The organism is Methylobacterium sp. PvR107 (assembly GCF_017833295.1).
GTDB lineage: Bacteria > Pseudomonadota > Alphaproteobacteria > Rhizobiales > Beijerinckiaceae > Methylobacterium.
This window is the reverse complement of record NZ_JAFIBW010000001.1, coordinates 3,316,728-3,373,442: the sequence shown is the minus strand read 5'-3', so window position 1 is coordinate 3,373,442 and position 56,715 is coordinate 3,316,728. Positions and strand designations below refer to the sequence as shown.

The following is a 56,715-nucleotide window of genomic DNA, read 5'->3' as shown; positions in this document are numbered from 1 at the left end:
CGGGTATTCCCGCACCCGGCGGCGCGGCTCGGGGATGCCCACCAGCGTCAGCATCTCCACGGCCCGCTCCTCGGCTTCGCGCCGGCCGAGCCCCTGGTGCAGCCGCAGGGTCTCGCCGATCTGGCGGCCGACCGTCAGCACCGGGTTCAGCGAGGTCATCGGCTCCTGGAAGATCACGCTGATGTCGTTGCCGCGGATCTTGCGCATGGCGCTGTTCGGCAGGTCGAGGAGGTTTTTTCCTTCGAACTTGATCGCCCCGGCGATGCGGGCCGGCGGCTCGGGCAGGAGCCGCAGGATCGACATCGAGGTCACCGACTTGCCGCAGCCGGACTCGCCCACGATCGCCAGGGTCTCGCCCGACTGGATCGCGAACGAGACCCCGTCCACCGCCCGGTTCACCCCGTCGGGGGTGCGGAAATGGACCTGGAGGTTCTCGATCGACAGGAGGGGGGTGCCGCTCATCAGACGCTCGATCTCAGACATCTTTGGCCATGCGGGGGTCGAGGGCGTCGCGCAGGCCGTCGCCGACGAGGTTCACGGCGAGCACCGTCATCGAGAGGAAGATGGCCGGGAACAGGATGATGTAGAACTTCACCTGCCAGAGCGCCCGGCCCTCGGCCATGATGTTGCCCCAGGACGGCGTCGAGGGCGGCACGCCCGCGCCGATGAACGACAGGATCGCCTCGGTGATCATCGCGGAGGCGCAGATATAGGTCGCCTGCACGGTCATGGGCGCCAGCGTGTTGGGCAGGATGTGGCGCCAGATGATCGCCGGCATCCGGGTGCCGGTGGTCACCGCCGCCTCGACGTAGGGCTGCTCGCGCAGAGACAGGACCACGCCGCGCACGAGGCGGGCGACGCGCGGGATCTCCGCGATGGTGATCGCGATGATCACGTTCTGGACCGAGCCGCGGGTCAGCGCCATCAGGGCGACCGCCAGCAGGATCGGCGGGATCGACATCATGCCGTCGACGACCCGCATGACGATCCCGTCGAGCCAGCGCACCATGCCGGACACGAGCCCGACCGCCAGCCCGGCGATCGACGCGAGGAACGCCACCGAGAAGCCGACCAGCAGCGAGACCCGGGCGCCGTAGACCACCCGCGAATACACGTCGCGGCCGAGCATGTCGGTGCCGAACCAGTATTGCGCGGACGGCACCCGGGTGCGCTTGGCGGGCGCCAGGGCGGTCGGATCGACGGTGCCGAGCCACGGCGCCAGCACAGCCATCAGGAACACGATGAGAAGCAGCAGCCCGCCGACCACGATGGTCGGGTTGCGGCGCATGTAGGTCGAGACCCGGCCCCGGCGCTTGCGCACCGGGATGACGTCCGGCAGCGGCGCCGCGATCGCGAGACCCGGGGGCGGGGGTGCCTTCGGGGCAGCCTCTGCGGGGGGGAGGCCCGTGGGCCGGGCGCTGTCGGGGTAGGGCGCGGCGGTCGCGGTCAATAGCGGATCCTCGGGTCGAGCAAGGTGTAGGACAGGTCGATGGCGAGGTTCACGAGCACGTAGACGAAGCTGAACAGCAGCACGACGCCCTGGATGACGGGGTAATCGCGCCGGAGGATCGCATCGACCGTGAGACGGCCGAGACCGGGGATCGCGAAGACCGTCTCGGTCACGACGGCGCCGCCGATCAGCAACGCAATGCCGATGCCGATGACGGTGACGATCGGCACCGCGGCGTTCTTCAGGGCGTGGATGAACAGGACCGGCCCCTGCGACAGCCCCTTGGCCCGGGCGGTGCGCACGTAATCCTGGCTCAGCACGTCGAGCATGGTCGCCCGGGTCACCCGGGCGATCAGCGCGATGTAGACGAGGCCGAGCGTCACGGCCGGGAGGATCAGGTTGGCGAGCCAGGGCCACAGCCCCTGCTCGATCGGCGTGTAGCCCTGCACGGGCAGCCAGCCGAGTTCGAGGGCGAACACGTAGGCCAGCACGTAGCCGACTACGAAGACCGGCACCGAGAAGCCCATCACGGCAAGCCCCATCACGAGGCGGTCGATCAGGCTGCCGGCCTTCCAAGCGGCAACGACGCCGAGCGGCACCGCCACCACGATGGCGAAGACGAGGGTGACGAGCATCAGCGAGACGGTGGGCTGCACCCGCTGGCCGATCATGGTGGTGACCGGCAGGTTGGTGAAGATCGAGGTGCCGAGATCCCCGTGCAGGATCTGCCAGGACCATTCCCAGAACCGCACCAGGAACGGCCGGTCGAGACCGAGCGTGGCGCGGATGCGGGCAACGTCGTCGGGCGTCGCCTGGTCGCCCGCGATGATCGCCGCCGGGTCGCCGGGGGCGAAGTAGAGGAGGCTGAAGACGAACAGCCCGACCACCGCCATGACCGGGATGGTGGCGAGGATGCGCCTGCCGATATAGCCGAGCATGGGGCGCCTCCGGTCCTAAGCCTTCGACACGCCCCAGGTGAAGGGAATCGGCCCCTTCACGATGCCGGAGACGTTCTTCCGCCACGCCTGGTAGCCGAGGAAGAACCCGGTCGGGACGTAGACCACGCCCTCGATGGCGGCAGCGTTGACCTTGTCGATGGCGGCCTTCTCGGCGGCCGGGTCGGCGGCGTCGAACCACTCGGCGATGGCGGTCTCGACCGGCGGGATGTTCGGCCAGCCGAACCATGCCTTGTCGCCGCTGGCGCGCACCGCCGGATAGCCCGCCGGGTTGATGGTGTCGGCGCCCGCATGCCAGGTGTGGAACATGTTCCAGCCGCCCTGAGACGGCGGCGCCTTGGAGGTCCGCCGGGTCCCGGTGGTGCCCCAGTCGGTGGCGACGAAATCGACGTTGAAGCCCATCTGCTTCAGCAGGTCGGCGGTGATGTCGCCCTGCGCCTTGGTGATCCCCTGGTCCTGGGCCACGATGCAGGTGACGGGCTCACCCTTGTAGCCGGCTTCCTTGAGCAGCTTCCGGCCGAGCGCGATGTCGCCCTTGCCGACATTGGCGCCGCCGGCCTCGCTGTAGAGCGGCGTTCCCGGCGTGAAGAAGCCCGGCAGCTTCTTCCACAGGCTGTCGTCGTCGCCGACGATCGCCCGCATGTAATCCTCCTGGCTCATCGCGGTCATGACCGCCTGCCGGATCTTCGGGTTGTCGAAGGGCGGGTGCAGGTGGTTCATCCGGAACGAGCCGACATTGCCCAGCGGGTCGGCGATATCGACGTTGAGGTTGGCGTTCTTGCGCAGCAGCGGCACGAGGTCGGAGATCGGGTTCTCCCACCAGTCGACCTCGCCGTTCTGCAAGGCCGCCGACGCGGTGGCGGCGTCCGGCATGATCACCCACTCGACCCGGTCGACCAGCATGCGCTTGCCGCCCGCGAGCCAGGAATTCGGCTCGTCGCGGGGCTTGTAGCCGGCGAAGGTCTCGAACACCGCCCGGGCACCCGGCACCCACTCGTTGCGGACGAACTTCATCGGGCCCGAGCCGACATACTCGGTGATCTGCGTGAACGGGTCGGTCTTGGCGATCCGCTCCGGCATCATCAGCGCCATCGGGGCGTTGGTCTTGCCCAGCGCGTAGAGCAGCTTCGGGAACGGCTTCTTCAGGCGCCAGCGGAAGGTCCGGTCGTCGGTCGCCGCCAGCTCGTCCTGGATGCCCCGGATCATCTGGCCGATCGGGTCCCGGGCCATCCAGCGGGTGAGGCTCGCCACCACGTCCTTGGCCTGAACCGGCTCGCCGTCGTGCCACGTGAGGCCGGGGCGCAGCCGGAAGGTCCAGGTCAGCTTGTCGCCCGAGACCTCCTCCGATTCGACCATCTGGCGCTGCGGGTTCAGCTGCGCGTCGACGCCGTACAGCATGTCCCAGACGAGGGTGCCGGCGTTGCGCACGACGTACTGGGTGCCCCAGATCGGATCGAAATTGGCGAGGTTGGCCTGGGGGACGAAGCGCAGAACCTTGGCGCCCTGGGCGAGCGCCGGGCGTGCAATCTGCGGTGCGGCCAGCCCGAGCGCGGCCGAGCCCTTCAGGAACGTCCTGCGGTCCATTGTCTTCTCCCTGGCGGCGCGGATCTCAAGCACTGGTCGCCGGCCCACACCTTGCGGGCGAGTTTGAACGGTTCTGACGCGGGGGCGCAATGGCCCGGCGTGACAACGGGGCCCGCGCACGGGCCGGCCCGGCCGCCGACCGCGCGGCGGCAACAGGATGGGCGTTGGTGGTCTCGGTGCGGATCGGGCTCACGGACAGCGTCTCGCAAGCCCCGCGCCAGCCAGGCCGGGAGTGCGTTATGTATTCAAATTGGCTGGGGATTTGTCCGCGCACGGATCAGGGCCCGGCGCACGCACGTTCGCCCCCGGTCCCATCCGCTCAAGAATCCGACAGCTCGGATCGATCGGCGGCCCGGAATGCGGAACGCTCTGTCCGCCGCCCGGAGCAAGCCGGCCGAAGACGCTCCCCCCGTCGTCCCGGGGCTGCGCAGCGGAACCCGGGCTTTAGCGCCGCGGGCAGGCCCAAACCTCGCGCTGCCGGCGGCTCCGGATTCCGGGCTCGCCTGCGGCGCCCCGGAATGACGGCGCGGATCATCGCGGAGATGCGGAACGAAATCCCGCTGAGAGGTTCCCTCAGCCCACTTGGCGCAGATGCCCGCCGCGCGCGCCGGGCACCGCCTGCATGGCGCGGATGAAGGCGGCGATGCGCGGCGCGATCACCGCGCGGTAGCGCGAGCCGTTGAACACGCCGTAATGGCCGACGCCGGCCTGGAGGTGGTAGGCCTTGCGCGCCTCGGGCAGGTTCGGCGTCAGGTCGAGGGCCGCCTTGGTCTGGCCGACGCCGGAGATGTCGTCGTTCTCGCCCTCGACCGCGAGGATCGCGCAGCGGCGGATCGCCCCGAGATCGACCGGCACGCCGCGGTGCCGCATCTGCCCCTTCGGCAGGGCGTGGTCGACGAACACGGTCTGGACGGTCTGGAGGTAGTACTCGGCGGTCAGGTCCATCACCGCGAGATACTCGTCGTAGAACTCCCGGTGCTTCTCGGCCGAGTCGCCGTCGCCCGTCACCAGGTGGTCGAACATGTCCGAATGGGCGGTGACGTGGCGGTCGAGGTTCATCGCCATGAAGCCCGACAGCTGCAGGAAGCCCGGATAGACCTGGCGCCAGGCCCCCGGATAGATCGGCGGCACGAGGCTGATCGTGTTCTTCTCGAACCACGCCTGCCCGCGCTCCTGCGCGAGGCAGTTCACCGCGGTGGGCGAGCGGCGCGTGTCGATCGGGCCGCCCATCAGGGTCATCGAGACCGGCACGGCGGGCTCGTCGGCCGCCTCCATCAGCGCCACCGCGGCGAAGACCGGCACCGCCGGCTGGCACACGGCCATGACGTGCAGGTCCGGCCCGAGGACCGCGAACATCTCCTGCAGGTAGTCGATGTAGTCGTCGAGATCGAACCGGCCGGCGACGACCGGCACCATCCGGGCGTCGGTCCAGTCGGTGATGAACACCCGGTGGTTCGGCAGCATCGCCTCCACGGTGCCGCGCAGCAGCGTCGCGTAATGCCCCGACATCGGCGCGACGATGAGCAGCTTCGGCTGCGGCTCGGCCGGGGCGGCCGGGAAGGCGCGGTCGAAGGCGATCAGGCGGCAGAACGGCCGCTCCCAGACCACCCGCTCGGTGACCGGAACCGCTGCGCCGTCCACGATCGTCTCGGTGAACCCGAAGGCGGGCTTGCCGTATTGGCGCGTGACGCGCTCGAACATCTCGCAACCGGCGCTGACCGCGCGGGCATAGGGTCCGTAGGCCAGGGGATTGCCGGGAATCTGCAGCCCGTAGCGCGTGAGGTCCGCGGCGACCCGGGCCGGAGCCATCAGGGCGCGGGCACCCTCGTACATCGAGTAGGCCAGGAGCATCGTTACCTCGCGGTCTCGGGTCCGACCGCTGGCGTCCAGCCTCGCGGCTCGGACGGCTGGAACCCGGAGCGTCAGGATAATGTTCCAGCCTGAACGATTATGGAACATCCCGACGTCAGGCCGATTGGCCCATGACGACGTTAGCCCGCGACAATTCGGCCCGACCGCGGTGTTGGGACGGATTGCCGGACTCCCCGCCTCCGCGCCATGCGGTAGGACTCCGCGAGCCAGCCGCACCGGGACCGCCGGTCCGGCGCCGCACCGAAACAGCGCATGCCCGACACCGATCTCAGCGGCCTCGGCCGCGACGCCCGACACCTGCGGCTCGACACCTTCGTCCGCCTGCGCTGGCTCGCGATCACGGGCCAGAGCGCCGCCGTGGTCGGGGCGCAGTTCGGCCTCGGCCTGCCGCTGCCGTTCGGGTGGTGCTTCCTGGTGATCGCCACCTCGTCCTGGCTGAACCTGGCGCTGCGCATCCGCTTCCCGGCGAGCTACCGGCTGAGCGACGATTCCGCGGCTCTGCTGCTGGCTTTCGACATCGTCCAGCTCGCCGCCCTGCTGTTCCTCACCGGCGGCCTGCAGAACCCGTTCTCGCTGCTGTTCCTCGCCCCCGTGCTGATCTCGGCGACCGCCCTGCCGCCCGAGCGGACGCTGGCGCTCGGCCTCCTGGCGGTGGGGCTCGCGACCCTGCTGGCCCTGGTCCACCGGCCCCTGCCCTGGTTCGCGGACGGGCGGATCGAGCTGCCGTTCCTCTACGTCTCCGGGGTCTGGACCGCGATCCTGCTCGGCACCGCCTTCACGGGCGTCTACGCGTGGCGCGTGGCCGAGGAGACCCGCCTCCTCGCCCAGGCGCTGGCCGCCACCGAGCTGGTGCTGGCGCGCGAGCAGCACCTGTCGCAGCTCGACGGGCTGGCGGCCGCGGCGGCCCACGAACTGGGCACCCCGCTCGGCACCATCATGGTGGTGACCAAGGAGCTGATCCGCCAGCTCGGGCCCACCGCCTCGCCGGCGGTCGCGGAGGATCTGAATCTCCTGCGCGAGCAGGTCGACCGCTGCCGGGGCATCCTCGGCAAGCTGACCTCCCTCGACGGGGACGGGGCCGGGGCCGGCTTCCTGGAGACGGTCACGTTCAGCCACCTCGTGGAGGAGCTGGTCGCCCCGCAGCGGGCGCTCGGCGCCGGCCTCGACGTAACCAGCGTCGGCGATGGTCCGGAGCCGGCCTGCCGCCGCAACCCGGGCGTGATGTTCGGCCTCGCCAACATCCTCGACAACGCCGTGGACTTCGCCGAGGCCCGGGTCTCCGTGGAGGGGCGCTGGTCGGCCGAGCGGGTCTGGATCGAGATCCGCGACGACGGGCCGGGCTTCTCCAGCGAGGTCCTGCTGCGGGCGGGCGAGCCCTACGTGACGACCCGCAGCCACGACCGGCCGCAATCCGGCGAGACCGTCGGGGCGGGGCTGGGCCTGGGCCTGTTCATCGCCAAGACCCTGATCGAGCGCTCGGGCGCCCAGCTCGCCTTGATGAACGTCGCGGCGCCGGACGCGCATGGGGCGGTCGTGCGTGTTTCCTGGGCTCGCCACATCTTCGAGCGCGGAGCGGTGCCGCGACATTCTCCTGAACTCAATATCCGCCCCCCCCTGCCACCGCGCGATGTCGTCCCTATATGAAGGACAGACCAAGAACCCGACGACGAAAACCCGAAAGGATTGCCGGATGCTCACGCAGCCCGGGACCCCGGTGGCGACTGACGCTGCCGTGATCAACGACGCCGATCCGCTGGCCGCCTTCTCCGACCGCAGCCTGCTGATCGTCGACGACGACAAGCCCTTCTCGACGCGCCTCGCCCGGGCCATGGAGAGCCGCGGCTACCACGTGCAGGTGGCCGACAGCGTCGCCGACGGCGTCTCGGCCGTCGAGGCGCGGGCGCCCGCCTTCGCGGTGATCGACATGCGCCTCGGCGACGGCAACGGCCTCGACGTGATCGCACGCCTGAAGGAGCGCCGGCCGGAAGCGCGCGGCGTGATCCTGACCGGCTACGGCAACATCGCCACCGCGGTGACCGCGGTGAAGCTCGGCGCCTTCGACTATCTCGCCAAGCCGGCGGATGCCGACGAGATCCACGGCACGCTGATGGCGCAGCCGGGCGAGCGCGCCGACCCGCCGGAGAACCCGATGTCGGCGGACCGGGTGCGCTGGGAGCATATTCAGCGCGTCTACGAGCTGTGCAGCCGCAACGTCAGCGAGACCGCCCGGCGCCTGAACATGCACCGGCGGACGCTGCAGCGGATCCTGGCCAAGCGCGCCCCGCGCTGACGTCGGGGCTTCGCGTTCAGGGTCGCGGCTCGTGTCGGTTCGGGTCGCCGTCTCTGAGGCCGGCATCGTCCTGGCGTTCCGGGGCGCCGCGGGCGAAACCGGAGCCGCCGCAGCGCCGAGCTGAGCACGCCGGGCGCTCCGGATTGCGGGCCCTGCTGCGCAGTCCCGGAAGGACGGGCTTGGCTCCCGTGAGGCGCTGCCCTGTCGCGCCGCTCCGCGAGCGTCGGCACACACGCGGTTGCGTCGGCTGGCCTGTGTGGGCTAGCTGCACGGGTCTCGGGCGGTTCCGTCCGGGACCCGGATTCTTGTAAGGGCGGATTTCGTGAACGGGCGCAACGCCATCACCATCGTGAGCATGATGGTCCTCGTCGGCACCGAGGTGTTCGCCGTGGCGATTGCGGCCGGCTGGGCCGTCGCCGGCATCTTCGATCTCGGCGACCGCGTGGGCCATGTCCTCATGGGGATCTTCAGCCTCTTCGCGGCCTGGATCATGGTCCAGCTGTGGCGCCGGGCGACCAGCATCGAGCCGCTGAGGACCGGTGCCCCGGCGCCGCGCCGGCCGGCCTGAGGCCGTCGGGACATACACCTTCAACCTATAATTGAGAGATTGACCCCTCCCATGCGCCCGACGCGTTCGACAGTCCGGGGTCCTTCCTGCTAGATACGACCCGCGGCGCGGTGCGTAACGATGCCGCAGGTCGCACTCCTGTCCCGGCTACGCGTGAGACCCGTCGATCCATGAAAGCCCGTATCATCGTCACCCTGAAGACCGGTGTGCTGGACCCGCAGGGTAAGGCGATCGAGGCTGCCCTCAAGTCGCTCGCCATCGAGGGCGTCGACGGCGTGCGGCAGGGCAAGGTCTTCGACATCGAGGTGTCGGCCGCCGACAGCGCCGCTGCCGAGGCGACCCTGCGCACGGCCTGCGAGAAGCTCCTGGCCAACACCGTCGTCGAGAATTACGCGATCGAGATCCTCTGATGCATGCCGCGGTTGTCGTCTTCCCTGGTTCCAACCGCGAGACGGATGTGGTCCGGGCCCTGCGCCGGTCGGGCGCGCAGGTGAGCCTGGTCTGGCACGCGGACCATGACCTCCCGGCCGGCACCGATCTCGCCGTGCTGCCAGGCGGCTTCTCGTACGGCGACTACCTGCGCTGCGGCGCCATCGCCGGCCGGGCGGCCGCGATGGATGCCGTACGGGCCCACGCGGCGCGCGGCGGCCTCGTCCTCGGCATCTGTAACGGCTTCCAGATCTTGTGCGAATCGGGTCTGCTGCCGGGCGTGCTGATGCGCAACGTCAACCGGCGCTTCATCTGCCACCGGCAGACGCTCCGGGTCGAGCGCGCCGACACCCGCTTCACCAGCGCCTACAGCCAGGGTCAGGTCATCGACGTCTGCGTCGCCCACGGCGAAGGCAACTACTTCGCCGATCCCGAGACGCTGGCGCGGATCGAGGGCGAGGGCCATGTGGCGTTCCGGTACTGCGACGCGTCCGGGACCATCACCGTGGAGGCGAACCGCAACGGCTCGCTCAACGCGATCGCCGGCGTGCTGTCCGAGAACCGCAACGTCCTCGGCATGATGCCGCATCCGGAGAACTTCGTCGAAGGCCTGATCGGCGGGACGGATGGGCGCGGCCTGTTCGACAGCTTGGCCGCGTAGAGGCGCCGGCGAAAACCGCTATTAACCGAACATTAAGGCTTTCGAGACATGAAGAGGCATCCAGAGATCTGGATGTCGAGTTGGACTTCTCGTCCGCTCTGTTTGATGCCTCCCTGACGACTCCTCCAAGCCGCTCCGTCCGGGGCGGCTTTTTTCTGTGTCGCGCGTCGCCAACCGGCTCGCGAGGCAACCTCAGGTGCCGGAGGCGGTCCATCGTCCCTCCATCTCGGCCCGGCGCGCCAGCATCTTCGCCTGCAGGCGGCTGCGGCGGGCGGCGATCACCGTGCCGTTGATCTCGCCGCCGAACAGGAACATGGCGGCGAGCCAGTAGAGGAACACCAGGAACACCATCGCGGTGGCCAGGCCCCCATAGGTCGACGCGTAGGCGTTGGAGAACCGGTCGAGGTAGTAGCCGAAGCCGAGGCCGGCGAAGAACCACAGGACCAGCGTCACCCCGATCCCCGGCAGCACCGACAGGATCGAGCGCCGCCCGGCCGCGACGAATTTGTGGGCGATCACCAGGACCACCGCGAGGAGCAGTGCCGTGACGGCGATCCGCCCGATCGCCACCGTCAGGCTCAGGGGTTCGAGCCCCGGCGCAACCAGGATCACGTTGCGCCAGATCAGCGGCCCCAGCACCACGAGCAGCGCGAAGGCCAGCATGGCGAAGGCGCCGCAGATCACGTAGCCGATCGATTCGAGCCGGGTCAGCCACCAGGGCCGGCTCTCCCGCAAGCCGTAGGCGCGGTTCAGCCCGACCCGCAGGCTCTCGACCCCCGAGGACGAGAAGTACAGGGCGAACAGCGCGCCGAGGGTCAGCACGCCGCTGCGCTGCTCGGTGAGCACCCGGTGCACCTCGCCGACGATCGGCTTGGCGATTTCCCGGGGCCACGCGTCGAAGATCAGCACCCCGGCCTCGTCGGCGAGCGACTGCGTGCCGAACAGGCCGGCGAGCGCCGCGAGCAGGATCAGGAACGGGAACAGCGAGGTCAGGGTCGAGAGGGCGATGTGGCTCGCGATCGCCCAGCCGTCGTGGGCGACGAAGCGCTGCGCGGCGAGGCCCGCGACCTGGGATCCAGAGCGGAGAGGGTTCACGGGCGTTCAACGATCCTCAGGCGCACGATACGCAAGCGCACAATCCTTGGGCGGAGCGGCCCGCCGATGAACGGCGCCGAAGCCCGCCCGTCAACGCCGCCGGACCGATCCGGTCCCGAACGCCGTCCGGTGACGCGCCCGCGCCACGCCGGACGCGCGCGGGCGCGGCGCGGGGGCCGGACCGCCGAATCGGCGTTGCGATTCACCGGCCGGATGCCCCTTAGATCGCGCCATGCTGACTCGCCCACGACCGTCGCGCCTCGCGGCCGGCGCCCTCCCGGCCCTGTTCGTCCCGATCTGGGCGACCGGCTTCATCTCGGCGCGGGCCGTGGTGCCGCACGCCGACCCCTTCGCGTTCACCGCTGTCCGCTTCACCGCCGTCGCGCTGATCCTGGCCGGGATCGCGGCGGCGTCCCGGGTCCGGTGGCCGGCCGACCGCGCCGGCTGGCGCGATCCGGTGATCGCGGGCTTCCTGATGCAGGGCGTCTACCTGTCGAGCACCTTCTGGGCGGTGAGCCACGGGCTGCCGGCCGGGATCGCGGCGCTCGTCGGCAGCCTGCAGCCGCTGCTCACCGCCCTCCTGGCGCAGCCGCTGCTCGGCGAGCGCGTCAGCGGCCGCCGGGCGCTGGGCATCCTGATGGGCTTTGCCGGCGCCGGCCTCGTGCTCGCCCCGAAGCTCGGCGCCACGGATCCGTCCGGGATCCCACCGCGGGCGCTGGCGGTCAGCTTCCTGGCGGTGCTGGCCCTGACCTTCGGTACCCTCTGGCAGAAGCGAACCGGCGGCCGGGGCGAGCTGCTCGCCGGCGCGACGCTCCAGTTCGTCGGCGGCATGGCCTGCGCGATCCCGCTGGCGCTGGCCTTCGGCAGCCCGGTGATCGATCCCGTCCCGACCCTGTGGCTCGGCCTCGCCTGGGCGGTCCTGATCAACTCGGTGGCGGGGATCCTGCTGCTGCTGGCGCTGATCCGGCGCGGCGCGGTGGCGGGCGTCGCCGCCCTGTTCTTCCTCGTGCCGCCGGTCGCGGCCGTGCTCGGGTACCTGTTGTTCGGCGAGGTGCTGACCCCCGTGCAGGGCGCCGGGATGGCGCTCGCCGCCCTGGGCGTCGCGGTCGCCAGCCGCGGCTGAGGGGCCGGGCCTGCGACGGAAGGCCCGGAAACCCTTCGCGGTCTCGCGGTTTGGTGCGCGGGTCACGACGGCCCGGGCCGGCACCGAGCGAGGCGCGGATGGATCAGGACAAGCCCCGCGAGATCCGTCTCGCCCTCGACGCGATCCCCCTCGGCGGCAAAGCCGAGGGCAAGGCGGGGGACGATGCGGTGCTGTTCGTGCGCGACGCCGACGGGGTGCGCGCCTTCCAGGCCAAATGCCCGCATCTCGGCGCACCGCTCGCCAAGGGCGAGATCTGCGGCGGCCGGCTCTACTGCCCGTGGCACAAGGCCGCCTTCGCGGTCGCCGACGGGAGCCTGGAGGAGCCGCCGGCGCTGGAGGCGCTCACCCGTTATCCGGTCCGGATCGAGGGCAACGAGGCCGTGGCGACGCTCAGCCCGGAGCCGAGCCCGGCCACGCGCGCCGAGACGCCCGTCTCCCATGTCCTGATCGTCGGCACCGGCGCGGCGGCGGTCGCCTGCGTCACGACCCTGCGCCGGGAGGGCTATGCCGGCACGATCACGATGGTCGGCCGCGAGGCCCATCCGCCCTACGACCGGACCAAGCTGTCCAAGCAGTTCCTGGCCAAGCCCACGCCCGCCGAGAAGACCCTGCTGGAGCCGGATTTCGCTGCCGCCCACCGGGTCGAGCGGATCGAGGCCGAGGCGACCCGGATCGATCCCGCCGCCCGCAGCGTCACCCTGGCGGACGGGCGGGCGCTCACCGGCGGCGCCCTGCTGATCGCCACCGGCAGCCGCGCCGTCGTGCCGGATTTCGCCGGCCGGGATCTCGACGGCGTGATGACCCTGCGCAGCCTCGACGACGCCGTGCGGCTCAGCGCGGCGGCCGAGCACGCCCGGCGCGTGGTGGTGATCGGGGCGGGCTTCATCGGCCTGGAGGCCGCCGCCTTCCTGACCAAGCGCGGCCTGTCCGTGACGATCCTGTCCCGGGAGGAGATCCCCTTCGCCAAGCGCTTCGGCGAGGCCGTCGGCGCGGCCCTGAAGCGCTACCATGCCGGCAACGGCGTGACCTTCGTCACCGGCAGCGTCGCGCGTATCGCCGGCACCGGCTCCGTCGAGGCGGTCGAGACCGGGGCCGGGATGCGGCTCCCGGCCGACATCGTGCTGATCGGCGCCGGCGCCGCGCCGGAGACCGGGATCGTCGCCGGGGTGGAGCCCGATGAGCACGGCGGCCTGCCGGTCGGCGCAGACCTGAGGCTCGCCGACGGGGTCTGGGTCGCCGGCGACATCGCGGCCTTCCCGGAGCGCGGCAGCGGGGTCACCGCCCGGATCGAGCACTGGCGCCTGGCGCAGCAGCATGGAACCCACGCGGCCCGGGCGATCCTGGGCGCGACCGACGCGTTCTCCGGTGCGCCGTTCTTCTGGAGCAACCAGGGGGACAAGCGGCTGGATTACGGCGGCTACGCGCCGGATTTCGACAGCATCATCCTGCAGGGCGATCCGGATGCGCTCGACTTCATCGCCTACTACGTCCGCGCGGGACGCGCCGTCGCGGCCTGCAGCATCGGCCGCAACCCGGCCTTCACGGCGTTCCTGCACCTGCTGGGCGAGAACCGGGTGCCGAGCCCGGAGACGATCGAGGCCGGCGCCGATCTTCCGGCGCTGGTGTGACGCGTGCCGTCATCGCGCGTGGCGAAGCGGCCCAGAAACGCGCCACGCTGGGAGGGGGCGCGACACTGCGTTGCTTTGCGCCGCCCGCAAGGGCGGGGCATCCGGTCCGGTGGAACCAGGCCTGACGAATCCTTCTTTGGGTAGACGCCGCCCGCCGTCCGACAAGCCGGGCCTCTGGGAGGCATCATGAATTCAATTATCGTCGTCGCCCTGATCTGTGCCGCCTCGGTCCAGGCACCGGACTGCTCGCGCGACACCGCCATCGACGTGATCACCGGCCCGGCCCACACGCTTCAGGAATGCTTGGTCCAGGGACCGGTGCTGGCGGCCAATGCCGGCTTCAAGGGCGAGGACGGGGCCTACGTGAAGACGCGGTGCGAGCAGAAACGCTGATCCCGTCGCCGGATCTCCCTGTCACAACCGGATCCTGAGATGCGGCAAAGCCGCCGCGCAGGCGGCGTCCGGAGGTCGTGCGGCCGGCTGGAAGGCTCCTTCGAGGCCCGCTGACCCAGGCATCTCACGATGAGGCTGCGGGTAGGAGCCCCCAAGTCGAGGCGCGTCTTGCCGGGTCGCCCGGGAAGTCGTTCCGTCTTCAACTTGAGTTCAAGACGCCGCAAACGAAATCTGCTTCGGCCCGGGATCCGAACAGGTTAAAAGACCCGATCCAAGAAGACGCCACGCGAGCAAAAAACCATGTCCGCATCCCCCGCCATCCAGTCCGAGCCGCAGGACCTCGTGTCCCTGATCAAGTCCGCCGGCGCGAGCGCCAAGGCGCTGGCCGCCGAGGCCACGCGCCGGGTCCGCACGCGGATCCTCGGGACGGACGGGCGGATCGACGCGGCCAAGCTCGAGAGCCAGCAGCACGCCGCTCACGGGCTCGCCTGGCTCGCGACCTACGCGGAGGCCGTCGCCGAGCTCGGCGGCTATGCCGAGCGCCTCCAGGCCGAGGGACGGTTCGGCGAGACCGAGGCGCTGCTCGTCCGGATCGGCGCCGGCGAGTATCTCGACCAGCTGTTCTCCGGCATCCCGATGAGCCAGGGCGAGATGGTCCGCCTGACCGGCTCGCTCGGCCTCTCCGCCAAGGAAGTGGCACAATACCGCACCGACGCGATCGAGACCCTGATCGCCGAGGGCAACACGCCCGAGAACCGCGCCGCCCTGGTCGCCCAGATGCGCGACGGCAGCGGCTCGGCGACCGTCGGCGCCTCGGGCCTCGACGAGGACATGGAGGCGATCCGCTCCGAGATGCGCCGCTTCGGCAAGGCCGAGGTGGTCGATCAGGCGCACGAGTGGCACCTGAAGAACGCCTACATCCCGATGGAGATCGTGACCAAGATGGCCGAGCTCGGCGTCTTCGGCCTGACGATCCCCGAGGAATACGGCGGCATGGGCCTGCCCAAGACCGCCATGTGCGTGGTCTCGGAGGAGCTGTCCCGGGCCTATATCGGCGTCGGATCCCTGGGCACCCGCTCGGAGATCGCCGCCGAGCTGATCCTGTGCGGCGGCACCGAGGAGCAGAAGCAGCGCTTCCTGCCGAAGATCGCCAGCGGCGACATCCTGCCGACCGCGGTCTTCACCGAGCCGAACACGGGCTCGGATCTGGCCAGCCTGCGCACCAAGGCCGTCAAGGACGGCGACACGTGGAAGATCACCGGCAACAAGACCTGGATCACCCATCCGGTGCGCGCCGACATCATGACGGTGCTGGTCCGCACCAAGCCCGAGGAGAAGGGCCACCGGGGCCTCTCCATGCTGATCGCCGAGAAGCCGCGCGGCACCGACGCGGAGCCGTTCCCGGTCCAGGGCCTGTCGGGCGGCGAGATCGAGGTGCTCGGCTACCGCGGCATGAAGGAGTACGAGCTGGCTTTCGAGGGCTTCGAGGTGCCGGCCGCGAACCTGCTCGGCGAGGTCGAGGGCAAGGGCTTCGCCCAGCTGATGCAGACCTTCGAATCGGCGCGCATCCAGACCGCGGCGCGAGCCATCGGCGTCGCCCAGTCGGCCCTCGATGTCGGCCTGCGCTACGCCGAGGAGCGGGTCCAGTTCGGCAAGCCGCTGGTCAGCTTCCCGCGGGTGGCCGACAAGCTCGCCATGATGGCGGTGGAGATCAACATCGCCCGCCAGCTCACCTATTTCTCGGCCCGCGAGAAGGACGAGGGCAAGCGCTGCGACCTGGAGGCCGGGATGGCCAAGCTGCTCGGCGCCCGCGTCGCCTGGGCGGCGGCCGACAACGCCCTGCAGATCCATGGCGGCAACGGTTTCGCGCTGGAATACCCGGTGAGCCGGATCCTGTGCGACGCCCGCATCCTCTCGATCTTCGAGGGCGCGGCCGAGATCCAGGCGCAGGTCATCGCCCGCCGGCTGTTGGAAGCAGCCTGAATACCAGTATAAATCTGGGGAATAGCGTCGTTCATGGGATTATAAGCCAGCGCATGAACCTCGCTTAAACGAAATCCCCCGCTTGCTGGCCCCAGTCAACGACTGGGGCGGCTCAGTGAGCGCGCAGCACGCACACCTGCAGACCGGGAAGAGCCTGCTGCACCACTGGCAGGCGTGTCGACCGCCGGGAGACCCCCTGCCGTCCTACGAGGCTGTCGTCCTGGGCAGACTCGGGCGGCTCGCCGACCGGGCCGCCCTTGTGACGACCCGCGGCGGCCAGGCCACCGGGATCCTCTGGGCCGGCCAGGATTTCGGCGCCTGGCTGGCGCAGGATCCGGCGGGCCGCCCCGTCGGACCTTTCCCGGTCGAGTCCGTCCCGGTTCACGCCTTCCCGGTCGATGTCCGTCAGCCCATCGACGAGGTCGTGGCGGCCGCGCTCGCCACCGGCGAGCCGGCCCACGGCCGGTGCGACCGCCTTTCTGCCGGCGTCGTCACCTCGACCAGCCTGGTCGGCCTGCCCCTGGGCAACCGCTGGGGCGAGCCCTTCGTGCTCCTCGGGCTCGACGCCGCGAGCGTCCGGACCGAGCTCGTCCAGGCGATGTTCACCGCCACCGACCAGGGCATCCTGGCGCTGAGCACCGTCCGGGACGGGGACGGGCGCCCGGTGGATTTCAAGATCGTCGCCCTCAACGAAGGGGCCGAGCGCCTTCTGGAGCGTCCCGCGTCCGTCCTGCAATGGCAGCGCGTGGGTCACCTGTTCCCGGGGACGATCACCGCGCGGACGATCGCCACGCTCGCCGCCATGGTCGAGCGGGGCGGCCGCGAGTCCTTCGAGCTGAGCCGGCCCCGGTCGGACGGAGGGACCCTGTACCTCAAGGTCGAGGCGGGCTGCGTCGGCGACCTCCTCTCGATCACCATGACGGATGTCGGCGACATCAAGGCCCGGGAGGCCTCGTTCCGGCTCCTGTTCGAGAACAACCCGGTGCCGATGTGGGTCGTCGCCGAGGCGCGCGACCGGTTCCTGGCGGTCAACGACGCGGCGATCGCCCATTACGGCTACAGCCGCGATCAGTTCCTGGCCCGCGCGCCCGCCGATCTGGTCATCGCCCCCGAACACGCCTCGGGCCTCGGCCTGCCCGCCACCGGCGCGCTGCACCGCCGCGCCGACGGCTCGGCCATCGAGGTCTCCCTGTTCGAGCGGGCCCTGCCGTTCGGCGGCCAGCAGGCCGTCCTCGAGGCCGCGATCGACATGACCGAGCGCCGCCTGGCCGAGGCGCGCATCGCCCACATGGCCCACCACGACGCGCTCACCGGCCTGCCGAACCGGGTGCTGTTCCGGGACCGCCTCGGCGAGGCGATCGCGCGCCACGCCCGGAACGGCGAGGAATCGGTGCTGCTCTGCCTCGACCTCGACAAGTTCAAGATCGTGAACGACACGCTGGGCCATCCGGTCGGCGACGCGCTGCTGCGTGAGGCCGCCGAGCGGATCGCCGGGTGCCTGAACCCGGACGACCTGGTCGCCCGGCTCGGCGGCGACGAGTTCGCGATCCTCGTGCGCGGGATCGCCCTGCCGGTGCTCGCCGACGGGCTGATCGCGCGCGTGATCGCCGAGCTCGCCCGTCCGTTCCGCCTGGACGGCCAGGATTGCCATATCGGCACCAGCATCGGCGTGGCCTGCCTGCCGCGCGACGGGACCGATCCCGAGACGCTCATGAAGAACGCCGACCTCGCCCTGTACCGGGCGAAGGCGGAGGGCGGGGGCACCTTCCGGTGCTTCGAGCCGGAGATGGATGCCTGGGTCCAGGCACGGCGGCGGCGCGAGAACGAGCTGCGCGAGGCGCTCGCCCGGGAGCAGTTCTCGCTGGTCTACCAGCCGCTGATGAGCGCGCAGGCCGACCGGATCCTCGCCTTCGAGGCGCTGCTGCGCTGGCACCACCCCGAGCACGGTCCGGTCTCGCCGGCCGAGTTCGTGCCGCTCGCCGAGGAGACGGGCCTGATCGTCCCGATCGGGGCCTGGGTGATGCAGACCGCCTTCGCCGAGGCGGCCGCCTGGCCGGACGCGATCCGGCTCGCGGTCAACCTCTCCTCGGTCCAGTTCCGCAACCGCAGCTTGGTCGAGACCGTGCGCGATGCCCTCGCGGCCTCGGGGCTCGACCCGCGGCGCCTCGAGCTCGAGATCACCGAATCGGTCCTCCTGGCCGACAGCGCCGCCAATCTCGCGACCCTGCACGCGCTGCGGGCGATGGGAATCCGCATCGCCATGGACGATTTCGGGACCGGCTATTCGAGCCTCGGCTACCTGCGCAGCTTCCCGTTCGACAAGATCAAGCTCGACCGGTCCTTCGTCAGCCAGGTCGGCGAGAACACCCATTGCACGGCGATCGTGCGGGCGGTGGCGAGCCTCGGCACCAGCCTGGGCATCGCCACGACGGCCGAGGGCGTCGAGACCGCCGAGCAGCTCGCGATGCTGCGCGCCGAGGGCTACGACGAGGTCCAGGGCTTCCTGTTCAGCCGTCCGGTCCCGGCGCCCGCGGCGCGGCTGCTGATCGAGCAGGCCGCGGACGGTTCCTTCGGCAGCCGGGCGGCCTGACGCCACCCGGCGGGCGTGCGGGCGGCGCCTGCGGAGCGCCTACTTGGTGATCTTCACCGAGACCGGGTCGCTCGACGGGAAGGTCTCTTCCAGGGCGTCGTCCAGGCGCTCGTCCAGCTTCTCCTGCCGGTTGTCGGGATTCTTCGCGTCGCCCGGCTTGGCGCTGCCCTGCTGGAAGCCCGGCTTGGTGTCGTTCGGCTTGTGGTCCTCGGCCATGTCGGTCGCTCATCGGTGACGGGGGCACGCACGGGTGCCGGTGCGCATCAACGCGAGCGACGGCGGGTGTTTCCGATCTTTCCGGGCCGGCGCGTCAATCCGGCCGACCGCGTCGGATGGGCATCGCCGCGGATTGCGCGGCTGCCCATGATCCTCGACGGAATGCCGGCCGCGCGCGCGCCGCCAGTCCGGGGCGCCGCAGGCGAGCCCGGAATCCAGACGCGCAGGTTGTGCCAGCCCTTGACGCGCCGGCGGGTGCGGATCCCAGGCTCCGCTGCGCGGCCCCGGGATGACGGGATGGCTGTCAACCGGCGTCGGTCCCGGCTCGGAGGGCGATTGTCCGGCCCGGACGGTTCAGGCGGTCGCGAGCGGCCGCTCGACCGGGCTGCCGATCGCCCCGCGGGCGGCCCCGCGCCGCACCGTCTCGTAGACGTTTCCGAGACGGTCGAGATGCGCGTCGAGGCTCAGCGGCGCCGCCCAGTAGCGATCGTAGGCGGCCCGGCCCATGCGGGCGGCAAGATCATCGTCCGACAGGCGCCGCAGATGGGCGGCCAGGGCGTCCGGATCGCCCGAGCGGAACCAGAACCCGGTCTCGCCGTCGGTGACCGCCTCGCGGCCCGCGCAGGCGTCGCTCACGATCACCGGCGTGCCGCAGGCCAGGGCCTCGTAGACGGTGAGCGGCTGGCCCTCGTACCAGACGCTCGGGAAGACCAGGGCCCGGGCCTGCCGCATCAGCGCCTGCACGCCGGCCGCGTCGCGCCAGCCGCGCATCTCTGCCTCGGGATAGCGCGCAGCGAGGTCGGCCCGCTCCGGACCGTCGCCCACGAACACCGCCCGCACCCCCGCCCGCCGGGCCGCCTCGGCGAAGATCGGCGCGCCCTTCTCGGTGGAGATCCGCCCCACGAACAGGAAATCGCCCGGCGCGTCCTCAGGCACCGGCGCCCGCGCCACCGCGACCGGGTTGTCGACCCGGTGGAACACGGTGCCGGCGGGCATCAGCGGCCGGACGACGCTCTCCTGGAGGTCGCTGATGGTGATGACGTGGGAGAACAGCTCCGGCAGCCGGGCCACATGGCTGAGCCCGACATGGCGGATCATCCGGGCGACCTTGCGCGGATAGCTGCGCGCGTCGCAATTCGCCCCGATGCAGGCGGCCGACATCGGGGTCCGGTGGCAGATCCGCTGCTCCGGATAAGCGTAGAAGCCGCCGGTGGGGCAGACCAGGAAGAATTCGTGCATCGTGTAGAGGCAGGGCAGGCCCGAGGCCCGCAGCGCCGTGCCGATCGACGGCGACAGCGCCTTGGCGAAGGCGTGGACGTGCACCACGGTGTCGCGGGGATCGCAGGCGGCGAGTTCCCGGGCCAGCGCGCGGCTCGCGGCGCCGTTCCAGATCGCCTGGGCCGCGAAGGCCAGCTTGCTGCGCGCCGTGGTGACGTCGTCCTGCTCCAGGCAGACCACCCGGATGCCGGCGGGCTCCAGACGCGGATCCACCGGGCCGACGGCCGCGAACAGGCTGACCCGTATGCCGCGGGCGGCGAGCCCCAGGGCGGATTCGATCGCCACCTTGGCCTGGCCGCCATTGATCGCGGCGTGGTCTGCGACGAGGACGACGTGCACGTCAGGAACTCCGCCGCTCCGATCCGGGGTCGAAATCTGTAACCCACCGCGGTTGATCGCCCGTAAACCGGTTTCCGCCATGGTCTCGGCCGCTGATGTCGGGACGATCTCCATGCATGTCGTGATCCTGGCCGAATTCGCGGCCGCCAGTGGCGGGGCCGAGAAGGTCGCGCTGGAATCGGCCCGCGGGCTCGCCGAGGCCGGTCTCGCGGTCAGCTTCATCCAGGCCATCGCGGGACCGGTGGATCCGCTCCTCGACCACCCCGCCATCCGGCGGATCGTCCTCGGCCTGCCGGATATCTGGTCCCTCGGCGGCCTCCGGGCGGCGGCCGCGGGGATCTGGCACGCGGACGCGGCGCGCCGGCTCGCCGCGGCGCTCGACGGCCTCCCGATGCGGCCGGACTGCATCCACCTGCATCAATGGACCCGCACCCTGTCGCCCGCGATCTTCCCGGTCCTGTCCGGTGCCGGCGTGCCGCTGGTCGTCACCCTGCACGACTACGCCCTGGCCTGCCCGAACGGCGTCTACTACCGGTTCGACCGGGGGGAGCCCTGCGGCCTCGCGCCCCTGTCGGCCGCCTGCCTCGCGGCCCCCTGTGACCCGCGCAGCCGCGCCCACAAGCTCGTGCGCGTCGCCCGCGCCGCGGTGCTGCGGCAGGTGACCCGGCGGCGCCCGCTCCATGTCGTCCATGTCTGCGACGCCAGCCAGCGGCGGCTCGGCGACCTGCTCGCCGGCTACGCCGTCACCCACCACCGAATCGACAATCCCGTCCGGATCGCGGACGGGCCGCCGGCCGAGCCGGGGCGCGGCGACGCCATCGCGTATGTCGGCCGCCTGACGCGGGAGAAGGGCGCCGACCTCGTGGCCGACGCCGCCCGGGCCGCCGGCCTGCCCGCCCTGTTCATCGGTGCGGGCCCCCTGGAGGCGGAGCTGCGCGCCCGGGACGGGGTCACGGTGGTCGGGTGGCAGAGCCCCGAGCGGGTCTGGCAGATCCTGCGGTCCCGCGCCCGGGCGCTGGCTGCGCCGTCGCGCTGGTACGAGACCGGGCCGCTCACCGTCTACGAGGCGCTGGCGGCCGGGATCCCGGTGGTCGCCTCCGACCGGTCGGGCGCCGCCGAGAAGGTCCGGCACGGTCGGACCGGCTTCGTGGTCGCCCCGGAGGTCGGGCCATTGGCGGCGGCCTTCACGGCCCTGCGCGACGATGCCCTGGCCGCCGCCCTCGGCGCGGAGGCCCACAGCGTGTCCCGCGACGCGCCGATGGATCTGGAAGCCCACGCGAGGGCACTCCGGGCGCTCTATGCAGTGCTGCCGGCCGCGCCGGCTGGTGCAATGCAACATCGGGATCGGCTGGCGGTCGCATCCCGGTCCTGAAGCGGAGCAGGATTACTGGCATGCCAGAAGTCTTCCCAATCCCTTCGCGACCCTCTAGACAAAGTGAGAGATTTTTGTAAACCGGCTCGCCACCAGAATCAGCTATCGAAAACGCCTCGCTGAGACGGCAGATTTTGATTCCTTGCTGCTGTGGCGTCGGATCCCTGGTCCGATGACTGCCCGAGATCATCGATTCGGCATTTTATCGGTCCTCGCGTGCCGGCCGCCCCCGGGCATGCACTTGACTTCTTGTTGCACTGCAACATATAGAGGTGCGTCAACGCGGACGCATCCGGCGTCCCGCTCCAAAAATCCTGCTGGAGACATCGATGCAGACCCCGAACTTCGAGATCCCGACCGAAATGCGCGACTTCGCCGAGAAGAGTGTCGATCAGGCCCGGAACGCCGTCGGCACCATGATGGCCAACGCCGTCAAGGCGGCCGAGCAGGTCCAGGCTTCGGGCCAGACCTTCCAGTCGACCCTCAGCGCCGCGGTCGTGAAGGGCTTCGATCACGCCCAGACCAACGCCAACGCGACCTTCGACTTCGCCCAGAAGCTCGTGCGCACGAAGGACCTCCGCGAGGCGTTCGAGCTGCAGTCCGAGTTCGTCCGCAGCCAGTTCGCCGCGCTCCAGGCCCAGGCCAAGGATTACGGCGCCCTCGCCCAGAACGCCGTCGCCCGCTGAGGCCGGCCTTCCGGTCCCCGATCCTGGCGGTCGGGGACGCATTCCGGGATCCGGGCGGCCGATCGGGGCCGGCCGGTTCCCACTGATCCGACACCCGGGCATCACGGGTCCGGCGCCGACACGGCGGGCGGGCCGGCCGCGCACGAATCTCCGGCCGCCGCTCCGTCAGGATGGCTGAAGCCGACAGGAGGAGATCGCGCGATGGGAAAACCGCGTCGACCGAGAGCAAGCCGTTCCACCTGGGAGCCGAAGCCGCCTCAGGAGGCGGACGCGCCGGCCCCGGCCGAGAACCACGCTGAGGATTCCGCGATCGAGACGGCCGCTGTTCCCGCCGTCGCGGGCGGCACGCCGGCAGCGGCCCTAGACCCCCTTCCGGCGACCGCGCTTATCCCGGAGGCGGCCGAACCGCAGGTCGGGCCAGCCGTCGGGCCAGCTTTGGAAATGCTCGCGGCGACCGCAGCGGCGATCCCGGAGGTCACGCCCGCCGGCGAGGCCGCGGCGGTGATCGTCCGCGCCCCGGCCGCGGCACCGGAGGCCTCCGGCGTCGCGGAGCCGAACCGAATCGCCTTTTCCCCCGACCGGCTCGACGTCGTCGAGATCGGCTCGACCATCGCCCGCTACATGCGGGGCGAGGGCGAGGCTGCCCTCGCGCATCTGCGCGCCCTCTCGGGCGCCCGCACGCCCGCCGACCTGATCCGCCTGCAGGTCGGTGAGGTCCAGCGCGCCGCCGACGCCTCCCTGACCTGCTGGGTCACGGTGGTCGGCAAGGCGAGCCGCGTCGTCGCGTTCCGTTGATCCGGCGCGCCGAGGGCGGCGTCGGCGATTGTCGCATCCCCGCAACAAAGGCGGCCGGATCGAACCGGCCGCGGCAAGAGTCCGTTAACCAGGTCCGTCCCATGCCGTAACGGAGGGTACGGGAAATGATGCCGGACCGATGCCGAGCTGTGCGCGCCTGATCCGTTCCGCCTGTCTCAGCCTCGCCGTCGCGCTGTCCGCGGCGTCGGCGGGCGCGCCGGTCGTCGCGCAGAACGGCGACAAGCCGGCCGTGGCCATCGGAGCCGACCTCGCGACTCAGGCCGGCACCACGCGCCTGACCCTGACCCTCTCGCGCGCGGTCGAGGCCCGCGGCTTCGTGATGGAGCGGCCCGACCGGGCGGTGATCGACCTGCCGGAGGTCAACTTCCAGCTCGAATCCGGCACCGGGAGCCGCCGCGACGGCCTCGTGCAATCCTTCCGCTACGGCCTGTTCGCCCCCGGGCGCTCCCGCATCGTCATCGATCTCGCCTCGCCCGCCACGGTCGGCAAGATCGAGACGGCGACCCGTCCCCGGGACGGCGCCGTGCTGCTCACGATCCCGCTGCAGCGCGCCGACCGCGACGCGTTCCGCAAGGCGGCCGCCGCCGCCGATCCCGCCCCCGCCCAGGCCCGGACCGCCGCGCCCGAACCCACCGATCAGCGCCCGCTGATCATGGTCGATGCCGGCCATGGCGGCACCGATCCCGGCGCGATCGCGGTGGGCGGCGTGTTCGAGAAGGACATCGTGTTCGGCTTCGCCCAGGCGCTGGTCGAGAAGCTGCAGGCCGGCGGCCGCTACCGGGTCCGGATGACCCGCGACCGGGACGTGTTCGTGCCGCTGGCCGAGCGCGTGCGCCTCGCCCGCGAGGCCAAGGCCGACCTGTTCGTGTCGATCCACGCCGATTCGATCTCGGCGGCGCCGCAGGTGCGTGGCGCCACGATCTACACCAATTCCGAGAAGGCCACGGACGCCGAATCCGCCAAGCTTGCCGAGCGCGAGAACCGGGCCGACGCCGCCGCCGGCGCCGATTCCGCCGAGGCGCCGCCCGATATCGTCGACATCCTGCAGGAGCTGACCCTGCGCGAGACCCGCGGCTTCTCGTCGGGCTTCGCCCGCACGCTGATGGGCCAGCTCGGCCCGGTGATGGAGATGAGCGCCAAGCCCCACCGCGAGGCGCGCTTCGTGGTTCTGCGCTCGCCCGACGTGCCGAGCGTGCTGGTGGAGCTGGGTTATCTCTCCAGCAAGCGCGACCTGGAGATGCTGCAATCGCCGGATTGGCGGGCCGGCGTCACCGGCTCCATGGCCAAGGCGATCGACCTGTTCTTCACCAACCGCGCCACGCTGGGCCGACCGACGGGGACGCGCCGCTCGGCCGCCGTCGCCCCAGTTTTACCATAGAGTGAGTGTCGATACGGGGCATCCGAACGCCCCGTCGCACCGCCGCTGAACCGGCATTCCGAGGGGGCCTGACGGGACCATCCGGGGGCCGACCGCATCGAGAGCGGACGTAACGCGCCGGGTTAAGCCGATCCCGGCATGCGGCCGGGGGCCAGCGACGAGCGGAATACCGGATGCGTCTGATCCTTCGTTTCTTCGGGATCCTGTTCAGCGCCGCGGCGGTGCTGTTCGTGGTCGGGGCGGCGGTCGGCGGCTACTTCTACTGGAAGTACAGCCAGGACCTGCCGGACCACGCGGCGCTCGCCAATTACGAGCCGCCGGTGATGACCCGCGTCCACGCGGCCGACGGCTCGCTGCTCGCCGAATACGCCCGCGAGCGCCGGCTGTACCTGCCGATCCAGGCGATGCCGAAGATCGTCGTGGCCGCCTTCCTGTCGGCCGAGGACAAGAATTTCTACAAGCACGGCGGCATCGATCCCGAGGGGATCGTGCGCGCCTTCCTGACCAACGCCAAGTCGGGCAAGCGCCAGGGCGCCTCGACCATCACCCAGCAGGTCGCCAAGAACTTCCTGCTCTCGGCGGAGCAGACCTACGACCGCAAGATCAAGGAGGCGCTGGTGGCGCTCCGCATCGAGGCGGCCTACTCGAAGGACAAGATCCTCGAGCTCTACCTCAACGAGATCTTTCTGGGTACGATCGTCCCGGGCCGCAACCTGCACGGCGTGGCCGCGGCGGCGCTGGATTACTTCGGCAAGTCGGTCCACGAGCTGACCATCAACGAGGCGGCCTACCTCGCCGCCCTGCCGAAGGGGCCGAACAACTACCACCCTTACCGCAAGACCCAGGCGGCCCTCGACCGCCGCAACGAGATCATCCGCCTGATGGCGGAGAACGGCTACATCACCCGCGAGGAGGCGGATTCCGCCAAGAAGATGCCGCTCGGCGTCAACCCGCGCGTCGCCTTCCCGAACGCCGCCAACGCCAACTACTTCACCGAAGAAGTCCGCCGCGAGATCTCCGAGCGCTACGGCGAGAAGAAGCTCTACGAGGGCGGCCTGTCGGTGCGCGCCACCCTCGACCCGAAGATGCAGGCTCTCGCCCGCAAGGCGCTGGTCGACGGCCTCGTGCGCTACGATCAGGCCCATGGCTGGCGCGGTCCGGTCACCAAGGTCGACCTGACCGGGCGCGACTGGGGCATGGCGGCGGCCGAGGTCCCGGCGCTCGGCGACGTGGCGCCCTGGCGTCTCGCCGTGGTGCTGGGCAATGGCGGCGGCGGCGTGCAGGTCGGCCTGCAGCCCAAGCGCGAGGCCTCCGGCCAGGTCGGCAAGGATCGCGAGACCGGCGTGATCCCCCCCGACGGCATGCGCTGGGCCGGTCGCGCCAACCTCCAGGCCGGCGACATGGTCTATGTCGAGGCGATGGAGGGCGGCCGCGGCCAGTTCCGCCTGCGCCAGAAGCCCGAGGTCTCCGGCGCCATCGTGGCCATGGACCCGAATACGGGCCGCGTCCACGCCATGGTCGGCGGCTTCTCGTACGACGAATCCGAGTTCAACCGCGCCACCCAGGCGATGCGCCAGCCCGGCTCCTCGTTCAAGCCGATCGTCTACTCGGCGGCGTTGGACAACGGCTACACCCCCGCCTCGATCGTGCAGGATTCGCCGATCACCATCGAGGCCGGCCCCGGCCAGGAGGCCTGGACGCCCTCGAACTACGACGGCAAGTCCGGCGGCCCGCACACCCTGCGCTACGGCATCGAGCACTCGAAGAACCTGATGACGGTTCGGCTCGCCAAGGATGTCGGCATGCCGCTCATCGCCGAGTACGCCCGCCGGTTCGGCGTCTACGACGACATGCTGCCGGTGCTGCCGATGTCGCTGGGCGCGGGCGAGACCACGGTCATGCGCATGGTCACCGCCTACTCGATGCTGGCCAATGGCGGCCGGCGCATCCGCCCGACCCTGATCGACCGGATCCAGGACCGCATCGGCGAAACGATCTACCGCCACGACAACCGCAAGTGCATCGGCTGCGACGCCGAGAAATGGTCCGGCCAGGACGAGCCGAAGCTGGTGGACGATTCCGAGCAGGTCCTCGACCCGCTGACCGCCTACCAGATGGTCTCGATCATGGAGGGCGTGGTCCAGCGCGGCACCGCCACGATCCTGAAGCAGATCGGCAAGCCGCTCGCCGGCAAGACCGGCACCACCAACGATGCCAAGGACGCGTGGTTCGTGGGCTTCTCGCCGGATCTGGCGGTCGGCATCTATATCGGCTTCGACAAGCCGCGCTCGCTGGGCGACCGCGCCACCGGCGGCGGGCTCGCCGCGCCGATCGCCCTCGAGTTCCTGAAGACGGCCCTCAAGGACAAGCCGCCGACGCCGTTCCGCGTGCCCCCGGGGATCAAGCTGATCCGCGTCAACCTCGGCAGCGGCACCCGCGCCGGCTCGGGCGAGGGCGCCGGGACGATCCTGGAGGCGTTCAAGCCCGGCACAGCGCCGCCGGATTCCTACGTGGCGCCCTCGAACCGGGAGGGTCCGCCGCCTGCAGCCGCGGCGGTGCCGCCGGATGCGGACCGCGCCGCACAGGCCGGCGGATTGTACTGAGGGCGGTCCGGCGGCGCGGGTTCGGGATCGCGCGCCGGTCCCCTCCCATGGGGACTCGGATCGCCCGACATGTCGGGCCGTGGCGCGTAAGACCGTTTCCGGTCGACGCGCTCGACCTCGCCGTCCTCGCGCGCGGAGCGAAGCGATCCAGCTGGCGCCTCGCGGACAAAGCGCGCGCTGACCGGGGTCCCTTCGCTCCGCTCGTGACGACGGCGGGGCTATCGCACCCGAAGCGTTCCCATCGGAGGCCGTGCGAGGCCGGCTGAGGGCGCGTCCCTGCTCGGCGACGAGCCCCCGCCGACTTCCGGCGGCCTCGCGATCGAGCCGGGCTTGCGGTCACGACCGGTTCGGAGCCAGTCCGGAGTCTCCGGGCCTAAGTCGCGGGTCGCACGGGCGGGCGAGCTGGACGCAGGAGGGTTTTCCGGTCCGTCGCCCGCGCTCGTCACCGCTCTGTGGTCGCGGTCTCCGCCGCCGATCGCGAAGGCGGTTGGGGTTGCCGGCGCAGAGGAGCCGCCGTGCCGCTGTCCCCGTGGATCCCGGGATTGCCGCCCGTCCGGTTGCGGGACCGAACCTGCCGCGAGGCAGTGGCCCGGGACTCGGCGCCCGACACGCCTGTCGTTCAGCACGCCAAATGCAAACGCGCGCCGGAGCTTCGCCGCGGCGCGCGTCTGATATTGGTCTCAGGAGACAGGCCGTCCCGACCCGCGGCATCCGGCGGGTCGGAACGCGGGAAGGGTCCTCACGCCGCCAGCGCCAGCCCTTCGTCCTCCTCCGCCTGGGCGGCCATGAACTGCGCCCGGGCGAGTTCGGCGAAGCGGCCCCCCTCGGCCACCAGCTGGTCGAAGGTCCCGGCCTCGACGATCCGGCCCTCGTGGAACACCAGGATGCGGTCGGCGTCGCGGATCGTGGCGAGGCGGTGGGCGATCACAAACGTGGTCCGCCCCGCCATCACGGTCTCCAGCGCGCCCTGGAGCTTGCGCTCGGTGGCGGCGTCGAGCGCCGAGGTCGCCTCGTCGAGGATCAGGATCGGCGGGTTCTTCAGGAGCGCCCGGGCGATCGAGAGCCGCTGACGCTCGCCGCCCGAGAGCGACCGGCCGCGCTCGCCGATCACCGTGTCGAGCCCGTTGGCCTGGCGCGCCAGGAACGCGCTGGCCTGCGCCCGCTCCAGCGCGTCGAGCATCTCGGCGTCGGTGGCGTCGGGGCAGCCGACCTGCAGGTTCTCGCGGATCGAGCGGGCGAACAACATCGGCTCCTGGAACACCACGCCGATGTTGTGGCGCAGGGACGCGAGGCCGACGTCGCGGATGTCCATCCCGTCGATCCGGATCGAACCGGAGGCCGGATCGAAGCTGCGGTGCAGGAGGCCGAGCGTCGTCGACTTGCCGGAGCCGGTGGTGCCGACCAGGGCGATCGTCTCGCCGGGACGCGCCGTGAACGAGACGCCGTCGAGCGCCTGACGCCGGCCGTCGTACGAGAAGGCGACGTCGTCGAAGGTGACCGCACCCTCGAACCGCGCTACCTGCCGGGCGTGCGGCCGGTCGGCCACGGCCGGGACGGTGTCGTAGATCTCGAAGAACTCGGCGATCTTCGGGGCCTGCTGGAACAGGCCGTTGACGAAGCCGACCACGTGGTCGAGCCGGGCCACGAAGGCGGTGGCGAGGCTCATGAAGGCCACGACCTCGCCCACCGTGGTGGTGCCGGCCTGGTAGAGCCAGATGCCGGTGACGAAGATCGCCGTCATGGTGATGGTCGCGGAGGCGCGCGTCGCCACGTTGGCGAGCGCCCACCAGGACAGGACCGGGATCTGGGCGGCCAGCAGGTTGGTGATGATGCCGCGCATCGCGTCCTTCTCGGCCTTGGCGCGGGTGAAGGACTGGATCACCGCGACGTTGCCGAGCGCGTCCGAGGCGTGGGCGGCGAGCCCCGAATTGAATTCCTCGACCTGTCCCTGGAGCGTCTCGGTCCGGCGCATCACGAAGGTGGTGAGCGCCGTGAAGGCGAGAACCAGCACCACCAGGATCGAGCCGAGCTGCCAGTTGATGAACAGGGTCATCGGCAGGAGCACGCCGAGCGAGACCAGGGCGACGAGGTGGTCGCGGAAGAAGCCGAGCCACAGCCACGCCATCCCGTTGGTGCCCTCCAGCATCGCCTTCAAGACGCGGCCGGAATGGTTGGCCGAGTGGAAGGCGAGCGGCAGGTCGAGGACGTGCTCGAAGTAGCTTGCCATGGAGGACAGGCGGTTGCGGTGCGCGAGCCGGTCGGCGTGGAGCGCGATGAACACGCCCGCCGCGATGGTGAAGAAGCCGAACGCCACCCAGGCGGCGAGCAGGGGCAGCATCGTGCCCATGGCGTCGCCGCCGCGCTTGAGGTGGGTCAGCTGGTCGATGATCCGGCCCATCAGCAGGGGCTCGGCGAAGGCCGCCACCGCCAACACGACGTTGGTGGCGGCGAGCCCTATGGCCAGCCGCCGCTCCGCCGTCAGAAATCCCAGGACCCGCCCGTACAGACGAACCATCGTACCGCTCCGCCACCCCTGGCGCGGCCCGTGTGACCCGGGTCTCACGCCTTCACCGAGGAAATCTGCCCGGGCGACACCAGCGCCGGACCCGGGTCAAACCCCTCGTACGACAGGGCTATGCCAGCGCCCGCCTGAACGGGCGATGACGGGCCGGTACAGGCTCGAAACAGTCTCCTTTACGGTTCGTTCAGAAAGCTTTCCTGACCTTGTCGGCAACCGGCCGATCTGCGCCGAAGATGCAGATGGTGGCGGGCTCGATGCGCGACGCCTTCGGCGTCAACACGGACTCGAAATTGGCCGGCATCATCGAGTCCGAGGGCCTGCCGGCCGCCGACCACGTCAAGCACCTGCGCGACATCCCCCCGGAGCAGGCCACCGACCGGACGGCGCCGCCGAAATTCGACACGAGCAGCGCGTTCGGCCTGCCCGACACCGGCGCGCCGGAGAATTTCGGCCTCGCGGCCGCTTCCCTGCGGCAGGCGCTGCAGAGCCTGCCGGATTTCGCCGAATTGTCGAAGAACGTCGTGATGGCCCGGACCGAGCAGGGCCTCGCCGTGTCGAGCGTCGATCAGGACGGGCGCTCGATGTTCCCGGAGGGCTCGAGCCGCCGCAACGCGCACACACGGCGCCTGCTGGAGACGCTCGGCCCGGCGCTCCGCCAGATGCCGAACCGCATCGCCGTCACGGGCTGCACCGCGACCGACCGGCCGGCGCAGCGACCGGCGGCCCCGCCCTGGGAGCTGTCGGCGGGCCGCGCGGTCAGCGTCCGGGACATCCTGGCCGGCTCGGGCGTTCCGGACGACCGGTTCGCCCCGGTGGCCGGCAAGGCCGACACCGAGCCGATGTTCCCCGACACCCCCTCCAGGCCGGCCAACCGGCGCGTGACCGTGACCCTGCTCAAGGAGGCCCCGCCGGTCCCGAACGTCAGGGGGCTGCCGTGACGGCGCTCCTCGCCTACCGGGCGGTGAGCAGCGCCCAGTACACCTTGTACTTCGAGCCCGGCGCGTAGGCGGTGGCGATGCCCATTTTGCTCGCCCGGGGCGCCAGCATGGTGGCATCGTGCGGCGGGCTCTCCCGCCAGCCGGAGAACGCCTCGGCCAGGGTCTGGTAGCCGGCCGAGAGGTTGGCGTTCACGTCCGAATAGCCGAGCCGCTCCACCGCGCCCTTCACGGTCTGCGCCCGGCTCGGCCGGTCGGCCAGCGCCATGGCGGCCGCCTCGGCCTCCGCCAGCCGCTGCAATTCGGGATCCACCACCAGCGGCGGCGCGCCGCGGTTGCGGCGGTAGGACGAGATCATGTCGCGGGCCGCATCGACATCGATATGGGCGCTGTTGTTCGCGAGCGGCAGGTAGATACTCGGCAGCGCCGTGCTGCTCGGCGGCTGGGCGGCACAGCCGCCGAGCAGCGCCGCCGCCAGCGTGGCCGGGCCGCCCATCCGGAACCTGATTCCCATCCTGATCCGGCCGAGCCCGCGCCCCGCATGCCGACCGTCCCGATCGCGTCTCGTCACGACTGACCCATCCCTGCGACGGCCCTGCCGCCCCGGCGGCATATAGGGGCTGCCGCGCGGCCGTACATCGGACGGTTAGGGCTTCCTCAAAGGCCTTCCGTCTAAAATGGCACCCCGATGACGACCGAGCATTCCTTGGCCCTGGTGGACTCCCCACGCGACCGATCCGTCGGCGGGCGCGCCGACTTCTCGGCCGCAGCCGAAGCGGCCGCCGAAGCCGCGGCCGCGTGTGCCCTGCGGCGGACGATCATCCGCCAGCAGTCCGGCCTGCTGGCGCGTCACGAGCGCGCCCTGGCGGCCGCCGGAATGGGCCTGTGGTCCTGCCGCCTGCACGACGGCGCCCTCGACTGGTCCGGAGGCGTCCACGACCTGTTCGGCGTCGCCCGAGGCGCGGCGCTGCACCGGCCCCGGATCCTGGACCTCTACGAGCCGGCCTCGCGGCGCCTGCTGGACACGATCCGGCACCGGGCGATCGCCCGGAGCGGCGCCTTCGTGCTCGATGCCGAGATCCATGCCGGAGGCCGGCAACGCTGGATCCGGATCCGCGCCTCGGTCGAGACCACGGACGGGCGCCCCACCCGCCTCTTCGGAACCAAGCAGGACATCACCGAGGAGATCGCCCGGCTGGCCGAGCTGAGCCGGCGCGCCGAGCGCGACCCGCTCACCGGGCTGGCGAACCGCCGCGGCTTCGAGGCCCTGTTCGAGGCCGGGACGGCCGGCTCCGGTCCGGATCCCCTCGGCGCCCTGCTGCTGATCGACCTCGACAGGTTCAAGCCGGTCAACGACGTCCACGGCCACGCGGCCGGCGACCTGTGCCTCCGGCGCTCGGCCGCGCGGCTGGCCGCCGTTTGCCGGGACGCAGCGCTCGTGGCCCGCATCGGCGGCGACGAGTTCGCCGTGCTCCTGCGGGCGCCCGTCGCCCCGTCCGCGTTGGTCGCGTGCGGTCGGCGCATCGTCGCCGCCCTGAGCCGGCCGATCCCGTATCGCGGCCAGGGGCTGCTGATCGGCGCCTCCGTGGGGATCGCCGTCGGGATCTCCACGGGGTGCGGCGGCCGCGCCCAGCTGTTCGGCCGGGCGGACGCGGCGCTCTACGCCGCCAAGGATGCGGGCGGGAACACCGTCCGGGTCGCCCTCGGCGGCCGGTCAGGCGCCGGCGGTGCGGAGGCCGCGGTCGCGCTGGGGCCGGGCTGAGTCGCCGCCCTCGGAGGCCGGCGCCGCAATCCCGAAGCGGCTGGCGATCTCGCCCATGGCGCTCTGCATCGTGTCGAGACCCTGCACGGTGACGATGCTGGAGCCGGGCCCGAGCGGCGGGATGAAGCCCGCCCCCGACAGGGTCGCGAACACCGCGAAGTTCAGGTCGGTCAGCACCTTCTGGCCGAGGCTGACGTCGGTGATCCAGACCAGCAGCTCGAATTCCAGGAAGGGGTCGCCGATCTTCTTGAACACCACCCGGGGCGCGGGATCCTTGAGCACGTCGGCATGCGCTTGCGCGCAGGCCGTGATCATCTCGGCGGCGCGTACCGGATCCTGGTTGCGCAGGACGCTGACCGTGATGCTCACCCGCCCCGAGCGGTCGCCCCGCACCCGGTTCTTGACCACCCCGGAGATCAGGTTCGAGTTCGGCACGATCACGGCCGAGCGGTCGAAGGTCTGGATCTCGGTGGACCGGACCGAGATCCGCTTCACGATGCCCTCGGAATCGCCGATCACCACCTGGTCGCCGACCCGGATCGGGCGCTCCCACAGGAGCAGCAGGCCGGAGACGAAGTTGTTGACGATCGATTGGAGGCCGAAACCGATACCCACCGACAGGGCGCCGGCCACGATGGTGAGCTTCTCCAGGCTCAGGCCCAGATACGAGAAGGCGAGCGCCAGCGCGATCAGGAAGCCGCAATAGCCCGCCACCGTGGTGATCGAGTTGCGCAGGCCGGCGTCGAGATCGGTGGCCGGCAGGTAGGTGTTCTCCAGCCAGCGCTGCACGCCGCGGGTGATGAACACGCCGAGCACCAGGATGCCGATCCCGAGGGCGATGCTCGAGAGCGAGATCGTGACGTCGCCGACCTTGAAGCCGAAGAAGGCCTGCCGGACCGAGGAGAGGATGTCGGTGGAGTCGAGTCCCCAGGGCGCCAGAACCAGGACCGCCGCCGCCAGGAACAGGACGAGCCGGGTCGCGCCGGTCGCCAGGACCGAGATCTGGTTGAGCGAGCGCTTGCGCAGGCCGGTATTGGCCTGGAGCGTAGTGGCGAGCCGGGTCTCGTCGCTGAGCGCGCGGCCGACGAAGATGTCGACGCTCTGGACCAGCAGGTAGAGCAGCACGAGGACGGCCGCGTCCCAGATCAGCTGGTCGATCAGGAAGGCCGCGAAGGCGACGTAGCCGACCAGCGCGCCGAGCCCGATCAGCGCCACCGCGGCCCAGCCCAGGAGCCGCGCCGGCCCGCCGATGCCCGTGGTGGTCTTGGTCGGCACGTAGGGGCCGAAGCAGGCCTCCTCCTCCTGCTCGGTATCGGCGAAGCGGTGGAGGCCGACTGCGAGGATCAGCGCCGTGGCGACCGCCCCGAGGCCCCGCGTGGCGATGGAGATCGGCAGGGCCGCCGAGATCCCGGAATTCAACGCCTCCACGGACTTCACCACGGTGATCACCGTGGCGATGCCGACCGCGAGCCGGGTCAGGCGCGTGGCCGCCGCGTCGCCCACCGGGGCGGGGCGCCAGGCCGGCTTCTCGGGGCTGAGCAGCCCGTCGCACAGGGCCTCCACGAAGGCGATGAAGGCGAGGCCGCCGAGGATCGCGGCGGCGACCGGGAGCAGCCGCGACGGCAGCAGGTTGGTGGCGTCGAGGGCGTAGTAGACCGCGTAGGATCCGGCCACCGCCGGCACGGTGCCGAGCAGGATCACCCGCCAGGCGGCCAGCATCACGGCGCGCCGCGACGGATCGGCCTTGCCGGCGTCCCGGCGGGCGCCCTTGGGGGCGATGTTGCGCCGGCCGAAATACAGCGCGACCGAGATCCCGAAGGCGAGCCCCAGGAACAGCAGGTTGGCGAGGCTGCCGTTGCGGGAGAACAGCAGGCCGATGTCGGAGACCGCGCTCTGGAGCGCGCGCGTGTCCCGCGGCACGTCGGCCATCACCTTGGCCCAGAGGCCGGGGCCGGCCAGGGGCTGGGAGCGCTGGAACAGGTCGCGGGTGAAGGATTCGCGGCGGCGGTTCGAGACCCGGTCGACGATCTGGTCCCCCTGCACCACCAGGGAGCGGGCGAGGCGCTGGGTCTCGTCGATGCGCGTGACCGCGGCCTCGCGCTCGACGCGCTGCTCGGCGACGTCGGCGCTCTCCTGGGTGTCCTTCGGCTTCGGCCCGAGCTGGGCCAGCCGCTCGCGCGCGGCCTCGAGCGGCGCGTCGAGCCGCGTGACCAGGCCGCGGATCTCGTCGGTGACCGTGGCGGCGCTGTCGCGGATGGCCGTGAGGTCGGCCACCGTCAGGTCGGTATGCCCCAGCTGCTTCTCGCGGGCATCGAGCTCGGCCTTGGCGGCCTCGAGCTTGGCGCGCACGATCTTGAATTGCTCGGGAACCTCGGCCGGGGCGGACGCGTGCGGGGCGGCAGCGGTGTTGCCCTCCGGCTTCGCGTTGGGCGCCGTGTTGGGCGCCGTGTTGGGCGCCTTGCCGGGCGTCGTGGGGCCGGCGGCAGCCTTGGTCTCCGGCGCGGCCGGCGCGGCCGCCTGCGCGAGGGCTGGCCGCGAGGCGCCCGCAGGAATCCCGAGCACAGGAATCCCGAGCACCAGAGCGGCGAGTAGGGCGAGCGTGCGGGACGGGCGTGCGCCGTTCCGCGGCGTCCGGGCACGCGCTGGCGTACGGGGCATGGGCAACCTCTCGTCGGGTGCGCCGGACGCGCGGGCTGGTCCGGCATCGGCGAATCAGCGGCGATAGGGGACCGGGCGGGCCTCCTGGCGGCCGGGTGCTCTGGGCGAGCAATGGGGCGAAACATTGCTCCTGCACGGTTCGGGCCGGATTCGACGGCCGCCGGCCTGGCCCTGGGTGCGTCCTGTGGGTGCGTCCCTGGGCCCGCCCGGAAAAGCTTCACAAGGGTGTCACGCTGGGATTAGATGAACACCTGATGGACAGGGCCTTTTCGTCATTACGCGAAAGGGCACGGCCGGTGACAGCGCCGGCCCGGCCCGGCCGCGTTCCGGATGTGACCGCCCCGACTGGCGCCCCTGCGCGCCGGCCCGCAGCCCTGTTGCTCCCTCCGCCTCTCCCGCAAAGCCGACGCGTCGCGCGCCGGCCCGTCCTGCATCGGCCCCGGGCCGGTTCGGACGGGCCGGTGAGGCGGCGGCGTGGTCCCGCGCGTTATCCGCGTCAGAGATAGTCCGAAGAGTCGCGCCGATGATGGATCTCCAAACCCTCGTCCTCAACGCGGATTATCGGCCGCTCTCGTATAATCCGCTCTCCCTCTGGTCGTGGAAGGACGCGTTCACGGCCCTGTTCCTCGACCGCGTGACCCTGGTGGCGAGCTACGACGTCGAGGCCCGCTCGCCCTCGCGCTCCTTGCGGGTGCCGAGCGTGGTGGCGCTCAAGAACTACGTGGCCTTGGCCCGCAGCCCGGCCTTCACCCGCTACAACATCTACCTGCGCGACGGATTCAGCTGCCAGTATTGCGGCCTGCGGCTGCCCTCGGGCGGCCTGACCTTCGACCACGTGGTGCCGCGCTCCCGGGGCGGCCTGTCGAGCTGGGAGAACGTCGTGGCGGCCTGCTCGCCCTGCAACCTGCGCAAGGCGAACCGCACGCCGCACGAGGCCGACATGCCGCTGATGACCGAGCCGCGGCGGCCGACGCGCTACGAGCTGCACCACCGGCAGCCCGAGTTCGACCACCGCCAGTATCACCACACCTGGCTCGACTACCTGTACTGGGACAGCGAGCTGGAGAGCTGAGGCGGGGCCGCCGCGGCACTCACCAAGCCAGTCTCACCAAGCCGGCCCCCGGCGGGGCGGCTCGTTGTACATCGGGATGTTGTGGTTGCGCGGCAGGTAGCCCCGCACCAGCACGGGCGGCGGGACCACGGGAACGACCCGGACCGTGCTGCGGAAGCGGACCGGGCGCGGCCCGCGCCGGTCTCGAGGCCAATCCGCCGCGCCGGCGGGCTCGAGGAGCGGGCCGGCGACGAGCAGCAGGGCGGCGATGCAGGCGGCGCGTGAGATTGGCATGGGCAGGCTCCCGCCGAAGCACGGCATCAGAACTTGACCGCCGCGCCGCCGCGGACGGTGTTCAGGTTGACCTTGTGCCCGTCGAAGGCATTGAAGATCACGTACTGATACTCGGCGCGCAGCAAAATATTCGGCGTAATGGCGTACTCGATACCGGTGCCGGCCGAGAAACCGCCGACGACCTTCGTCTTGGTGCGGTTGAACACGTCCGGAGCGAGGAGCCCGACTTCCGGGTTGTTCGGGTCGAACGCGCTGTAGCCGTAACGTCCGACATAGGCCGGCTTAGAACCGTCCGCGATCGCCTGGTTCGCCTTGTAGGTCGCCTGGTCGTAGCCGGCCACCTGCACGGACACGCGGTCGGTAATCTGCGCCGAGCCGATCGCGAACCCGCCCGTCACGAAGGGAAGGAAGTTGCCGAACGCGTATCCCGCCCGGGCGCGCAGCGTGGCGTAATCGTCGAGCTTGGTGCTGGAGGTGCTCGCGAGGTGAACGTAGTTCACGAATCCGTCGCTGGTCACCATCTGCCGGCCGATGCTGTCGCGGACCGCTCCGCCCGAGCCGAAATGCGTGTAGTCGGCCTCGATCCCGAGGACGATCTCATCGAACTGCATGTTGTAGCCGGCCAGGGCGCCGAAGCTGGTTCCGTTCACCCGCTGGCTGGCGTTCGACGACAGCAGGGTGGAGACACGGAACTGGCTCTCGACCGTGGTCTGGCGCAGATCGTTGGCGACGATGGGCTGGGCGGTGTTTCCGAAGCCCAGGCTGGTCGAGGTGAAGCCGCCGTGGCCGCCGACATAGAAGCCGCTCCAGTCGATCACCGGGACCGGCGCCGCGACCGGGTCGTACTCGGCGCCGCGCAGGTAATCGTAATCCAGATCGGCGGCTCGGGCGGTGGTCACGCCGCAGAGACCGAGAACCGCCAGCAGCGGAAAGGTGACGGTACGCATCGGGATCGTCCTGGGACTGAAGAGATGGACGGCGGATCGAGCCTCGATTGATTGGTAGATGAGTAACCTTAATTGTCCGTTGCTAACCTAGTGGTGCGAGTCTAACGCTTGGTGCCCGCGTTTGGCGGCCTGGATGATGCGATCCGGGTCTGCGGTCCAGACAAAGGGCTTCGGTTCCCCATTGCTCTCGGCGATGAAGCGTTTGATGGCGGCCTGGACCTCGACCAGTGATCGGAACATGCCCCGTCGCAGCCGGCGCTTCGCGAGCTTGGCGAAGAAGCCCTCGACGGCGTTGAGCCAGGAGGCGGAGGTGGGGGTGAAATGGAAGGTCCAGCGCGGGTGTCGGTCGAGCCAGGAGCGGACCTTCGGGTGCTTGTGGACGGCGTAGTTGTCCAAGATCGCGTGGACGACCTTTCCGGCCGGGACCGCCGCCTCGACTGTGTTGAGAAAGCGGATGAACTCCTGGTGCCGGTGACGCTGCATGCAGCGGCCGATCACCTTGCCCTCCAGGACGTCCAGAGCGGCAAACAAGGTCGTCGTGCCGTGGCGCTTGTAGTCATGGGTGTGCGTCGTCGGCTGACCCGGCTTCATGGGCAGCGGGGCCTGCGTGCGAGCGAGTGCCTGGATCTGCGACTTCTCGTCGACAGAGAGCACCACGGCATGGGCCGGTGGATCGACGTAGAGCCCGACCACATCGCGCAATTTGGCGGCGAAGGCCGGGTCGGTGGAGAGCTTGAACTGCCGTACCCGGTGCGGCTGCAGGCCGTGCCCGCGCCAGATCCGCTGCACGGACGAGACGCTGACGGATGCGGCCTTGGCCATGGCAGCCGCTGTCCAATGCGTGGTCTCGCCGGGTGGCTCTCCTTGCGTCAGGGCCACCACGCGCGCTGCGACCTCCGGGCCTAGCGGTGGGATGCGCGCTGGCCGTGTCTTGTCTCGAAGGAGCCCACCAATGCCCTCCTGTGCGAAGCGCTCCTGCCAGCGCCAGACTGCGGTCTTGGACACGCCCGCCGCGCGCATGATCGCGTGAGTGCCAAGGCCATCGGCGCTCAGCAACACGATGCGGGCGCGCCAGACATGCTTCTGCGGCGTGTTGCGGTCCGCCACGAGGGCGTCGAGCTGAAGGCGATCCGAGGCAGAGAGCGTGAAGGAGATGCCGCTACGCATCCCGCCAGACTCGCAGGGCACAGCGCAAAACGAAACCCCGGACGGACTCAACCGTCAGAGTTCAACCACTAGATTCCCCAGTCCCGATCCGACCATTCTGGTCTTGGTGCGTGTCAACGGCGGCGCACTTGGCACCCGCGACAGGCCGGAAAGCCCGGCGGGCAGCGCCCGCAACGCGAAACGGCGCGGAGGATCTCCGCGCCGTCGTCAGGCTCACCAGATGGGTCAGGTTCGGTGCGCGATCAGTACTTGCGCACCAGCGGGCCGGGAATCGGCTCCGGCATCAGCGGCGGCAGCGGGGCCGCGACGACGCCGCCGAGGTAGTAGCGCAGGCCGATCTTCACGTCGTGCGCCTCGATGTCCTTCACCTTGATCGCCTGCAGGCTGCCGGTGCAGCAGGGCTCGAAGCCCGCGCCGGTCTGCGCCTTGCCGAGGTTCAGGTAGCGGTAGGCCAGCTCGATCTTGAACGCGTCTGTGACGTTGTAGGCGAGACCGGCATGGAGCGCCCAGGCGAAGCTGCCGGAGGTCTTGTCCTTGTAGAACTTGGTGCTGCTGTTGGTGTTGTAGACCGCGTTGCCGTTGGCGTCGTAGACGGGCCCGTAATTGTAGGAGGGATGTCCGCATCCGCAATCGTAGATCGGGTTGCCGTAATCGTAGCCGTAGGTCGGGCTGGTGAACTGCTGGTTGGTCGAGTAGGACGAGACGTGGTTGAAAGCGTAGCCGACGCCGCCGCCGATGAACGGCGTGATGCCGTACCACGTGCCGAGATCGAAATACGCGTTGGCCAGCACCACCGCGGAGTCGAAGTGGCCGCTCGACTTGTTCACGCCGTGCGACCCGAGGCCGTCATCGAAATCGGGGCCGCGGTAATACTCGCTGCCGCGCAGGCCGGTGGCGTAGCGGTACTCACCGGTGACGTCGCCGCGGAAGAACGGGGTGAACTGGTAGCCGACGCCGACCCCCGCGAAACCGCCGCTGCCGACCTCGTTGCCGAAGGACCGGTTGGATTCGGAATAGCCGGTGTAGTCGTAGGCCTCGCTGTACTTCGGACGGGTGTAGATGCTCGCGCCCACGTCGCCGCGCAGGTACCAGCCGCCACCGACCTCGATCGGCGGGGGCGGCGGTGGCGGGGGCGGCGGCGGCAGTAGATCCGCGGCGGCGGCGAGGCAGGGCGCACCGACGCTCGCCACGAGCGTCAGGCTACGCACCAAAGCGTTCAGCTTGGAGCGGGCCATGGGAATTCCTTCACTGGACACGTGAGCCGGACGCTCCGCGTGCGGTCTCGGGGGTACGGGTGAAGGATGAAAGCAACGTCTTAAATCTGGCTTAACGTTAAATGTTAGGCTTGCGCATTCCCGTCAGCCACGGGGATCCCAGATCTTCAAATTCTACTTGTCTCCGTGGCCATGCTTCGCCATGGACGCGCCCGATAACTGCCGCGGAGAAGCAGCCATGAGCGACGCGGCCGACGCCGTCCCGGTCGAGTGGCGACCGCCAGCCGACCATCCACGTGCGTCCGGTTGAGGCGCCGATGCTCCCCGAGGAGGTGCGCATCCTGGCGCTGATGCTGCCGGAGACCGTGGCGGGTGCCCATAGCGGAAACCCGGATTTCCGCGTCGGCGGCCGGGTGCTGGCGACCCTGTGGGTCGAGGAGGCGCGGCTGGTGGTGCGGCTGTCGCCCGACGATCAGGCAGCCCTGTGCGCGGCCGAGCCGGACCTGTTCACGCCGCTGGACGGCGCCTGGGGCCGCCGCGGCTGGACCAATCTCGATCTCGACCTCTGCGCGGAGGAAACCCTGCGGGCAGCCCTGCTGGCGGCGTGGCGGATGACGGCGCCGGCGGAACTCCGCGCCGCCTACGACCGCGCCTGACCGGTCAGGCCGCGGCCCGGGTGACGGCGTCGACCACCTCGTCGACCACCGCGTTGACGAGGCCACGATCGTCGCCCTCGGCCATCACGCGGATCACCGGCTCGGTGCCCGAGGGGCGGATGACCAGGCGGCCGGTATTGCCGAGCCGCTCGCGGGCGTGCTCGATGGCGCTGACCACGCTGTCCTGCCGCAGGGGCTCGCCGGCCTTGTAGCGGACGTTCTTGAGGATCTGCGGCAGCGGGTCGAAGCAGTGGCAGACCTCGCTCACCGGCCGGTTCTGCCGCTGCACCACGCTGAGGAGCTGGAGCGCCGCCACCAAGCCGTCGCCCGTCGTCGTGTAGTCCGACATGATGATGTGGCCGGATTGCTCGCCGCCGAGATTGTAGCCGTGCTGGCGCATGTGCTCGAGGACGTAGCGGTCGCCCACCGCGGTGCGGGCGAGCGTCAGGCCGAGGCCGCCGAGATAGCGCTCCAGGCCGAGATTGGACATGATCGTGGCGACCACGCCCGGCTGGGTGAGGCGCTCGTCCTCCTGCCAGGAGCGGGCCACGACGGCCATGAGCTGGTCGCCGTCGACCACCTGGCCCTTCTCGTCGACGATCAGCACCCGGTCGGCATCGCCATCGAGCGCGATGCCGATATCGGCCCGGCGCTCGCGCACCTTGTCGATGAGGGCCGCCGGCGCGGTCGAGCCGACATCGCGGTTGATGTTGAACCCGTCCGGCTCGGTGCCGATCGCGATGACCTCGGCGCCGAGTTCCCAGAGGGTCTCGGGGGCGACCCGATAGGCGGCGCCGTTGGCGCAATCGACCACGACGCGCAGGCCGTCCAGGGTCACCTGCCGCGGCAGGGTACGCTTGGCGAATTCCACGTAGCGGGCATGCACGCTCTCGATGCGCTTGGCCCGGCCGAGATCCTGGGAGCCGGACAGGCGCTTGTGCATGTCGGCGTCGATCAGCCCCTCGATCTCGCGCTCGATCGCGTCGTTGAGCTTGAAGCCGTCGGGCCCGAACAGCTTGATGCCGTTGTCCTCGAACGGGTTGTGCGAGGCCGAGATCATCACGCCGAGATCGGCCCGCATGGAGCGGGTCAGCATCGCCACGGCGGGCGTCGGCACGGGGCCGAGGAGCAGGACGTCCATGCCCACCGAGGTGAAGCCCGCCACGAGCGCGGTCTCGATCATGTAGCCGGAGAGGCGGGTGTCCTTGCCGATCACCACCCGGTGGCGATGGTCGCCGCGCTGGAACACGAGGCCGGCGGCCTGCCCGACCTTGAGGGCGAGTTCGGGCGTGATCACCCCGTTGGCCCGACCCCGGATGCCGTCGGTTCCGAAATACTTGCGCACCATGACGTCTCCGGGGCCCTGACGAAGGCCGGACCAGACTTAGCAGATCGCGGCCGGGTCCGGGGGCGGACGCCGTGCCGTGGTGAATCGGTTGCTCCGCGACAAAGGCGGTCGAAATACGGCGGGGGCCGATGCCGCGCTACAGGATCCTCGGCAATGACGCGGCGACGAGGATGACGCCCGAGCCCGTCAGGAGCGTCAGGACCAGCTTGCGGAACCCGGCCTCGCTGATGCCGACATAGGCCCGGGTGCCGAGCAGCGTCGGCACCAGCATGGCGGGCAGCACCACGGCCAGCATCGGAAGCATCGGCCGGGTGACCAGGCCGGTGGCAAGGTAGGAGATCATCGTCACGGTCAGCATCGCGAGATTGAAGTTCTGGATGATCGTGCGCTGCACGTCGCGCTCGTAGCGGCGCAGGGTGCACCACAGGGTCGGGAGCACGCCCGTGAAGCCGCCCAGGCCGCCCATCATGCCGCCGGCGAGGCCGACCGCGGCATCCGCGATCCGGCCCCCGGCCGTGATCCGCGGCAGGTCCCGGGCGAGCAGCATCAGCGGGCACCAGACCATCAGCAGGAGGCCCAGCAGCGCCTTGAACCAATCCGCGTCGAGGCGCGGCAGCAGCAGCACCCCGAGCGGGATCCCGGCGAGGCCGCCGAGCACGAACGGTGCGATGCGGCCGAGATCGAGCCCGCGCCGGACCGTGACGGCGGCCACCACCTGCCCGGCCAGGCCGCCGGAGACGGCCAGCACGGCGGCGAGCTTCGGGTCGATCACCCAGGCCCAGAACGACAGCGCCACCAGCCCGAAGGCGAAACCCGACAGGCCCTGCACGAAGCCGGCGACGCCGGCGCCGAGGGCGACGACGAGATAGGTCGAGACCGGCATGGGGGCTTTTGCGGCGCTGCGTAGGGGCCCTGTCTTTCCGATTCGAGGGGGGACGCCGAGCCTCCAGCCAAGCCGCCAGCCCCGTTTCGCCGACAGGGGATCCGGATTGTCACGCGAAACGCGACGCGCCCTCCTCCCTCTGCGGGGGAGGGAGAGACGCGTCGAATTCTGCGAATGTTATCGAAACCCCTGCATATCCGACCACGAAAAAGGGCGCCTCGCGGCGCCCTTCCGATGGTCTGTCCCGAGGGCTCAGGCCTGCGGCTGCGGCTCCAGGCCGCCGTCGCTCTCCTTCGGCCGACCGCGGCCCGCCGAGGGAACCGACGAGCCCCGGGCCGGGGTCGGCGGCACGTCGCCGCCGTCGCGGAGCGGGGGCTGGCCCTTAAGCAGGTTGCGGATCTCCTCGCCCGAGAGGGTCTCGTATTCGAGGAGCCCCTGCGCCAGGGCTTCCAGATCGTCCTTGCGCTCGGCGAGGATGCGGCGCGCCTCCTCCAGGCCGGTCTCCACGAGACGGCGCACCTCGGCGTCGATCTTCTGAGCGGTCGATTCCGAGACCGATTGCTGCCGGCCCATCGACATGCCGAGGAAGACCTCGTCGTTGTTGTCGCCATACGCGACGGTGCCGAGCTCGGGGCTGAAGCCCCAGCGGGTCACCATCATCTTGGCCAGCCGCGTCGCCTGCTCGATGTCCGACTGCGCGCCCGAGGTCACCTTGTCCCGACCGAAGGTCATCTCCTCGGCGATGCGGCCACCCATCATGATCGCCAGCCGCGAGGTCATCTGCTCGAAGCTCATGGAGAGCTTGTCGCGCTCCGGCAGCTGCATGACCATGCCGAGCGCCCGGCCGCGGGGAATGATGGTCGCCTTGTGCACCGGGTCGGTGGCGGGGACGTTCAGCGCCACGATGGCGTGGCCGCCCTCGTGGTAGGCGGTGAGCCGCTTCTCGTCCTCGGTCATCACCAGGGTGCGCCGCTCGGCGCCCATCATGACCTTGTCCTTGGCGTCCTCGAACTCGTGCATCGTCACGATGCGCTTGCCGCGGCGGGCCGCCAGCAGGGCCGACTCGTTCACCAGGTTCATCAGGTCGGCGCCCGAGAAGCCCGGGGTGCCGCGCGCGATGGTCTTCAGGTCGACGTCGGGGGCCAGCGGCACCTTGCGGACGTGAACGCGCAGGATGCGCTCGCGGCCGGTCACATCCGGGTTCGGCACCATGATCTGGCGGTCGAACCGGCCGGGGCGCAGCAGCGCCGGATCGAGCACGTCGGGGCGGTTGGTCGCCGCGATGATGATCACGCCCTCGTTGGCCTCGAACCCGTCCATCTCCACGAGGAGCTGGTTCAGGGTCTGCTCGCGCTCGTCGTTGCCGCCGCCGAGGCCGGCGCCGCGATGGCGGCCGACCGCGTCGATCTCGTCGATGAAGATGATGCAGGGCGCGTTCTTCTTGGCCTGCTCGAACATGTCGCGCACGCGGCTGGCGCCGACGCCCACGAACATCTCGACGAAGTCGGAGCCCGAGATCGTGAAGAACGGCACGTTGGCCTCACCGGCGACCGCCCGGGCGATCAGGGTCTTACCGGTGCCGGGCGGGCCGACGAGCAGCACGCCGCGCGGGATCCGGCCGCCGAGACGCTGGAATTTCTGGGGGTCGCGCAGGAACTCGACGATCTCCTGGAGATCCTCTTTCGCCTCTTCCACGCCGGCGACGTCGTCGAAGCTGACACGCCCGTGGGCTTCGTTCAGGAGCTTGGCCTTCGACTTGCCGAAGCCCATGGCGCGTCCGGCGCCGGACTGCATCTGGCGCGAGAGGAAGATCCAGGCGCCGATGAAGACGAGGATCGGCAGCCAGCTCACGAGCAGCTGGATGAACCAGGGGGTGTTGTCGGACGGCGGACGGGCGGTGATCTGCACGCCCTTGCCCTGGAGCTTGGAGACCAGGCTCGGGTCGTTGGGCGCGTAGCTGGTGAAGTTGCCGCCGCCGACATAGGTGCCGGACACGTCCTGCCCGGAAATCACCACGGACTGGATCTTGCCGGCATCGGCGTCGTTGAGGAGCTGGCTGTAGGCGATCTCGCTGCCGCCGCCCCGGTGCCCCGGGTTCTGGAACAGGGTGACCAGGGCCAGCACCAGCAGGAAGATGACGACCCACAAGGCAAAGTTGCGAAAATTCGGGTTCATCGATCAATCCTTGGCGTGTGCGACCCCCAAGACGGACATGCCACGCGGCTGTTCCGGTCCATCCGTGCACACCTCGCCAATGTAGGCGGGGGTGTCTCCGTTGCCAAGTAATTCGGGAACCCCTGCGGCGAGGGCAGCACCCGCCGCCCTGCGGCGGCGCGGCGGAGCGGGGGCGAGGCTCACGGTCCCGTCGGCCTCCGCGGCGACCAGAAGCCCCGCCAGGGTGCGCCGGACCGGCACGCCGCGACGCAGGGCCGGCAGCAGCGATTCGAGGACCAGCGCCTCGAGGCGTTCGAGCCGGCGCGGCGCTCCGCCGGCCCGGCTCAGGGCGAGATCGATGCAGCGCAGGGCCACGGCGTCCGGCAGCGCCGCCAGGGCGGCACCCTCGAGGCAGAGGATCGCACCCCCCGGCGCGCCGGGCCGCCGAGCGGTGTCGAAGGCCCGCTCCGCCGCGCTCCGGAGCGCGGCCTCGTCGCGGGCGGCGCGCTCGGCCAGACGGGCGAGGCGCGCCGGGGTCAGGCCCTCGCGCTCCAGGGCCGGCCAGGACGCGCGCAGCCGCGCCCGGGCGAAACGGGGATTCGCGTTGGCGGGATCGTGCAGATACGGAATGCCGCGGGCCGCGCACCACGCCAGCAGGGCGGATTTCGGCAGGTGCAGGAACGGGCGGCCGAGCGTCAGGCCGGGGGCGAGCCCCCGTTCGGCGGGCATGCCGGCGAGCCCGGCGAGGCCGCTGCCGGCGGCGAGCCGCATCAGCACCGTCTCGGCCTGGTCGTCCTGTGTGTGCGCGGTGAGGACGAGGCCGGCGCCGACCGCCTCGGCATGGGCGGCGAGCAGGGCGTAGCGGGCGTTGCGGGCCGCGTCCTGCAGGCCGGTGCCGGGCTTCGGGCCCGACCAGGGCAGGATCGCGTGGGGCAGGCCGAGGGTCCGGGCGGCTTGGCCAACGGCTTCGGCCTCGGCGTCGGAGCCCGCCCGCAGGCCGTGATCCACGGTGGCGACCTGCACGGATACGCCGGTCGCGCCGCGCAAGGCCGCGGCGGCGTGCATCAGGGCGGTCGAATCGGGGCCGCCCGAGACGGCGAGGAGAATGCCCGGCCGGTCGGGCGCGGAGAGGCCGAGCCAGGGGCTCAGGGCGTCGAGGACCGGATCGCCCGGCCCGCTCAAGCGCCGCAGCGGGCGCGCTTCTGCTCGCGCGCGACGCCCTGACGGACGCCGGTGCCGGCATTCGGGAATTTCCGGTCCAGCTCGGCCAGCGTCGCGCAGGCCTGCTCGCGGGCCCCCAGCGCGTTGAGCGTGACGCCGAGCTTCAGCATGGCGTCGGGCGCCTGGGACGAGCGGGCGTAGTCGGTCGAGACCTTCAGGAACTGCTCGGCCGCCTCGCGGTTGCGGCCGCGGGCCAGATAGCTCTCGCCGAGCCAGTAGGTCGCGCCGGCAACGCGGTTGTCGCGCGGATGCGACTGGATGAACTGGCGCAGGCCCATCTCGGCCTGCTCGTACTGCTTGGCGCGGTACAGCTCCACGGCGGAGTCGTAATCCGAGGCCGGATCGCCGGTCTGGGTGGCGGCCACGCTCTCGGAGGGCCGCGCCGGGATCGCCCCCGTCCGGGCCGGCGGGCGCAGGTCCACCGGCTCGTCGTAGCCGGGCGCCGCGGCATCCGCGTCCTCGTCCTCGCCGTTGGTCGCTCCATTGATCGCCCCATTGATCGCCCCTTGCGGCAGGCGCTGCGGCCGAGGTGCGGCCTCGGCCGCCTCGACGGCGTCCCGGGACGGCAGGGGCGGTGAGGGTTGCGTGCTGCCGAGCTGCATCGGGGCGCCCGGGGCACCGGGGGATTGGGACGGGTCGAAGGCGTCGCCGCGCTTGCCGGGGCGGCCGGCGCCCGGATTGCCGCCGTTGACGGCGCCCGCCGGCGCCGGGGCTGCGGAGGGCTTGCCGCCTTTGCCCTCGTTCAGGCGGAACTCGATATCCTCCTGGAACTTGCGCAGCTGCTCCTTGAGCTGGCGGTTCTCGTATTGGAGGGTCTCGATCTGCCCAGCCATGAGCCGGGACTGGTTCTCGATGCGCCCGAGGCGCACCACCAGCTCGGAGGCGTCCTGCGCGGCGGCCGGGTGGCCGAGGAGCAGGGCTCCCAGGATCGTGGTGAGCGCGAGTCGGGTGCGAAGGCGGGCGGGCATGATGCAGCTGCGATCCGGTGGCGGCGCGAGGCCCTATCAGATGCGCCGCACCGCGGCAAAACTGCGGCGCGTTCGACCTTTCGGGTCGTTCGGCGGGACGCGCAGTCCCGGTTCGCTGCGGACCCGCCCGCCCCCGCGCATCATCCTGACACCGCATCGGCACCCGCGCTGTGCGGATGCGGTTGCGCGGCACGCCGCGCCTCGCGACGCTCCACGCCTCCGACCGAGAAGGCCTTTACGCCCCGGCGCCGCGGTCGAGGACGATCACCGCGCGGCGGTTCTGCGACCAGCACGAGATGTCGTTGCAGACCGCCACCGGCCGCTCCTTGCCGTACGACACCGTGCGCATGCGGTTGCCCGCGATGCCGCGGGTGGCGAGATAGTCGTTGACCGCCTGGGCCCGGCGGGCGCCCAGCGAGAAGTTGTACTCGCGGGTGCCGCGCTCGTCGGCATGGCCCTCGATGATGAAGGTGTAGCGCGGGTAGCGCTGCAGCCACGCGGCCTGCTTGTCGAGGGTGGCGGTCGCGGTCGGCGTCAGGTCGGTGGAATCCGATTCGAAGAAGACCCGGTCGCCGATATTGACGACGAAGTCCTGCGCGCTGCCCGGGGTCGCGGCGCCGGCCCCGAAGGCGGAGGCGTCGGCGAGGTCCTTGTCGTTGCTGCAGGCGCCGAGGCCGAGACCGGCGACGAGAACAAGGCCGAGGGCGGCGGCGCGGAAAGGCTGGGGCATGATCTGACAAACTCCTCGAGCGGTGCCGAAGGCCGGCTGCGGGTCTTCGAGGCGGGTCCGCGTAGTCCTGGATGCCGTTGGTAGGCGCGGATGGTTAAGCGACGGTTCCGACGAGCGGGCTCGGGACGGGGTGACGGCCCGGGGGCGCTCGATGTCGTGCGCTGTCGCACCCGGAATGCGGCGAGGGCGGGGCGTCAGGAGCGCGCGCGTGATTTCGGCGGCACCGGTTGCGGCGCTGCAACAGGAGCCGGGAGCCCGCTCCGCCGAAGCGGATGCGGTTCAGCCGGGTATGACCCGGTAACCGTCTCGGCCGGCATTTAAGGGATCCTCAACCCTGCCGGTTCTTAAATCGCGTGGCCGAAGACCGGACATCCGCCATGCGTCCCGCCCCGTGCGTCCTCATCGTCGAGGACAGCTACCTGCTCCTCGAGATCGTCGCGAGCCTGTGCGAGACGCACGGGATCCGGGTGATCGAGGCCTCGACCGGCGAGGCCGCGCTGACGCTGATGCGCGCGCGCGGCGGCGAGATCGACTGGCTGTTCACCGACATCCACCTGCCGGGGCTGATCGACGGCTGGAGCGTGGCCCATGCGTTCCGGTCGATCCATCCCGACCGGCCGGTGGTCTACACCTCCACCGACGCGAACCGCCGCAGCGGCGTGCCCGGCAGCCTGTTCCTGCGCAAGCCGTTCCAGGTCCAGGAGGTCAACCGGCTGGTCCGGATGATGGTCGATGGCCTCGGCGGGACGGCGCAGGACGCGCCGCTCTGCGCGGCCGGCTGAGCCGCCGGTCGATCCGAGGCGTCATCGCGCGCGCGACGCCGACGATCCGGCCGGACGCCCTGCGGTTGGCCCGGCCTCAGCCGGCCCGGAACAGCGCCACGATGTCCGGCGCGGACAGCCACGCCTCCACCCGCGGGCAGGCGAGGTCGCCCGGCGGCGTCGCGTCGTAGATGGCAAAGCTCGCCGCGATGAAGCCCGGCAGGTCGTAGAGCGTCGGGAAATCGTCGCCGCGCGCCTTGGTCTTGAACAGGTACGAGCCCGTCAGCCCGAAATGCTCGGCCACCGGCGGATAGATCGGCCAGATCACGTCCTCGACCAGCTCGTCGCCGAGGTAATCCTCGATCTCCACCGGCTCGGGCGTGAGCCCGTTCTCCTGCAGCAGCCGCCGGGCGATGTCGCCGATCACGTGGGCCTTCGGGTGGTTCATCAGGTGCATGAAGGCGCCGCGGCGCGCCCAGCGGGTCACCTCGCGCTCCAGGCCGAAGCCGAGGGCGGCGGCCGACCCGACGAGTTCGCGCACCGCCGGATCCCAGTGGTCGAGATAGCCCAGGCGGGCGAACACGTCCTCGCGGAACAGGGATGCGGTGCGCTTCGGGTCGAGGCCGAGCCGGTGGGCGGTGAGCGCGATCGCCGAGTGGTACTGCCCCGTGGGCGACGGGGTCAGCTTCAGCGCGGCGAGGTTCGAGGCCTGGCCGACATAGACCATGTCGGGATGGAAGGCCGAGAACACGATCGCCGGGAACAGCTTGAGCCGCGGGTCGGCCGCCCGCACAGTGGCGGCGTCGCCGCCCGGGATCAGCCCGGCCGGGAAACTCTGCGAGAAGACGTGGTCGTGGGCGCGGAGCGTCCGGATCAGGCCGTCGACATGACCGTGGTCGCGCTTCAACGAGCCCATGGGCAGGTAACGCACCGGGCTCCTCGGCGCGAGCAGGCGCATCGCCTGCGCGACCCCGCGCGCCTGGCAATTGCCCAGCACCGCGATGCTCGGCCCGTCACGCCCGGTGGCGGCGCGGGCGCGGTTCCGCCATGGTGTCGCCCAGGTGGGGGCCCAACGGGTAGGCGCCCAACTGGGCGCCGAGAAGGTGAACGCGCTGCGGGCGCGCCGGGGCAGGTCGTTCAGGGCCACGTCGCGTGCCGGTGTCAGCGGACGGGTCATCGCCCCCGAGGGCGGTCGCCGTCGTGAAGAAGAGGGTTCGAAGATGGCGTTGAATCCGTATACGGGTCTACCGGCCGAGCGATTCTGGCGCAAGGTCGTCACCAACGTGCCGCCCTTCGCGGTCAATCCGCACCCGAAGGACACGTTCGTGATCGGGCCGACCGACAAGGTCGCCACCGGCGGCTCGTGCTTCGCGCAGCGGGTGGCCGAGGCGGTGCGCGGCGCCGGCTTCAACTATTACCTGACCGAGCCGCCGACCCCCGGCATGAGCGCCGAGGAGGCCAATGCCCGCCAGTTCGGCACGTTCTCGGCGCGGTACGGCAATCTCTACTACACGCGCCAGTTCGTGCAGCTGTTCGACCGGGCCTACGGACACTTCGATCCGGCGCTGAAGGCGTGGCTGCGCGACGACGGCCGCTACGTCGACCCGTTCCGCCCCACGGTCGAGCCGGCGGGTTTCGCGAGCGAGGCCGAGGTGGTCGCGGCGCGCGATGCGCATCTCGCCGAGGTGCGCCGCCTGTTCGAGACGCTCGACGTGTTCGTGCTGACGCTCGGCCTCACCGAGGGCTGGCGCTGGCGGGCCGACGGCGCGGCGCTGCCGCTCGCCCCCGGGGTCGCGGGCGGCACCTTCGATCCGGACCTCTACGAGTGCGTCAACGCGGGGGCCGGCGAGGTGCTCGGCGACCTCAACGGCTTCCTCGACCGGCTCTGGAGCGTGAACCCGAAGGCGCGGGTGATCTTCACGGTCTCGCCGGTGCCGATGATCGCCACCTACATGGACCGGCACGTGATGGAGTCGAACAGCTACTCCAAGTCGGTGCTGCGGGTGGCGGCCGGCGAGGTGGTCGGCCGCGGCGACCCGCGGGCGGTGTATTTCCCCGCCTACGACATCGTCACGAGCAACGTGAATGCGGGGCGCTACTACAACGAGGACCAGCGCACCATCAACGACGCGGGCGTGCGCCACGTCATGCGCCTGTTCCTGGCGACCTTCGCGCGCGACCGGGTGAACGCGGCCCCGATCCACGCCCCCGTGGACCTCGCGGCGGAGTTCGAGGGCAATGCCGGCGTGATCTGCGACGAGGAGGAGATCGAGCGCAGCGTGGCGTGAGGTCCCGAGGACCTGACGCGAAACCCGTCCCTCCCGCGAGCAGCCTTGCGCGTACCGCGTCCGCAAGGCTGCTCGTCTGGCTGGTCGAATGGTCTTCGTCATCCGGATGGGCTCAAGCGGCCGCGGCCCGACGCGCCTTCCTCGAGCGGCTTGCGTTCGCGATCGCACAGGCATCGTAGAGCCGACCGCGCCAGCTCGCCTTCTGCGAAGCGGACAAATCCGGATCGCCCAATGGCGTCAATAATTTTTGCTTCTTTTTGTTTAATACCTAGCACTTAATGATCTATCGTCCTGCTTGTTAGATATAAAATTCGATGATTTACGAGATTTTAGATATTAACTTGGACATTGGAGTCCATTAGCACTGCAAGCGACCTGCCCAGATCAGTGTCCAGGCAGTCGACAGCGCCATATTATGTACGATAGAAACGTCTCCGCTGGGCGCGGATCGTGGCTTGGCTGTCGACAGATACCGCTCTGCTCGACGTGCAGAGACGAAGAACTCAGGTCATCCTGTGTTTTGCACTGCGCAGACGCAGATCTGAAGTGAAAGCCTGTGCGTTACGATAGGTCGAGAAGGGTCCTCGTGACGGGTGGGGCCGGGTTTCTTGGCTCCCATCTCTGCCAGCGCCTCCTGGACGATAGGCACGAAGTGCTGTGCGTCGACAACTTCTTCACGGGGTTGCGCAGCAACATCCAGGCTCGTAGATCGTGAAGTCTCCATCCTCCATAATACCGGGCATCGCGGGCGATCCAGCAATTGCCGCAGCGTCGAGTATGTCGTAGGGAAACCTGCCAATCCAGTTTTTGCTTCCGGTCCTCCATCGCGTGAAGCGGCCGTCCGCGATTTTCTGTAAAAGAATTGATTTGTAGAAATCCATAGCTTTTTGACAGCATTATAACGAGGATTTTATCAACAGTCTTACCTGATTACGATAGGCGACAATTGAGATCTAACATTTGCCAAACGGTAAAGACCATACCGGGTCTGCACAACACCTTACCGTGTCGCCGATCAGGGGAACAAAGCCATGTGTCGCTTCCTCTCCAGGACGCGGTTACCGGCATGGACCTCTGTTGCCTCCAGGCCGGTGTTTCAGGCAGTGTCGATCGATCTTGCCGTCTGCCGACCCTCTCAGGAGAACCTGTCTTGAGCCTGCCCCCGTCCCGCCGCGCCGACCACGCCATCGATCCGGTCTTCGTGAAGCGGCACTCGCCCCGCGCCTTCACGGGCGAGGCCGTGCCCGAATCCGAGCTGATGCGGATGATCGAGGCGGCACGCTGGTCGCCCTCGGCCTACAACTCGCAGCCCTGGCGCTTCCTCTACGCGCTCCGCGACGACGCCCACTGGGAGACGTTCCTGGGCCTGCTGGTGCCCGGCAATCAGAAATGGGTCTCGGGCACCGGCGCGATCCTGTTCCTGGTCTCGAACGGGCTGATGAAGGTCGGCGACGAGCTGAAGCCGTCCTACAGCCATTCCTTCGATACCGGCACCGCCTCGCTCGCCTTCCAGCTCCAGGCGATCCACCAGGGCTGGCACGCCCACGGCATGGTCGGGTTCGACCATGTCCGCGCCCCCGAGGTGCTGCGCCTGCCCGAGAACCACCGGATCGAGGCCGCCTTCGCGGTCGGCCGCAAGACCCCCGAGGCGGACCTCACCGAGGAGCAGCGGCCCCGCGAGACGCCGAACGGCCGCCGTCCGATCACGGATTTCATCCTCGCGGGCCCGTTCCCGCAGCAGGCGGGCTGAGGCGGGCTGGAACCGGTGACCGCGACCCGGGATTGTGCCCGCATCGAAAGCCCGTCACGGGCTTGGCCGCCGCCACCGCAGGCTGCGGCCGCGGGGCAGCGGATCGCCGGTCCCGTGCCGATCCTGTCCGCCCTGCGCCGCATCGGGAGCTGGCTCATGGACCCGTCCGACAGCGTCGCACCTGACGAGTCCTTCGATGACGGGCGGCCCGACCGCGCGTCGGGGCTGCGGAGCGTGGCCGAGCGCCACGGCGTCAGCCTCGATGCCGTGCGCCACCTGGTCCGGGCGCTGGAGCGCGGCCACGGCACGATGGCGCAGTTCGACCATCCCGATCTCGGCGGGATGGGCCAGTGGTTCGCCGGCGGCATGGTCATGGTCGGCCGGATGTTCGACGACGCCCTGAAGGTGCGGGTCGGGGCGCTCTGCGCCGAGCTGGCCGGTGCGCTGCCGGCCGGCGGCTTCTCGGACGCGGGACCCGCGGCGCGGCGCGGCGGCGGCGAGTGGTGGCCGGCGGGCCTCGGCGCGCCCGCGAGCACCGGCTCGCAGAACGGAATGCGCTACGCCTATTTCCCGGAGCACCGGCGGCTCGCGGTCGAATCGGGCTCGGGCGTCGCCCTCTACGACACCGGCGCGCACCGCATCACGGGCGTCTCGCAGGCGAATGGCAGCCTCGGGCTCACCGGGCCGGTCGGCGCCGTCGCGCTCGACCGCCTGCGCCGGATCGAGGCGGAGGTCGCCGCCCCCCGCCAAGCGGATCCGATCCAAGCGGATCCGCCCCCGGCGGAGCCGGCCGGGATCCAGGCTCCCGCCGCAGCCGGCGCGCCGGACGACGTGCTCACGACCATCGCGCGGCTGGCCGAGCTGCACGCGCGCGGCGTCCTCACCGATCAGGAATTCTCGACCACGAAGGCGGAGCTGCTGGCGCGGCTGTGAGCGGCGCCGGTCGTCCGACCCTCCGTCCTCATCCTGCGGTGCCGGCGGCAGCGGGCCTGCCGGTTTCAGACCGCCTCAGGCGATGCCGTCGCGCAGCAGGTCGTGGACGTGCACGATGCCGACCGGCCGGCCGTCGGCGACCGCGAACACCGCGGTGATCAGCCGGCGGTTCATCAATTCCAGGGCCGCCTGGGCGAGCTTGTGCGGCTCGACGGTGATCGGATCGCGGGTCATGACCGCCGAGACCGGCGTGTCGAGGATCGCCGGGCCCATGTGGCGGCGCAGGTCGCCGTCCGTGACGATCCCGACGAGGCGCCCGGCCCCGTCGGTGACGCCGACGCAGCCGTAGCGGCGCGCCGCGATCTCGATCAGCACCTCCGACATCAGGGCGCTCTCGTGGACCAGCGGCATGTCCTGGGGGCCGTGCATCACCTGCTGCACGGTCTTGAGGCGGGCCGCCAGCGTCCCGCCGGGATGCAGGGTGTGGAAGCGCGCCGAGGTGAAGCCGCGCCGCTCCAGCAGCGCCACCGCCAGGGCGTCGCCCAGCGCCAGCTGGATCAGGCTGGAGGAGGTCGGCGCGAGGTCGTGCGGGCAGGCCTCGCGCACCCGCGGCAGCTCCAGCAGCACGTCGGCGGCCTTGCCGAGCGTGCTCTCGCCGTTGCGGGTGATGGCGACAAGCGGGATCGAGAACCGGCGGCTGAAGCCGACGAGATCGGACAGTTCCGCGGTCTCCCCCGACCACGACAGGGCGATGATCACGTCGTCGTGGGCGATCATCCCGAGATCGCCGTGGCTCGCCTCGGTCGGATGGACGAAGAAGGCGTGGGTGCCGGTGGAGGCCAGCGTGGCGGCGATCTTGCGGCCGATATGCCCGCTCTTGCCGATGCCGCTGACGATCACCCGGCCCTTGCTCTGCAGGATCGTCTGGACCGCCTCCTCGAAGGCCGCGCCGAGCCGGCCCTGGAACGCCGCGCTCGTCTCCTGCAGGGCCGCGATCCCCATCTGGAGGCTGCGCATGCCGAGGTCGCGGGTGGTGGCGAGGTGCGCGGACGGGGCGTCGTAGCGGTCGTCGCGCAGGGCGCTGGAGGCGGGAGCGTTCATCGTGTCCGTTCTCGGCCCGTCCGGCCGGGTCCGCGGGCCCGAGGCGGCCGGCGATGCGAAGCGTGTGCGGCGACGCTAGGCAGCCGTCGTGGTTGAAATGTGACGCGGGGACGACGCAGCGCCGCAGGCCGGTTGAAGGCGGCCCCGCCCCGGTTCATGCTGGCCCCACGCCATCCCGCGCCGCGGGCCCAAGGAGGGCACAAGCCCCATGACCATCCGCTTCCCCGACCCCGATCCCGCGATCCTCGCCCGCCGCGACGCGATCCTGGCCGGCCTCGCGCCCCTGGTCGCGCCGGAGGCGCTGGTGGTCAGCGAGGACGAGCGCCGGGCCTTCGAGACCGACGGGCTGACCGCGTACCGGCAGATGCCGCTCGCGGTGGTGCTGCCCTCGACCACCGCGGAGGTCGCCGCCGTGATGGCCTATTGCCACGCCCACGGCGTGCGGGTCGTGCCCCGCGGGGCCGGGACATCCCTGGCGGGCGGCGCCATCGCGCAGGCCGACGCGATCATCCTCGGCGTCGGCAAGATGACCAAGGTCCTCGACATGGACTTCGCCAACCGCACGGCCCGGGTGCAGAGCGGTATCACCAACCTCGCCATCTCGGGGGCGGTCAGCCACGAGGGCTTCTTCTACGCCCCCGACCCGTCGAGCCAGCTCGCCTGCACCATCGCGGGCAACATCGCGATGAATTCCGGCGGCGCGCACTGCCTCAAATACGGCGTGACCACCAACAACCTCCTCGGCGTCACCCTGGTGCTCAACGACGGCACCGTGGTCGAGATCGGCGGCCAGCACCTCGACAGCGGCGGCTACGACCTGCTCGGCCTCGTCTGCGGCTCGGAGGGCCAGCTCGGCATCGTCACCGAGGCCACCGTGCGCATCCTGCGCGCCGCCGAAGGGGCGCGGCCCGTGCTGGTCGGCTTCTCGAAGGTCGAGGATGCGGGCGATTGCGTCGCGGCGATCATCGCGGCCGGCATCATACCGGTGGCGATCGAATACATGGACCGCGAGGCGATCCTGATCACCGAGGACTTCGCCCAGGCCGGCTATCCCCGCGACGCCGAGGCGATGCTGATCATCGAAGTCGAGGGCTCGGACACCGAGTGCGACGCGATGCTGGCGCGCATCGAGCGGATCGCGCAAGATTTCCGCCCGACCAGCGTGCGGGTCTCGCGCTCGGAGGCGGAATCGGCCGCGATCTGGAAGGGCCGCAAATCGGCCTTCGGGGCGACCGGCCGGATCTCCGACTACATCTGCATGGACGGCACCATCCCGACCGGCCAGCTCGGGCCGGTGCTGGAGCGGATCGGGGCGATCTGCGCCGAGAAGGGCCTGCGCGTCGCCAACGTGTTCCACGCGGGCGACGGCAACCTGCACCCGCTGATCCTGTTCGACATCAACCGGCCCGGCGAATTGCAGAAGGCCGAGGCCGCCGGCGACGAGATCCTGAAGCTCTGCGTCGAGGTCGGCGGCTGCCTGACCGGCGAGCACGGCGTCGGGATCGAGAAGCGCGAGCTGATGCGCTTCCAGTACGATCAGGTCGATCTGGAGCAGCAGATGCGGGTCAAGGCGGTGTTCGATCCGGACTGGATGCTGAACCCCGCCAAGGTGTTCCCGCTGGACGGGCGGCTCGCGGCCTGATCGCGGCCGCGTTTCCCGGAATCGGGCAGACTCCCGAAGCTCTGCGGTCGAGAGCCCGATTCCGGCGGACCTGACCCGGCCCGGTCAGGCGACCTGGACCTTGCGGCCGGCGCCGCTGCGGCTCTTGCCCGAGGCAGCCGCGCCCTTGCGCGGGCTCTGCGCCCGGCCGGAGGAGGCCGGCTCCACCGCAGGCGCGGGTTCGTTCTCGATCGACGGCGCGCGGCCGGGCTGGCCGAGGCCCAGGCTCTTGGCCAGCGCCGAGCGCTGCGCCGAGTAATTCGCCGAGGTGGTCGGGTAATCGGTCGGCAGGCCGTAGCGCTCGCGGTAGCTCTGCGGATCCAGGCCGTGCTTGGTCAGGTGGCGCTTCAGCGTCTTGTACGACTTGCCGTCGATGAAGCTG

47 protein-coding genes and 2 pseudogenes (2 of these 49 running past the window's edge) are annotated in these 56,715 nt (G+C 70.6%); 25 read left to right on the top strand and 24 right to left on the bottom strand.

The genetic code is table 11. The features are described 5' to 3' along the window. From JOE48_RS15915 to JOE48_RS15895, 5 genes are all read right to left on the bottom strand, one after another. Positions 1-462, bottom strand: the start of a protein-coding gene (locus tag JOE48_RS15915; protein ID WP_210031311.1) for an ABC transporter ATP-binding protein. Its footprint begins 537 nt before the window's first position; 462 of the gene's 999 nt are visible here — the first part of the coding sequence; it begins with the start codon at positions 460-462; the stop codon falls past the left edge of the window. A 13-nt stretch (positions 463-475) separates the two neighbouring features. Then, positions 476-1,450: an ABC transporter permease gene (locus JOE48_RS15910; RefSeq protein ID WP_409518587.1), complete on the bottom strand. Its 975-nt coding sequence runs from the start codon at positions 1,448-1,450 to the stop codon at positions 476-478. Further along, positions 1,447-2,388 carry an ABC transporter permease gene (locus JOE48_RS15905; RefSeq protein ID WP_210031310.1) on the bottom strand — a complete coding sequence of 314 codons (942 nt, stop codon included), beginning with the start codon at positions 2,386-2,388 and terminating at the stop codon, positions 1,447-1,449. The genes JOE48_RS15910 and JOE48_RS15905 overlap by 4 nt, the downstream gene beginning before the upstream one ends. Positions 2,389-2,403: 15 nt before the next feature. Further along, positions 2,404-3,990 (bottom strand): ABC transporter substrate-binding protein, encoded by a 1,587-nt coding sequence (locus tag JOE48_RS15900; RefSeq protein ID WP_210031309.1) that lies wholly within the window; start codon positions 3,988-3,990, stop codon positions 2,404-2,406. A 573-nt stretch (positions 3,991-4,563) separates the two neighbouring features. Next, positions 4,564-5,841, bottom strand: coding sequence for a polyhydroxyalkanoate depolymerase (locus JOE48_RS15895; RefSeq protein ID WP_210031308.1), 1,278 nt, complete (start codon positions 5,839-5,841; stop codon positions 4,564-4,566). A 273-nt stretch (positions 5,842-6,114) separates the two neighbouring features. Here JOE48_RS15895 and JOE48_RS15890 point away from each other — a divergent pair, with 273 nt between their 5' ends. From JOE48_RS15890 to purQ, 5 genes are all read left to right on the top strand, one after another. Then, complete coding sequence (locus tag JOE48_RS15890; protein ID WP_210031307.1) at positions 6,115-7,506, top strand: ActS/PrrB/RegB family redox-sensitive histidine kinase; 1,392 nt, start codon at positions 6,115-6,117, stop codon at positions 7,504-7,506. 46 nt (positions 7,507-7,552) lie between these two features. After that, a complete protein-coding gene (locus JOE48_RS15885) occupies positions 7,553-8,152 on the top strand; it encodes an ActR/PrrA/RegA family redox response regulator transcription factor (protein WP_245252845.1) in 600 nt (199 codons plus the stop codon). 322 nt (positions 8,153-8,474) lie between these two features. Continuing rightward, positions 8,475-8,720, top strand: coding sequence for a hypothetical protein (locus tag JOE48_RS15880; protein ID WP_210031306.1), 246 nt, complete (start codon positions 8,475-8,477; stop codon positions 8,718-8,720). Between the two features lie 170 nt (positions 8,721-8,890). Continuing rightward, positions 8,891-9,130: a phosphoribosylformylglycinamidine synthase subunit PurS gene (gene purS / locus JOE48_RS15875; protein ID WP_192710634.1), complete on the top strand. Its 240-nt coding sequence runs from the start codon at positions 8,891-8,893 to the stop codon at positions 9,128-9,130. Next, a complete protein-coding gene (purQ, locus tag JOE48_RS15870; RefSeq protein ID WP_210031305.1) occupies positions 9,130-9,810 on the top strand; it encodes a phosphoribosylformylglycinamidine synthase subunit PurQ in 681 nt (226 codons plus the stop codon). Before purS ends, purQ begins: the two co-directional genes overlap by 1 nt. A 192-nt stretch (positions 9,811-10,002) precedes the next feature. On the opposite strand, the gene JOE48_RS15865 is transcribed toward purQ, so the two are convergent. Further along, a complete protein-coding gene (locus JOE48_RS15865; protein ID WP_210031304.1) occupies positions 10,003-10,905 on the bottom strand; it encodes a YihY/virulence factor BrkB family protein in 903 nt (300 codons plus the stop codon). A gap of 232 nt (positions 10,906-11,137) precedes the next feature. On the opposite strand from JOE48_RS15865, the gene JOE48_RS15860 reads away from it, so the two are divergent. From JOE48_RS15860 to JOE48_RS15840, 5 genes are all read left to right on the top strand, one after another. Then, positions 11,138-12,028 (top strand): DMT family transporter, encoded by an 891-nt coding sequence (locus JOE48_RS15860; RefSeq protein ID WP_210031303.1) that lies wholly within the window; start codon positions 11,138-11,140, stop codon positions 12,026-12,028. A 98-nt stretch (positions 12,029-12,126) separates the two neighbouring features. Continuing rightward, positions 12,127-13,677, top strand: a complete 1,551-nt coding sequence (locus JOE48_RS15855; RefSeq protein ID WP_210031302.1) for an FAD-dependent oxidoreductase — start codon at positions 12,127-12,129, stop codon at positions 13,675-13,677. A 186-nt stretch (positions 13,678-13,863) separates the two neighbouring features. After that, the gene (locus JOE48_RS15850; RefSeq protein ID WP_192710629.1) at positions 13,864-14,070 is read left to right on the top strand and encodes a hypothetical protein; all 207 of its coding nucleotides are present in this window, start codon (positions 13,864-13,866) and stop codon (positions 14,068-14,070) included. 300 nt (positions 14,071-14,370) lie between these two features. Next, the gene (locus tag JOE48_RS15845; protein ID WP_210031299.1) at positions 14,371-16,053 is read left to right on the top strand and encodes an acyl-CoA dehydrogenase family protein; all 1,683 of its coding nucleotides are present in this window, start codon (positions 14,371-14,373) and stop codon (positions 16,051-16,053) included. A 136-nt stretch (positions 16,054-16,189) separates the two neighbouring features. Further along, positions 16,190-18,643 (top strand): putative bifunctional diguanylate cyclase/phosphodiesterase, encoded by a 2,454-nt coding sequence (locus tag JOE48_RS15840; RefSeq protein ID WP_245253332.1) that lies wholly within the window; start codon positions 16,190-16,192, stop codon positions 18,641-18,643. Between the two features lie 39 nt (positions 18,644-18,682). On the opposite strand, the gene JOE48_RS15835 is transcribed toward JOE48_RS15840, so the two are convergent. Both JOE48_RS15835 and JOE48_RS15830 read right to left on the bottom strand, forming a co-directional pair. Next, a complete protein-coding gene (locus tag JOE48_RS15835) occupies positions 18,683-18,859 on the bottom strand; it encodes a hypothetical protein (protein ID WP_210031297.1) in 177 nt (58 codons plus the stop codon). Between the two features lie 354 nt (positions 18,860-19,213). Continuing rightward, a complete protein-coding gene (locus JOE48_RS15830; protein WP_210031294.1) occupies positions 19,214-20,476 on the bottom strand; it encodes a glycosyltransferase family 4 protein in 1,263 nt (420 codons plus the stop codon). A 112-nt stretch (positions 20,477-20,588) separates the two neighbouring features. Between JOE48_RS15830 and JOE48_RS15825 the strand changes: the two genes are divergently transcribed. The 5 genes from JOE48_RS15825 (at position 20,589) to JOE48_RS15805 (ending at position 27,331) form a co-directional block, all read left to right on the top strand. After that, positions 20,589-21,848 carry a glycosyltransferase gene (locus JOE48_RS15825; RefSeq protein ID WP_210035823.1) on the top strand — a complete coding sequence of 420 codons (1,260 nt, stop codon included), beginning with the start codon at positions 20,589-20,591 and terminating at the stop codon, positions 21,846-21,848. Between the two features lie 329 nt (positions 21,849-22,177). Further along, positions 22,178-22,534 carry a phasin gene (locus JOE48_RS15820; RefSeq protein ID WP_192710624.1) on the top strand — a complete coding sequence of 119 codons (357 nt, stop codon included), beginning with the start codon at positions 22,178-22,180 and terminating at the stop codon, positions 22,532-22,534. A 201-nt stretch (positions 22,535-22,735) separates the two neighbouring features. Continuing rightward, positions 22,736-23,329, top strand: coding sequence for a hypothetical protein (locus JOE48_RS15815; protein ID WP_210031292.1), 594 nt, complete (start codon positions 22,736-22,738; stop codon positions 23,327-23,329). A gap of 139 nt (positions 23,330-23,468) precedes the next feature. Then, a complete protein-coding gene (locus JOE48_RS15810; protein ID WP_210031291.1) occupies positions 23,469-24,728 on the top strand; it encodes an N-acetylmuramoyl-L-alanine amidase in 1,260 nt (419 codons plus the stop codon). Between the two features lie 173 nt (positions 24,729-24,901). Then, the gene (locus JOE48_RS15805; protein WP_210031290.1) at positions 24,902-27,331 is read left to right on the top strand and encodes a penicillin-binding protein 1A; all 2,430 of its coding nucleotides are present in this window, start codon (positions 24,902-24,904) and stop codon (positions 27,329-27,331) included. Between the two features lie 739 nt (positions 27,332-28,070). Here the strand turns inward: JOE48_RS15805 and JOE48_RS15800 are convergent. Further along, entirely contained in the window at positions 28,071-29,846 is a 1,776-nt protein-coding gene (locus JOE48_RS15800) for a glucan ABC transporter ATP-binding protein/ permease (protein WP_210031289.1), read from the bottom strand. A 236-nt stretch (positions 29,847-30,082) separates the two neighbouring features. Between JOE48_RS15800 and JOE48_RS15795 the strand changes: the two are divergent. Continuing rightward, a pseudogene (locus tag JOE48_RS15795) lies at positions 30,083-30,790 on the top strand (flagellar motor protein MotB); the annotation flags it as partial. A gap of 13 nt (positions 30,791-30,803) precedes the next feature. Here JOE48_RS15795 and JOE48_RS15790 read toward each other — a convergent pair. Next, positions 30,804-31,283 carry a CAP domain-containing protein gene (locus JOE48_RS15790; protein ID WP_210035822.1) on the bottom strand — a complete coding sequence of 160 codons (480 nt, stop codon included), beginning with the start codon at positions 31,281-31,283 and terminating at the stop codon, positions 30,804-30,806. A 192-nt stretch (positions 31,284-31,475) separates the two neighbouring features. Here JOE48_RS15790 and JOE48_RS15785 point away from each other — a divergent pair, with 192 nt between their 5' ends. Beyond that, on the top strand, positions 31,476-32,549 hold the full coding sequence (locus JOE48_RS15785) for a diguanylate cyclase domain-containing protein (RefSeq protein WP_210031287.1): 1,074 nt from the start codon (positions 31,476-31,478) through the stop codon (positions 32,547-32,549). Here JOE48_RS15785 and JOE48_RS15780 read toward each other — a convergent pair. Next, positions 32,502-35,207 carry a DUF3772 domain-containing protein gene (locus tag JOE48_RS15780; RefSeq protein WP_210031286.1) on the bottom strand — a complete coding sequence of 902 codons (2,706 nt, stop codon included), beginning with the start codon at positions 35,205-35,207 and terminating at the stop codon, positions 32,502-32,504. The two genes, JOE48_RS15785 and JOE48_RS15780, sit on opposite strands and share 48 nt — an antisense overlap. Before the next feature lie 523 nt (positions 35,208-35,730). Here JOE48_RS15780 and JOE48_RS15775 point away from each other — a divergent pair. After that, positions 35,731-36,279, top strand: coding sequence for an HNH endonuclease (locus JOE48_RS15775; protein WP_210031274.1), 549 nt, complete (start codon positions 35,731-35,733; stop codon positions 36,277-36,279). A gap of 33 nt (positions 36,280-36,312) precedes the next feature. On the opposite strand, the gene JOE48_RS15770 is transcribed toward JOE48_RS15775, so the two are convergent. From JOE48_RS15770 to JOE48_RS15755, 4 genes are all read right to left on the bottom strand, one after another. Continuing rightward, the gene (locus tag JOE48_RS15770; RefSeq protein ID WP_210031270.1) at positions 36,313-36,552 is read right to left on the bottom strand and encodes a hypothetical protein; all 240 of its coding nucleotides are present in this window, start codon (positions 36,550-36,552) and stop codon (positions 36,313-36,315) included. Positions 36,553-36,578: 26 nt separating this feature from the next. Further along, complete coding sequence (locus JOE48_RS15765) at positions 36,579-37,499, bottom strand: outer membrane protein (RefSeq protein WP_210031269.1); 921 nt, start codon at positions 37,497-37,499, stop codon at positions 36,579-36,581. A gap of 87 nt (positions 37,500-37,586) precedes the next feature. Further along, positions 37,587-38,666, bottom strand: a complete 1,080-nt coding sequence (locus tag JOE48_RS15760; RefSeq protein WP_210031261.1) for an IS630 family transposase — start codon at positions 38,664-38,666, stop codon at positions 37,587-37,589. Positions 38,667-38,908: 242 nt separating this feature from the next. Continuing rightward, positions 38,909-39,901, bottom strand: a complete 993-nt coding sequence (locus tag JOE48_RS15755) for an outer membrane protein (protein ID WP_210031260.1) — start codon at positions 39,899-39,901, stop codon at positions 38,909-38,911. Between the two features lie 296 nt (positions 39,902-40,197). Here JOE48_RS15755 and JOE48_RS15750 point away from each other — a divergent pair, with 296 nt between their 5' ends. Further along, positions 40,198-40,536, top strand: coding sequence for an MmcQ/YjbR family DNA-binding protein (locus tag JOE48_RS15750; RefSeq protein WP_210031259.1), 339 nt, complete (start codon positions 40,198-40,200; stop codon positions 40,534-40,536). A gap of 4 nt (positions 40,537-40,540) precedes the next feature. Here the strand turns inward: JOE48_RS15750 and glmM are convergent, their stop codons facing one another. The 6 genes from glmM to pal form a co-directional block, all read right to left on the bottom strand. Then, positions 40,541-41,881: a phosphoglucosamine mutase gene (glmM, locus tag JOE48_RS15745; protein WP_210035821.1), complete on the bottom strand. Its 1,341-nt coding sequence runs from the start codon at positions 41,879-41,881 to the stop codon at positions 40,541-40,543. Between the two features lie 139 nt (positions 41,882-42,020). Further along, a complete protein-coding gene (locus JOE48_RS15740; RefSeq protein WP_210031257.1) occupies positions 42,021-42,767 on the bottom strand; it encodes a sulfite exporter TauE/SafE family protein in 747 nt (248 codons plus the stop codon). Between the two features lie 252 nt (positions 42,768-43,019). Beyond that, positions 43,020-44,942, bottom strand: a complete 1,923-nt coding sequence (gene ftsH / locus JOE48_RS15735; RefSeq protein WP_210031251.1) for an ATP-dependent zinc metalloprotease FtsH — start codon at positions 44,940-44,942, stop codon at positions 43,020-43,022. 3 nt (positions 44,943-44,945) lie between these two features. Then, entirely contained in the window at positions 44,946-46,028 is a 1,083-nt protein-coding gene (tilS, locus tag JOE48_RS15730; RefSeq protein WP_210035820.1) for a tRNA lysidine(34) synthetase TilS, read from the bottom strand. A gap of 71 nt (positions 46,029-46,099) precedes the next feature. Next, complete coding sequence (gene ybgF / locus JOE48_RS15725; protein ID WP_210031245.1) at positions 46,100-47,110, bottom strand: tol-pal system protein YbgF; 1,011 nt, start codon at positions 47,108-47,110, stop codon at positions 46,100-46,102. A gap of 235 nt (positions 47,111-47,345) precedes the next feature. Continuing rightward, positions 47,346-47,840: a peptidoglycan-associated lipoprotein Pal gene (gene pal, locus JOE48_RS15720; protein ID WP_210031244.1), complete on the bottom strand. Its 495-nt coding sequence runs from the start codon at positions 47,838-47,840 to the stop codon at positions 47,346-47,348. A gap of 377 nt (positions 47,841-48,217) precedes the next feature. Between pal and JOE48_RS15715 the strand changes: the two genes are divergently transcribed. Then, a complete protein-coding gene (locus tag JOE48_RS15715; RefSeq protein ID WP_210031243.1) occupies positions 48,218-48,622 on the top strand; it encodes a response regulator in 405 nt (134 codons plus the stop codon). 76 nt (positions 48,623-48,698) lie between these two features. Here the strand turns inward: JOE48_RS15715 and JOE48_RS15710 are convergent, their stop codons facing one another. Beyond that, a complete protein-coding gene (locus JOE48_RS15710; RefSeq protein WP_210031241.1) occupies positions 48,699-49,778 on the bottom strand; it encodes a WcbI family polysaccharide biosynthesis putative acetyltransferase in 1,080 nt (359 codons plus the stop codon). A 43-nt stretch (positions 49,779-49,821) separates the two neighbouring features. Between JOE48_RS15710 and JOE48_RS15705 the strand changes: the two genes are divergently transcribed. The 4 genes and pseudogenes from JOE48_RS15705 (at position 49,822) to JOE48_RS15690 (ending at position 53,572) form a co-directional block, all read left to right on the top strand. Then, a complete protein-coding gene (locus JOE48_RS15705; RefSeq protein WP_210031239.1) occupies positions 49,822-50,889 on the top strand; it encodes a GSCFA domain-containing protein in 1,068 nt (355 codons plus the stop codon). Between the two features lie 556 nt (positions 50,890-51,445). Then, positions 51,446-51,589: pseudogene (locus JOE48_RS15700) on the top strand (NAD-dependent epimerase/dehydratase family protein); the annotation flags it as partial. A gap of 450 nt (positions 51,590-52,039) precedes the next feature. Further along, positions 52,040-52,639: a nitroreductase family protein gene (locus tag JOE48_RS15695; protein ID WP_210031237.1), complete on the top strand. Its 600-nt coding sequence runs from the start codon at positions 52,040-52,042 to the stop codon at positions 52,637-52,639. 156 nt (positions 52,640-52,795) lie between these two features. Beyond that, entirely contained in the window at positions 52,796-53,572 is a 777-nt protein-coding gene (locus tag JOE48_RS15690) for an SHOCT domain-containing protein (RefSeq protein ID WP_210035819.1), read from the top strand. A gap of 75 nt (positions 53,573-53,647) precedes the next feature. Here the strand turns inward: JOE48_RS15690 and JOE48_RS15685 are convergent, their stop codons facing one another. Continuing rightward, positions 53,648-54,673: an SIS domain-containing protein gene (locus JOE48_RS15685; RefSeq protein ID WP_210031235.1), complete on the bottom strand. Its 1,026-nt coding sequence runs from the start codon at positions 54,671-54,673 to the stop codon at positions 53,648-53,650. A gap of 208 nt (positions 54,674-54,881) precedes the next feature. Here JOE48_RS15685 and JOE48_RS15680 point away from each other — a divergent pair, with 208 nt between their 5' ends. Next, entirely contained in the window at positions 54,882-56,315 is a 1,434-nt protein-coding gene (locus JOE48_RS15680) for an FAD-linked oxidase C-terminal domain-containing protein (protein ID WP_210031233.1), read from the top strand. 84 nt (positions 56,316-56,399) lie between these two features. Here the strand turns inward: JOE48_RS15680 and JOE48_RS15675 are convergent, their stop codons facing one another. Continuing rightward, on the bottom strand, positions 56,400-56,715 hold the 3' portion of the coding sequence (locus JOE48_RS15675; RefSeq protein WP_210031229.1) for a MucR family transcriptional regulator. 233 nt of this gene lie beyond the right edge of the window; only the last 316 of its 549 coding nucleotides appear in the window; its start codon lies beyond the right edge, outside the window — the gene reads right to left on this strand; the stop codon is at positions 56,400-56,402.

Coding starts and splice junctions, on each gene's coding strand:
- JOE48_RS15750 (WP_210031259.1), top strand. CDS start 40,198: ATGCTCCCCGAGGAGGTGCGCATCCTGGCGCTGATGCTGCCGGAGACC.
- JOE48_RS15740 (WP_210031257.1), bottom strand. CDS start 42,767: ATGCCGGTCTCGACCTATCTCGTCGTCGCCCTCGGCGCCGGCGTCGCC.
- JOE48_RS15770 (WP_210031270.1), bottom strand. CDS start 36,552: ATGCCAATCTCACGCGCCGCCTGCATCGCCGCCCTGCTGCTCGTCGCC.
- JOE48_RS15900 (WP_210031309.1), bottom strand. CDS start 3,990: ATGGACCGCAGGACGTTCCTGAAGGGCTCGGCCGCGCTCGGGCTGGCC.
- JOE48_RS15885 (WP_245252845.1), top strand. CDS start 7,553: ATGCTCACGCAGCCCGGGACCCCGGTGGCGACTGACGCTGCCGTGATC.
- JOE48_RS15860 (WP_210031303.1), top strand. CDS start 11,138: ATGCTGACTCGCCCACGACCGTCGCGCCTCGCGGCCGGCGCCCTCCCG.
- pal (WP_210031244.1), bottom strand. CDS start 47,840: ATGCCCCAGCCTTTCCGCGCCGCCGCCCTCGGCCTTGTTCTCGTCGCC.
- JOE48_RS15690 (WP_210035819.1), top strand. CDS start 52,796: ATGGACCCGTCCGACAGCGTCGCACCTGACGAGTCCTTCGATGACGGG.
- JOE48_RS15890 (WP_210031307.1), top strand. CDS start 6,115: ATGCCCGACACCGATCTCAGCGGCCTCGGCCGCGACGCCCGACACCTG.
- purS (WP_192710634.1), top strand. CDS start 8,891: ATGAAAGCCCGTATCATCGTCACCCTGAAGACCGGTGTGCTGGACCCG.
- JOE48_RS15820 (WP_192710624.1), top strand. CDS start 22,178: ATGCAGACCCCGAACTTCGAGATCCCGACCGAAATGCGCGACTTCGCC.
- JOE48_RS15810 (WP_210031291.1), top strand. CDS start 23,469: ATGCCGAGCTGTGCGCGCCTGATCCGTTCCGCCTGTCTCAGCCTCGCC.
- JOE48_RS15805 (WP_210031290.1), top strand. CDS start 24,902: ATGCGTCTGATCCTTCGTTTCTTCGGGATCCTGTTCAGCGCCGCGGCG.
- JOE48_RS15815 (WP_210031292.1), top strand. CDS start 22,736: ATGGGAAAACCGCGTCGACCGAGAGCAAGCCGTTCCACCTGGGAGCCG.
- JOE48_RS15775 (WP_210031274.1), top strand. CDS start 35,731: ATGATGGATCTCCAAACCCTCGTCCTCAACGCGGATTATCGGCCGCTC.
- purQ (WP_210031305.1), top strand. CDS start 9,130: ATGCATGCCGCGGTTGTCGTCTTCCCTGGTTCCAACCGCGAGACGGAT.
- JOE48_RS15785 (WP_210031287.1), top strand. CDS start 31,476: ATGACGACCGAGCATTCCTTGGCCCTGGTGGACTCCCCACGCGACCGA.
- JOE48_RS15710 (WP_210031241.1), bottom strand. CDS start 49,778: ATGACCCGTCCGCTGACACCGGCACGCGACGTGGCCCTGAACGACCTG.
- JOE48_RS15845 (WP_210031299.1), top strand. CDS start 14,371: ATGTCCGCATCCCCCGCCATCCAGTCCGAGCCGCAGGACCTCGTGTCC.
- JOE48_RS15800 (WP_210031289.1), bottom strand. CDS start 29,846: ATGGTTCGTCTGTACGGGCGGGTCCTGGGATTTCTGACGGCGGAGCGG.
- JOE48_RS15895 (WP_210031308.1), bottom strand. CDS start 5,841: ATGCTCCTGGCCTACTCGATGTACGAGGGTGCCCGCGCCCTGATGGCT.
- JOE48_RS15780 (WP_210031286.1), bottom strand. CDS start 35,207: ATGCCCCGTACGCCAGCGCGTGCCCGGACGCCGCGGAACGGCGCACGC.
- JOE48_RS15685 (WP_210031235.1), bottom strand. CDS start 54,673: ATGAACGCTCCCGCCTCCAGCGCCCTGCGCGACGACCGCTACGACGCC.
- JOE48_RS15855 (WP_210031302.1), top strand. CDS start 12,127: ATGGATCAGGACAAGCCCCGCGAGATCCGTCTCGCCCTCGACGCGATC.
- JOE48_RS15680 (WP_210031233.1), top strand. CDS start 54,882: ATGACCATCCGCTTCCCCGACCCCGATCCCGCGATCCTCGCCCGCCGC.
- JOE48_RS15825 (WP_210035823.1), top strand. CDS start 20,589: ATGCATGTCGTGATCCTGGCCGAATTCGCGGCCGCCAGTGGCGGGGCC.
- JOE48_RS15905 (WP_210031310.1), bottom strand. CDS start 2,388: ATGCTCGGCTATATCGGCAGGCGCATCCTCGCCACCATCCCGGTCATG.
- JOE48_RS15715 (WP_210031243.1), top strand. CDS start 48,218: ATGCGTCCCGCCCCGTGCGTCCTCATCGTCGAGGACAGCTACCTGCTC.
- JOE48_RS15765 (WP_210031269.1), bottom strand. CDS start 37,499: ATGCGTACCGTCACCTTTCCGCTGCTGGCGGTTCTCGGTCTCTGCGGC.
- JOE48_RS15835 (WP_210031297.1), bottom strand. CDS start 18,859: ATGGCCGAGGACCACAAGCCGAACGACACCAAGCCGGGCTTCCAGCAG.
- JOE48_RS15705 (WP_210031239.1), top strand. CDS start 49,822: ATGGCGTTGAATCCGTATACGGGTCTACCGGCCGAGCGATTCTGGCGC.
- JOE48_RS15790 (WP_210035822.1), bottom strand. CDS start 31,283: ATGGGCGGCCCGGCCACGCTGGCGGCGGCGCTGCTCGGCGGCTGTGCC.
- ybgF (WP_210031245.1), bottom strand. CDS start 47,110: ATGCCCGCCCGCCTTCGCACCCGACTCGCGCTCACCACGATCCTGGGA.
- JOE48_RS15755 (WP_210031260.1), bottom strand. CDS start 39,901: ATGGCCCGCTCCAAGCTGAACGCTTTGGTGCGTAGCCTGACGCTCGTG.
- ftsH (WP_210031251.1), bottom strand. CDS start 44,942: ATGAACCCGAATTTTCGCAACTTTGCCTTGTGGGTCGTCATCTTCCTG.
- JOE48_RS15760 (WP_210031261.1), bottom strand. CDS start 38,666: ATGCGTAGCGGCATCTCCTTCACGCTCTCTGCCTCGGATCGCCTTCAG.
- JOE48_RS15850 (WP_192710629.1), top strand. CDS start 13,864: ATGAATTCAATTATCGTCGTCGCCCTGATCTGTGCCGCCTCGGTCCAG.